General features: G+C 59.6%; 46 protein-coding genes (1 of these 46 running past the window's edge). 19 read left to right on the forward strand and 27 right to left on the reverse strand.

Features of this window, described 5'->3' with window-relative positions; translation table 11 throughout:
- Nucleotides 1-149: 149 nt before the first annotated feature.
- From ACYVIS_RS18670 to ACYVIS_RS18680, 3 genes are all read right to left on the reverse strand, one after another.
- Nucleotides 150-1,460, reverse strand: a complete 1,311-nt coding sequence (locus tag ACYVIS_RS18670) for a putative Na+/H+ antiporter (protein ID WP_460874720.1) — start codon at nt 1,458-1,460, stop codon at nt 150-152.
- 193 nt (nt 1,461-1,653) lie between these two features.
- Nucleotides 1,654-3,273, reverse strand: a complete 1,620-nt coding sequence (locus ACYVIS_RS18675; RefSeq protein ID WP_232742103.1) for a GMC family oxidoreductase — start codon at nt 3,271-3,273, stop codon at nt 1,654-1,656.
- A gap of 186 nt (nt 3,274-3,459) precedes the next feature.
- Nucleotides 3,460-4,452, reverse strand: coding sequence for a LysR family transcriptional regulator (locus ACYVIS_RS18680; protein WP_232742102.1), 993 nt, complete (start codon nt 4,450-4,452; stop codon nt 3,460-3,462).
- 94 nt (nt 4,453-4,546) lie between these two features.
- Here ACYVIS_RS18680 and ACYVIS_RS18685 point away from each other — a divergent pair, with 94 nt between their 5' ends.
- From ACYVIS_RS18685 to ACYVIS_RS18705, 5 genes are all read left to right on the forward strand, one after another.
- A complete protein-coding gene (locus tag ACYVIS_RS18685; RefSeq protein WP_460874721.1) occupies nt 4,547-5,536 on the forward strand; it encodes a hydroxyacid dehydrogenase in 990 nt (329 codons plus the stop codon).
- Nucleotides 5,537-6,244: an RraA family protein gene (locus ACYVIS_RS18690; RefSeq protein WP_232742100.1), complete on the forward strand. Its 708-nt coding sequence runs from the start codon at nt 5,537-5,539 to the stop codon at nt 6,242-6,244.
- A 66-nt stretch (nt 6,245-6,310) separates the two neighbouring features.
- A complete protein-coding gene (locus tag ACYVIS_RS18695; RefSeq protein ID WP_232742099.1) occupies nt 6,311-7,291 on the forward strand; it encodes a Bug family tripartite tricarboxylate transporter substrate binding protein in 981 nt (326 codons plus the stop codon).
- A gap of 66 nt (nt 7,292-7,357) precedes the next feature.
- A complete protein-coding gene (locus ACYVIS_RS18700) occupies nt 7,358-8,557 on the forward strand; it encodes a CaiB/BaiF CoA transferase family protein (protein WP_460874722.1) in 1,200 nt (399 codons plus the stop codon).
- Complete coding sequence (locus ACYVIS_RS18705) at nt 8,554-9,387, forward strand: citryl-CoA lyase (protein WP_232742097.1); 834 nt, start codon at nt 8,554-8,556, stop codon at nt 9,385-9,387. The genes ACYVIS_RS18700 and ACYVIS_RS18705 overlap by 4 nt, the downstream gene beginning before the upstream one ends.
- Before the next feature lie 69 nt (nt 9,388-9,456).
- Here the strand turns inward: ACYVIS_RS18705 and ubiA are convergent, their stop codons facing one another.
- From ubiA to ACYVIS_RS18730, 5 genes are all read right to left on the reverse strand, one after another.
- Complete coding sequence (gene ubiA / locus ACYVIS_RS18710) at nt 9,457-10,347, reverse strand: 4-hydroxybenzoate octaprenyltransferase (RefSeq protein WP_460874745.1); 891 nt, start codon at nt 10,345-10,347, stop codon at nt 9,457-9,459.
- A 203-nt stretch (nt 10,348-10,550) separates the two neighbouring features.
- Nucleotides 10,551-11,750 (reverse strand): aminotransferase-like domain-containing protein, encoded by a 1,200-nt coding sequence (locus tag ACYVIS_RS18715; RefSeq protein WP_460874723.1) that lies wholly within the window; start codon nt 11,748-11,750, stop codon nt 10,551-10,553.
- 168 nt (nt 11,751-11,918) lie between these two features.
- Nucleotides 11,919-12,899, reverse strand: a complete 981-nt coding sequence (locus tag ACYVIS_RS18720) for a Bug family tripartite tricarboxylate transporter substrate binding protein (protein WP_232742095.1) — start codon at nt 12,897-12,899, stop codon at nt 11,919-11,921.
- Between the two features lie 32 nt (nt 12,900-12,931).
- Nucleotides 12,932-14,080 carry a mandelate racemase/muconate lactonizing enzyme family protein gene (locus tag ACYVIS_RS18725; RefSeq protein ID WP_232742094.1) on the reverse strand — a complete coding sequence of 383 codons (1,149 nt, stop codon included), beginning with the start codon at nt 14,078-14,080 and terminating at the stop codon, nt 12,932-12,934.
- 139 nt (nt 14,081-14,219) lie between these two features.
- Nucleotides 14,220-15,062: a FadR/GntR family transcriptional regulator gene (locus ACYVIS_RS18730; protein WP_232742093.1), complete on the reverse strand. Its 843-nt coding sequence runs from the start codon at nt 15,060-15,062 to the stop codon at nt 14,220-14,222.
- Between the two features lie 131 nt (nt 15,063-15,193).
- On the opposite strand from ACYVIS_RS18730, the gene ACYVIS_RS18735 reads away from it, so the two are divergent.
- From ACYVIS_RS18735 to ACYVIS_RS18755, 5 genes are all read left to right on the forward strand, one after another.
- Complete coding sequence (locus ACYVIS_RS18735; protein WP_232742092.1) at nt 15,194-16,165, forward strand: 2-hydroxyacid dehydrogenase; 972 nt, start codon at nt 15,194-15,196, stop codon at nt 16,163-16,165.
- A 25-nt stretch (nt 16,166-16,190) separates the two neighbouring features.
- Entirely contained in the window at nt 16,191-17,660 is a 1,470-nt protein-coding gene (locus tag ACYVIS_RS18740) for an NAD-dependent succinate-semialdehyde dehydrogenase (protein ID WP_460874724.1), read from the forward strand.
- A gap of 74 nt (nt 17,661-17,734) precedes the next feature.
- Nucleotides 17,735-18,628, forward strand: coding sequence for an NAD(P)-dependent oxidoreductase (locus tag ACYVIS_RS18745; RefSeq protein ID WP_460874725.1), 894 nt, complete (start codon nt 17,735-17,737; stop codon nt 18,626-18,628).
- A 24-nt stretch (nt 18,629-18,652) separates the two neighbouring features.
- Complete coding sequence (locus ACYVIS_RS18750) at nt 18,653-19,732, forward strand: tartrate dehydrogenase (RefSeq protein ID WP_460874726.1); 1,080 nt, start codon at nt 18,653-18,655, stop codon at nt 19,730-19,732.
- Between the two features lie 22 nt (nt 19,733-19,754).
- Nucleotides 19,755-20,744: a hydroxyacid dehydrogenase gene (locus ACYVIS_RS18755; RefSeq protein ID WP_460874727.1), complete on the forward strand. Its 990-nt coding sequence runs from the start codon at nt 19,755-19,757 to the stop codon at nt 20,742-20,744.
- Between the two features lie 43 nt (nt 20,745-20,787).
- Here ACYVIS_RS18755 and ACYVIS_RS18760 read toward each other — a convergent pair whose 3' ends face one another.
- The 6 genes from ACYVIS_RS18760 to ddpX form a co-directional block, all read right to left on the reverse strand.
- Nucleotides 20,788-21,840, reverse strand: a complete 1,053-nt coding sequence (locus ACYVIS_RS18760; RefSeq protein WP_232742088.1) for an ABC transporter ATP-binding protein — start codon at nt 21,838-21,840, stop codon at nt 20,788-20,790.
- The gene (locus tag ACYVIS_RS18765) at nt 21,837-22,829 is read right to left on the reverse strand and encodes an ABC transporter ATP-binding protein (RefSeq protein ID WP_232742087.1); all 993 of its coding nucleotides are present in this window, start codon (nt 22,827-22,829) and stop codon (nt 21,837-21,839) included. The genes ACYVIS_RS18760 and ACYVIS_RS18765 overlap by 4 nt, the downstream gene beginning before the upstream one ends.
- Nucleotides 22,829-23,710, reverse strand: coding sequence for a D,D-dipeptide ABC transporter permease (gene ddpC / locus ACYVIS_RS18770; protein WP_232742086.1), 882 nt, complete (start codon nt 23,708-23,710; stop codon nt 22,829-22,831). The genes ACYVIS_RS18765 and ddpC overlap by 1 nt, the downstream gene beginning before the upstream one ends.
- Complete coding sequence (locus ACYVIS_RS18775; protein ID WP_460874728.1) at nt 23,711-24,727, reverse strand: ABC transporter permease; 1,017 nt, start codon at nt 24,725-24,727, stop codon at nt 23,711-23,713. It lies immediately after the preceding gene.
- 31 nt (nt 24,728-24,758) lie between these two features.
- The gene (locus ACYVIS_RS18780) at nt 24,759-26,342 is read right to left on the reverse strand and encodes an ABC transporter substrate-binding protein (protein ID WP_460874729.1); all 1,584 of its coding nucleotides are present in this window, start codon (nt 26,340-26,342) and stop codon (nt 24,759-24,761) included.
- A gap of 156 nt (nt 26,343-26,498) precedes the next feature.
- Nucleotides 26,499-27,059, reverse strand: a complete 561-nt coding sequence (gene ddpX, locus ACYVIS_RS18785) for a D-alanyl-D-alanine dipeptidase (protein ID WP_370636016.1) — start codon at nt 27,057-27,059, stop codon at nt 26,499-26,501.
- A gap of 583 nt (nt 27,060-27,642) precedes the next feature.
- Between ddpX and ACYVIS_RS18790 the strand changes: the two genes are divergently transcribed.
- The 4 genes from ACYVIS_RS18790 to hutG are packed head-to-tail and all read left to right on the forward strand — an operon-like array spanning nt 27,643 to nt 31,767.
- Nucleotides 27,643-28,305 (forward strand): HutD/Ves family protein, encoded by a 663-nt coding sequence (locus ACYVIS_RS18790; RefSeq protein WP_232742082.1) that lies wholly within the window; start codon nt 27,643-27,645, stop codon nt 28,303-28,305.
- Nucleotides 28,293-29,519, forward strand: coding sequence for an imidazolonepropionase (gene hutI / locus ACYVIS_RS18795; protein WP_232742081.1), 1,227 nt, complete (start codon nt 28,293-28,295; stop codon nt 29,517-29,519). The genes ACYVIS_RS18790 and hutI overlap by 13 nt, the downstream gene beginning before the upstream one ends.
- Nucleotides 29,516-30,955, forward strand: coding sequence for a formimidoylglutamate deiminase (locus ACYVIS_RS18800; RefSeq protein ID WP_232742080.1), 1,440 nt, complete (start codon nt 29,516-29,518; stop codon nt 30,953-30,955). Before hutI ends, ACYVIS_RS18800 begins: the two co-directional genes overlap by 4 nt.
- Entirely contained in the window at nt 30,952-31,767 is an 816-nt protein-coding gene (gene hutG / locus ACYVIS_RS18805) for an N-formylglutamate deformylase (RefSeq protein WP_460874730.1), read from the forward strand. The genes ACYVIS_RS18800 and hutG overlap by 4 nt, the downstream gene beginning before the upstream one ends.
- Nucleotides 31,768-32,612: 845 nt before the next feature.
- Here hutG and hutH read toward each other — a convergent pair.
- On the reverse strand, nt 32,613-34,160 hold the full coding sequence (gene hutH, locus ACYVIS_RS18810) for a histidine ammonia-lyase (RefSeq protein ID WP_232742078.1): 1,548 nt from the start codon (nt 34,158-34,160) through the stop codon (nt 32,613-32,615).
- Between the two features lie 79 nt (nt 34,161-34,239).
- Entirely contained in the window at nt 34,240-35,961 is a 1,722-nt protein-coding gene (gene hutU / locus ACYVIS_RS18815) for a urocanate hydratase (RefSeq protein ID WP_460874731.1), read from the reverse strand.
- A 194-nt stretch (nt 35,962-36,155) separates the two neighbouring features.
- On the opposite strand from hutU, the gene hutC reads away from it, so the two are divergent.
- A complete protein-coding gene (gene hutC, locus ACYVIS_RS18820) occupies nt 36,156-36,890 on the forward strand; it encodes a histidine utilization repressor (RefSeq protein WP_232742076.1) in 735 nt (244 codons plus the stop codon).
- A gap of 92 nt (nt 36,891-36,982) precedes the next feature.
- Here the strand turns inward: hutC and ACYVIS_RS18825 are convergent, their stop codons facing one another.
- Together ACYVIS_RS18825 and ACYVIS_RS18830 are read right to left on the reverse strand one after the other, a co-directional pair.
- On the reverse strand, nt 36,983-38,206 hold the full coding sequence (locus tag ACYVIS_RS18825) for a 2Fe-2S iron-sulfur cluster-binding protein (RefSeq protein ID WP_460874732.1): 1,224 nt from the start codon (nt 38,204-38,206) through the stop codon (nt 36,983-36,985).
- A 1-nt stretch (nt 38,207) separates the two neighbouring features.
- A complete protein-coding gene (locus ACYVIS_RS18830; protein WP_460874733.1) occupies nt 38,208-39,281 on the reverse strand; it encodes an aromatic ring-hydroxylating dioxygenase subunit alpha in 1,074 nt (357 codons plus the stop codon).
- 322 nt (nt 39,282-39,603) lie between these two features.
- On the opposite strand from ACYVIS_RS18830, the gene ACYVIS_RS18835 reads away from it, so the two are divergent.
- A complete protein-coding gene (locus ACYVIS_RS18835; RefSeq protein ID WP_460874734.1) occupies nt 39,604-40,614 on the forward strand; it encodes a LysR substrate-binding domain-containing protein in 1,011 nt (336 codons plus the stop codon).
- A gap of 159 nt (nt 40,615-40,773) precedes the next feature.
- Here the strand turns inward: ACYVIS_RS18835 and ACYVIS_RS18840 are convergent, their stop codons facing one another.
- The 6 genes from ACYVIS_RS18840 to ACYVIS_RS18865 all read right to left on the reverse strand — a co-directional run bounded on the left by ACYVIS_RS18840 (nt 40,774) and on the right by ACYVIS_RS18865 (nt 46,692).
- Nucleotides 40,774-42,159 carry an FAD-binding oxidoreductase gene (locus ACYVIS_RS18840; RefSeq protein ID WP_460874735.1) on the reverse strand — a complete coding sequence of 462 codons (1,386 nt, stop codon included), beginning with the start codon at nt 42,157-42,159 and terminating at the stop codon, nt 40,774-40,776.
- 108 nt (nt 42,160-42,267) lie between these two features.
- A complete protein-coding gene (locus ACYVIS_RS18845) occupies nt 42,268-43,470 on the reverse strand; it encodes an amino acid aminotransferase (protein ID WP_460874736.1) in 1,203 nt (400 codons plus the stop codon).
- 37 nt (nt 43,471-43,507) lie between these two features.
- On the reverse strand, nt 43,508-44,368 hold the full coding sequence (locus ACYVIS_RS18850; RefSeq protein ID WP_460874737.1) for an amino acid ABC transporter ATP-binding protein: 861 nt from the start codon (nt 44,366-44,368) through the stop codon (nt 43,508-43,510).
- A 100-nt stretch (nt 44,369-44,468) separates the two neighbouring features.
- Nucleotides 44,469-45,131, reverse strand: coding sequence for an amino acid ABC transporter permease (locus ACYVIS_RS18855; protein WP_460874738.1), 663 nt, complete (start codon nt 45,129-45,131; stop codon nt 44,469-44,471).
- 4 nt (nt 45,132-45,135) lie between these two features.
- Nucleotides 45,136-45,786: an amino acid ABC transporter permease gene (locus ACYVIS_RS18860; RefSeq protein ID WP_232742069.1), complete on the reverse strand. Its 651-nt coding sequence runs from the start codon at nt 45,784-45,786 to the stop codon at nt 45,136-45,138.
- Nucleotides 45,787-45,864: 78 nt separating this feature from the next.
- Nucleotides 45,865-46,692, reverse strand: coding sequence for a transporter substrate-binding domain-containing protein (locus tag ACYVIS_RS18865; protein WP_370635901.1), 828 nt, complete (start codon nt 46,690-46,692; stop codon nt 45,865-45,867).
- A gap of 415 nt (nt 46,693-47,107) precedes the next feature.
- Here ACYVIS_RS18865 and ACYVIS_RS18870 point away from each other — a divergent pair, with 415 nt between their 5' ends.
- Entirely contained in the window at nt 47,108-48,829 is a 1,722-nt protein-coding gene (locus ACYVIS_RS18870; RefSeq protein WP_460874739.1) for a methyl-accepting chemotaxis protein, read from the forward strand.
- Nucleotides 48,830-48,838: 9 nt separating this feature from the next.
- Here ACYVIS_RS18870 and ACYVIS_RS18875 read toward each other — a convergent pair whose 3' ends face one another.
- The 3 genes from ACYVIS_RS18875 to ACYVIS_RS18885 all read right to left on the reverse strand — a co-directional run bounded on the left by ACYVIS_RS18875 (nt 48,839) and on the right by ACYVIS_RS18885 (nt 54,800).
- Nucleotides 48,839-49,399, reverse strand: a complete 561-nt coding sequence (locus ACYVIS_RS18875) for a phosphonate degradation HD-domain oxygenase (protein WP_460874740.1) — start codon at nt 49,397-49,399, stop codon at nt 48,839-48,841.
- A gap of 547 nt (nt 49,400-49,946) precedes the next feature.
- Nucleotides 49,947-52,517 carry a cyanophycin synthetase gene (cphA, locus tag ACYVIS_RS18880; protein WP_232742056.1) on the reverse strand — a complete coding sequence of 857 codons (2,571 nt, stop codon included), beginning with the start codon at nt 52,515-52,517 and terminating at the stop codon, nt 49,947-49,949.
- Nucleotides 52,518-52,592: 75 nt separating this feature from the next.
- The gene (locus ACYVIS_RS18885; protein WP_232742055.1) at nt 52,593-54,800 is read right to left on the reverse strand and encodes a cyanophycin synthetase; all 2,208 of its coding nucleotides are present in this window, start codon (nt 54,798-54,800) and stop codon (nt 52,593-52,595) included.
- Nucleotides 54,801-55,037: 237 nt separating this feature from the next.
- On the opposite strand from ACYVIS_RS18885, the gene ACYVIS_RS18890 reads away from it, so the two are divergent.
- Together ACYVIS_RS18890 and ACYVIS_RS18895 are read left to right on the forward strand one after the other, a co-directional pair.
- The gene (locus tag ACYVIS_RS18890; RefSeq protein WP_232742054.1) at nt 55,038-57,287 is read left to right on the forward strand and encodes a cyanophycin metabolism-associated ABC transporter; all 2,250 of its coding nucleotides are present in this window, start codon (nt 55,038-55,040) and stop codon (nt 57,285-57,287) included.
- Nucleotides 57,288-57,303: 16 nt separating this feature from the next.
- Nucleotides 57,304-57,671 carry the 5' portion of a cyanophycin metabolism-associated DUF1854 family protein gene (locus ACYVIS_RS18895; protein ID WP_460874746.1) on the forward strand. 100 nt of this gene lie beyond the right edge of the window, so only the first 368 of its 468 coding nucleotides appear in the window; the start codon lies at nt 57,304-57,306; its stop codon lies off the right edge, out of view.

The raw sequence follows: 57,671 nt of genomic DNA on the forward strand, positions 1-57,671 counted from the left end.
CTACACAGCACCGCCCACCCTGCGGCGTCTTTATAGAACTACCGCCCAAAGTACAAAGTGCAAAGCAATAAGCTAAAACCTGAACGAACGGCTCAAAAAAAATCGACTGAAACGCGTCCAGCACCGTAAACACCTAAACCAAAAATACTCTAACTAAAGGCGTTCGGCAGCAGAAACATAAACGCGGCGACCAGCGTGGGAACCAGCGCCGAGCACAATAGCTTCAAAGGTGAAATAGCGCCATCCGGAAAGTAATTCTTGAGAATCGAAAAACCCGCGGGATTGGGTGCGTTGGCGATTACGGTCAAACCGCCGCCGGTCACGGCGCCGGCCACCAGCATATAGCGCCATAGATCGCTCGTGCCGTCGACCAGGGAACCCAGATAGGTCAGCGCCGCGTTATCGGTAATCGCCGTCAAGGCTGTCGCCCCCCAGTACAGGACCACAGGCTCGAGACCTGCCAGCAAGTCCTGCAGCCACCACTTCTGCAAGCCGCCCAACACCACCAGGCCAGCCAGGAAAAAGCCCACCATCAGGCCTTCTTTAATCATCAAAGGATTCTGGTGGCGCTTGTAGGCTTCGGTATAGCCGATAAAGAACAACAGGAGCCCCATGAAAATAGTGGGGTGATGGGCGCCCAGCACAATGCCCAGCAGAAACAATAAATGAACCGCCATGACGGCCAGGGGCACATCGGGCCGCGCCTTCCCGGCCGCAGCGTCGACCACATCCGCACTACCGCTCGCAGCCTCGTTCGCCGCATGATCCCCCTCGATCAGGTATTTGCGGAATATCAGCGTAAGGACACCGGCATTGATAATGACCGCGCTGGCCGCGCGCCAGCCAAAATGCGTCGCCATGTGCGCGGCATCCCAGCCAAAGGTATGCGCCACCATCAGCACCGGAGGAGCCGCGTACGAGGTCAGGACCCCGCCTATCGACACATTCACAAACAATACACCCAGCGTCAGGTACTTGAACCCGGTATGCCTGGACCGCTTGAAATAGCCATCGCGCAACAGCAAGGCCGCCAGAGTCATGGCGGCCGGTTCAGTAATGAATGAACCGGACAGGGGCACCAGCGACAGGGTTACGAAAAAAGTGGCCAGCTCGGCACGCACCGGCAGGATTCTGGCCACGCCACGCACCACAACACCCACCAAATCAAGAATGGGACGACTGGCAGCCACCACCATGATTGCGAATACAAACGCAGGCTCGGTGAAGTTGCGTGTATCCATGTAGTGGACGGTATGATCGACGCCCGCCATCAATGCCATGATCACGAGCACAATAAACGCCCATACTCCGAATACCGCCTCGACTTCGGACAGCAAATGCCACAGACCGGCGTGGCGGCTGCCACGATGCGCCATTCGCGCAAAGATCGGCACGGAGAACGTATGGATGATGGCGATCGCAAACAAGATGGTTGCAACAAGCTCGATCGGATTTGGCATTACTGATAAACCTTATGGAGGGGACAGCGCAAAGCCGTACTGGCGCGGGCTGGCACACATATTGTGTATGTTTTTGGCCAGAGAAGGTTTGCGATCCGGCAAGGTACGCGGACCACATGTACAAGCATCGCGGGGCCAGAGCGAATTGTCGCACGAACATTCAGAAAATTGTCAGCCTGTCCCGCCGAACCCTTCAATTCGCGGCCAGAATAAACTGCGCGCCCTTCTCGGCAATCATGATGGTCGGCGAGTTGGTGTTGCCCGAGGTAATGGTAGGCATGATCGATGCATCGATCACACGCAGATTCTGCACGCCCAGCACGCGCAGTTCAGGGTCGACCACCGCCAGGGGATCAACGCCCATCTTGCACGTGCCCACCGGGTGAAAAATCGTGGTGCCGATCTCGCCGGCGGCCGCTTCCAGCTCGGCCTGCGTAGACATCGCCGCGCCAGGCTTGTATTCCTGCGGCTGATATTTGGCCAGCGCGGGCTGCGCCACGATCTTGCGCGTCAGGCGTATGCTGTCGGCGGCAATGCGGCGATCTTCTTCGGTTTGCAGATAATTGCACAGGATGGCGGGAGCATCGGCGGCATCCGGCGAGGTAATTTGCACATGCCCGCGGCTGGTAGGACGCAGATTGGCAACCGACGCCGTAATGGCCGGAAAGTCATGCAAGTCGTCGCCGAACTTTTCCAGCGACAAAGGCTGCACGTGATATTCGAGATTGGCACGGCTTTGATCGGGGCCGGATCGGGCAAACGCCCCCAACTGCGATGGCGCCATGGACAGGGGTCCGCTTTTTTGCAATGCATACTGCAGGCCTATCTTGGCCTTGCCCCACCATGACGACACCATGGTATTCAGCGTCTTGGCGTTTTGCACCTTGTAGATCAGGCGCAACTGCAAGTGATCCTGCAGGTTCTGGCCCACTCCCGGCGAGTCATGCACCACCGGGATTCCCAGCGATTGCAGCAAAGGCCCCGGCCCGACCCCCGATACCTGCAGCAGTTGAACCGACCCGATCGAGCCCGCCGACAGGATTACCTCGGCGCGGGCACGGGCGAAACGCTTTTCGCCGTCATGCAGGAAGCTGATGCCGTCGGCCCGGCGTTCGGCAAAGACAATGCGCTGGGCCTCGGCGCCGGTCAGCACGGTCAAATTCGGGCGGTTGGCGATGGGATGCAGAAATGCCTTGGCTGCGGTCCAACGAACACCGCGCCGCTGGTTGACCTCGAAATAAGCGCAGCCTTCGTTGTCGCCGCGATTGAAATCATCGATGGCCGGAATGTCGGCTTGCGCCGCCGCCTGGCGGAACGCGTCGAGCACCTCCCAGGACAGGCGCTGGCGCTCGACGCGCCACGTGCCGGAAGCGCCATGAAACTCGCTGGTGCCGGCGTGGTGGTCTTCAACCCGCTTGAAAACCGGCAAAACATCTTCCCAGCCCCAGCCCGCGTTGCCCAGCGCCGCCCAGCCGTCGTAATCGGCCGCCTGCCCGCGCATGTAGACCATGCCATTGATGGACGAGCTGCCACCCAGTACTCGTCCGCGCGGGTAACCCAGAGTGCGGTTATTGATGCCCGGGTCGGGCTGCGTGCGGTAGCACCAGTCGGTGCGCGGATTGCCGATGCAATACAGGTAGCCGACCGGGATATGGATCCAGCGCCAGTTGTCGCGGCCGCCGGCCTCGAGCAGCAAGACCTTGTGCGCCGGATTCGCCGACAAGCGATTGGCCACCAGGCAGCCTGCGGATCCGGCGCCCACAATAATGTAATCAAACTCCAGATTTGTAGTTTGTGGTGCCTGAGCCACCATGACCGCGTCTCCTTGCAGTTTTCTTGTGCAGGCCATGTGCCGGCCCGGCTTATGAAATGCGATGTGCCTGTAAGGTATAACTGTAGCGCAAGCCTGCGGGCGCTACCTGACATCCAGCCGAAAGCGAACCATGCCGGGAGCGGCATGAATGCATGACCGATCCGCGTCAGGCTCGCAGGGAAGCCCTTACGGATTCGTGGAGGAGCCCCTTGCGGGCTCTCGCATATCGGCGCCGACAATGTCCACGGGATAGGCGCCGTCGACGACGGTGGCGGTATGGGCGCCGTGATGCTGGTTGAGCAGTTCGATCAGTTTGGCGGTGGCCGGCGTCAGGGATCCGTGCGGGTAGGTAAGACCCAATTTGCGCACCATGGTGGTTTCTTTCAACTTGACCTCTTTGAGCATGCCGCGAGTCTTGGGGTGCTCCAGCGTGAGCCTCGACAGGAAACACAACAGGTCCGTACTGCCTATGACGTCGTGAATCGAGGGCAGCGAATTGGTCTCGATATGAGCGCTGGGCCGTTCAAGCTTGTGCGCCAGGAAAACATTGTCCAGCCACCTCCTGCTGCCGACAAAGGTGGTGGGCAGTATCCATTGATAGTCCAGCAGATTGGGCAATTTCACACGTCCCGATCTGAAAATCGGGTGGTCCCTGCGCGCCGCCACCACCACCGTATCGTCAATGAAGGCCTGATGCCTGAATTCGTCATCGTCGGTGACCACCCCCACAATCAGGTCGAGCCGGTCGAGCTTGATCTGCTCTTTCAGGAAATAATTGGTGTTGATCATGATTTCCAGCGAAACCTGCGGAGCATGTCGCAGCACCAGGTTGCAGATGATGGGCAGCAGATAATCGGCCGTAATCGGCCCGCAGCCCACCCGCACCTTGCCTACCGAGCCGGCAATGAATTCCTTCATATCGCTTAGATAGCGGTCGCTGGCCTCGCAGATTTTCGAGGCCCGGATATAAAACTCCCTGCCCACCGCGGTCAGCTCCAGGCCCCTGCCCTTGCGCTCGAAAAGCGCCGCCCCTATTTCACTTTCCAGCCGGTGTATGCATTTGGTCAGGGCGGGCTGGCTGCGGCACAGCACATCGGCGGCCTTGCCCAAGTGCCCCAATTCGGCAATCGTCTCGAAGTAGCGAAGATCGCGAATTTCGATGTTCAATTCATAACCCATGGCAATTGATTCATCACAATTATCGAATAGACGTTTATATCAGTAATTGGATTTAATGGCCACCACGGTCCTCTTGCCTACATGAATCCAAATAATGTCCCACACCATTTTTATTACCGCGCGCACTCTTAGCCCAGAGGGCTTGGCCATCCTGGACCGGGAAGGCTGCAGGACCCTGTTTCTGGAAGGAGACGGCTCGCCCGCGGAAGTCGAACGCATTCTGCGCAGCGAAAAGGTCGACGGCGTCATTTCCCGGACCGTTGCGCTGACGCGCGAAGCGATTGCGTCATGCGACACCCTGAAGGTGGTCTCGAAACACGGAGTCGGCGTCAATAATATCGATGTGGCCAGCTGCACGGAACGGCAAATACCGGTTTTTTCGACGCCGGGGGCCAATGCCCAATCGGTCGCCGAAATGGCCGTGGGCCTGATGCTCAGCGCGGCGCGATCCATCCCTCATATGGACAGCGAAATCAAGGCGGGCCAGTGGCCGCGCCGGCAAAACGGGCTGGAACTGAAAGGCCGGACGGTGGGGCTGATAGGCTACGGGCAAATCGGCCGGATTGTGGCGCGTATTTGCCAGGCGATCGGCATGCGCGTATGCGCGTACGACCCTTATGCCAAGGCCGCCGACATGCAAGATGGCGTGGAACTGACGGCAAGCCTGGACGATCTGCTGGCCCGCGCCCAGATACTGAGCCTGCACGTTCCCCTGACCCAGGCTACGCAAGGCCTGATCGGCAAGGATCAACTGGCCCTGTTGCCCGAACAGGCTATTGTCGTGAACACGGCGCGCGGCGAAGTCGTCGATGAAATCGCCCTGATCGAGGCATTACGCAGTAAAAAGCTATTTGCCGCGGGACTGGATACCACGGCGGTGGAGCCCACGCCCGCCGACAGCCCCTTGCGGCAGATGAGCAATGTCGTGCTGACCCCGCACGTGGGTGGATCGACGCCGGCCGCCCTGGCCGCCATGGCGGTGGGCGCGGTGAACAACGCGCTGGGCTACCTGAAGCGCAATGAAATCACGGCAGCCAGCGTCGTGAACTACAGCAGCCTGAACCTCCAACACAAAGGAACGTAAATGCCCGAAGCAAGCCCTCCCGAAGCCGGCCAATGGCCGACCGGTTATCGTATTAATGAAATGCCTGCGCTCTTGAGCGACAGCCTGATTGCGTCGTTTGCCGATATTCCGGTGGCCGTTGCCGGCGATTGCATGGGGCGCATCATTGGTGCGCAAGGCTTGCGCGCCTATCACAACGATGTGCATCGAATCATGTGCGGCCGGGCGCTGACCGTGCGTGTGCGGCCAGGCGACAACCTGATGATACACAAGGCCTTCATGATGTCCCGGCCCGGCGACATTATTGTGATCGATGGCGGCGGCGATGTGTCGCAGGCTCTGGTCGGCGGGCTGATGCGAACCACGGCCCTGACCAAAAAGATAGGCGGCTTTGTCCTGGACGCCGCGATTCGCGATCTGGCCGAATGGGCCGACGGCAAGATGCCGGTATTCGCCAAAGGCCACACGCATCGCGGCCCCAGCAAGGACGGCCCGGGACAAATCAATATTCCCGTGGCCTGCGCGGGCATGGTCGTGCACGCAGGCGACCTGATATTGGGCGATGCCGATGGAGTGATCTGCATTCCGGCCGATGAAGTACAAGCCTTGCTGCCGCGCGTGCGTGCGCACCTGGAAAAAGAAGCGGCCATCCGCCTTTCCAACGAAAAAGGAAGCTCGGACCCAGAGCGGTTCGATGCCGTCTTGCGGGCCAAGGGCCTGCCTATTTAAGCCCGGTCGGGCGATTCATCCAGAACCCGCTGGATATTTTTATTCATAAAAAATCGAGGAGATTTCATGATTCAAACACGCACATTCCTGGCTGCCGCGTCGATGCTGGCCAGCATCCTGGTCGCGGCGCCCGGAGCCCACGCCGAAGCCTACCCCAGCCAGCCCATCAAGCTGGTGGTACCGTTCCCTCCCGGCGGCGGCACGGACACCATGGCCCGATTCCTGGGCACCGCCTTGTCGAAAAAATACGGCTGGGACGTGATTGTCGAGAATCGTCCGGGTGCGGGCGGCACGGTGGGCATGGGCGCTCTGGCCCGGTCGGCGCCCAATGGCTACACCATGGCGCTGGGCCAAACGTCGAACCTGTCGATCAACCCCTACCTGTACAAGAAAATCTCCTACAACGTCGCCAAGGATTTCGCGCCGGTCGCCTCCGTGGCTTCGCAGCCCATGGTATTGGTGGTGCGGGCCGACAAGCCCTATAAATCGGTTGCCGAACTCATCAAGTACGCCAAAGCCAATCCGGGCAAGTTGACCATAGGCAACGCCGGCACTGGTACCGTGGGCGACATCACCGGCCGCTTCTTCGCCAAGGAAGCCGGCCTGGAAGTCCTGAACGTGCCCTACAAGGGCGCATCGCCGGCCATGACCGATTTGCTGGGAGGCCAGGTCGACGCTTTCTTCGCCTCGGCGCCCGCTGCGCTGCCTCAGTTGAAAAACGCCAACGTCAGGATGCTGGCGATCACCACGTTGCAGTCCATCCCCCAGTTCCCCAATGTCCCTCCCCTGGCGAACACGCTGCCCGGATTTGAATCGGCATCGCTCACAGGTATCCTGGTGCCCGCGGGAACGCCCAAAGAAGTCATCGAATTGCTCAATTCGCATATCAATGAAGTGCTGAAAGGGCAGACTCTGCGCGACAAGATCATGGACGAAGGCAATGTGGTGCTGGGCGGATCCGTCAATGAATTTGGCAAGACGATCGAAAAGGACTCGGCCAAATGGTCCAAGATCATCAAAGAAGCTCATCTGACCATTAACAACTAAGAAACCCGGGGCGGCCTGAACCCCGCCTCACTCTGCCGATTCGGCACGGACCCGCATGTCTTCATCATGACAAAACCATTAAAAAACATCCGGGTCCTGGACCTGACCAATGTCCTGGCGGGGCCTTTCTGCGGCCATCAACTGGCGTTGATGGGGGCTGATGTCATCAAGGTGGAAACGCCAGGCGCCGGCGACCTGGCGCGGCAACTGGGCGCCGACCCGGACCTGAACAACCGGCTCATGGGCCTTTCGTTCCTGGCGCAGAACGCCGGCAAGCGCTCCATTACCCTCAATCTGAAAAAAGCCGAAGGCAAGGAAATATTCCTGCGCCTGGTCAAGGACGCCGATGTGCTCATCGAGAATTTCAGGCCCGGGGTCATGGACCGCCTGGGGCTGGGCTTCAAGGTACTGCGCCAGCACCAGCCGCGACTGGTTTATTGCGCAATTTCAGGCTTCGGGCAGGATGGCCCTCTGAAAAACCTGCCGGCCTACGACCAGATCATTCAGGGCATGTCGGGAACGATGAGCATCACCGGAGGCCCCGACAACGCGCCGTACCGGGTCGGTTATCCGATGGCGGATACGATCGGCGGCCTGACTGCCGCATTCGCGGTGGCGGCGGCATTGGCCGATACGTCCCGCAGCGAGGCGCAATTCATCGATGTGTCGATGCTGGAATCGGTCATTGCCACGATGGGCTGGGCTGTGTCCAACTACCTGAATGCGGGGCAGGAGCCGCGGCCCATGGGCAACGAGAACATTACGGCCAGTCCGTCCGGAACCTTCAGGACGGGCGACGGCCTGCTGAATATTGCCGCGAACAAGCAGGAGCAATTCGAGGCATTGTGCGGGATTCTGGGCTGCGACGATCTGGCGGCGGACAGCCGTTTTGCGCTGAGAGAATCGCGCCTGCAGAATCGCCGGCTTTTGAAGGAACTGATTGAACAGGCCCTGGCCAGTCGACCGGCGACTGAATGGTGGCCTTTGCTGACGGCCGCCGGCATTCCGGCGGGGCCGGTCTACGAGGTCAAGGACGTGCTGGCGCACCCGCAAATAAGCGAGCGCGGCATGATTGCCAATTTCGAGAATGTGCCTGGCGTGGATCGCGATATCCGGATTGTGCGCAGCGGCATCAAGCTCGACAATAGAGCCCCGGCAGTCGATCTGCCCCCGCCTGTGCTGGGCCAGGACACTGAGCAGTTGCTTGAGCAGTTGGGCTATTCTCGCGAGGATATCGCCCGCTTCAACCAGGAAGGCATAGTATGACTACACAGACACCCGACGATGGGCAGGCCAGCAAGGATTGGTGGCGCACCGAAATCATCGATATGAAGCCCGGCAGCATCCGCTATCGCGGCTATGCGATCCAGGACTTGATCGGCAAAATCGGTTTTGCCGAAATGATCTGGCTGATGCTGCGCGGCGATTTGCCCAGCCGGGCGCAAGGCGCGCTGCTGGAGGCGGCCCTGGTGTCATCGGTGGATCATGGGCCGCAAGCCCCGAGCATTGCCATAGCGCGCATGGCGGTTACCTGCGGTGTAGGCCTGAACAATGCGATGGGCTCGGCCGTGAATGTGCTGGGCGATGTGCACGGCGGCGCGGGCGAGCAGGCGGTGGGCGTGTATCACGATATCGCGGCGCTTGTTGCCGAGGGCCAGGACGAGACCGCGGCGGTCCGGAAGGTGTTGGCGGACTTTACGGAGAACCACGGTAAATATATACCGGGCTTCGGACACCGCTTCCATCCTGTCGATCCGCGCGCGCCGCGATTGCTGGAGCTGGTGGACGAGGCCGCGGCGCAGGGCGAGGTGTCGGGGCGGTTCGCGGCGATTGCCAGGGCCGTGGAACGCGAGCTGTCGGCGCAAAAGGGCAAGCGGATTCCGATGAATATCGATGGCGCAAGCGCGGTTATCTATGCCGAGCTGGGTTTTCCGGCACCGCTGGCGCGGGGAATTTTCTGTCTGTCGCGCTCGGTTGGGATTCTGGCTCATGCGTGGGAGCAAAGCGGGCAAGGCGGCCGCAACAAGGGGCCGATTCCGCGACAGTATCTGCCCACGTACGAGGGTGTGGCGGCACGAGAGGTGCCCAAGCGGTGACTGCCGTGGTTTGGACTTCGCAGGGGCGGTCCTTGTAGCCGCCCCATGGCCACCCTTGGTGCTTGTTATTTAATTACCCATCAGGGTGCCACCCAGTGCAGCGATGATCATGAGCACACCCACCCAGATGTTGGCGCGAAAGAGCATGAAGTTGCGATCGGGACGGGCCAGGTCGAAGATACGTATTTGCCACGCGAAGTGCCCGGCGATGACGGCCAGGACCAGGTAGTAGCCCCAGGCCATGTGCAGGGCAATTCCGGCATACAGCCACAGCAGGACGGTAGCGATGTAAAAGCCGCTGATCCATTGCTTGCCCTTGTCCGCAAAACGCATGGCGGTGGAGTGCAGGCCCAGTTCCTTGTCGTCGCGCACGTCTACGTAGGCATAGATCGAGTCGTAGCCCACCTGCCACAACACCGCTCCCACCCACATGGCTATGGCAGCGATGGGCACGATGTTTTGCGTGTCGGACCAGGCCATCAGCATGCCCCAGTTGAATGCAATGCCCAGCACGACCTGCGGCCAATAGGTGAAGCGCTTGCACAAGGGGTACACCACAACGAAGGGCAAGAGCAAGACGGCCAGCCAGCGGCTGTAGGCATTGACGGCAAACAGCAGCAGCGCGCACACCAGCAATTGCCCGAGCAGAAAATAGAGGGCGTTTCGCAGGGTGAGCTGGCCGCTGGTCAGGGGCCGGAAGCGGGTGCGTTCGACTTTTTGGTCGATGTCGCGGTCGAAGATGTCGTTGATGGTGCAGCCTATGCCGCGCATCAGCAAGGCACCCAGGGAAAAAATGAACAGGCGCCAGAGCGTGGGCCAGCCATCGGCGGCTTGCACCAGCGCCGCCAGGCAGGGCAACAGGGTGAGCCAAGTGCCTACGGGGCGATCCAGGCGGCACAAGCGCGCATAGGGCCCCCACGACCGCGGCAACCAACGCTCGACCCAGTCGTCGGGCCGCATGTCGGACAGATCGGGAATGGCAGGCTCAGGCGTATTCACGGCTTGTCTTGTTTCAGATTGAGATCGTCATTCGGGCCCCGGCTTGCGGCCGGGGAAAGCGGAAATGAATTTTAACCCGGCTGACGAGAGTAAGAATACGCAAGCTGTTCGCCGTCTGACTCTCCGCCGTGTACCCGCCCGCCGCGACGGCACTGTGCTGTTATTCAGCTTTCTTTGATAAGCCGGCCCAGGATCGCAATGCCTTCGCGGATCTTTTCCTCGGATACGGTCACGAAGCTGAGCCGCAGCGTGTTGTTTTGCGCGTCGTCTCCGGTGTAGAACGGCGCGCCGGGCACGAACGCGACTTTTTCCTTGATCGCCCGCGCGAGCAATTCGCTGCTGTCGATATGCCCGGGCAGGGTGACCCAGATAAACATGCCGCCTTCAGGCCTGGTCCAGGCCGCAGTCGATGGGAAATCCGCCGCCATCGCATCCAGCATATAGCCGCATTGCTGCTTGTACAACTCGCGCACGGTGGGCAAATGGGTGGTCAGGAAACCGTCTTTCACGGCCTCATACACCGCCATTTGCGTAATCGACGCGGTATGCAGATCGGTGGCCTGCTTGATCTGCACCAGCTTGGAAATGATCTCTTTGGGCGCGGCAATATAGCCCAGGCGCAGGCCGGGCGCCAGCACCTTGGAAAACGTACCCAGGCGAATGACGGTGGCGCCCGCAGCGCGCCCCAGGCCCAGCAGGCCCGGCAGGGCTTCGCCGGCGTAACGCAAGTCGCCGTAGGGGTCGTCTTCGATAATCGGCAAGCCGACGGCTGCACAGCGTTCGACCAGCGCCTTGCGCCGCGCCAGGTTCAGGGTCAGGCCAGTCGGGTTCTGGAAATTGGGCAAGGCATAGATAAAGCGCCCGTCTTTCACGCGTTCGTCTGTCAGGCCTTCGGGAATCAGGCCACCGCCGTCGGTGGGTACGGACACATACTCGGGTTCGAACAGGGAAAACGACTGCAGCGCACCCAGGTAGCTGGGCGCCTCGACCAGTACTTTGCTGCCCGGGTCGATGAACAGCTTGCCCAGCATGTCCAGGGCCTGCTGCGAACCCGACACGATAAGGATTTCGTCGGGGGTAATATCCATGGCGCCTACGCGCTTCAGGTCTTCGGCCACCCAGGCGCGCAAAGGCGCATAACCTTCGGTAGGGCCGTATTGCAGGGCCGAACGGCCCAATTGGCTGAGGACGCGATCATACGCGGCGTTGATGACTTCTACCGGAAATCCTTTCGGAGCGGGCAAACCGCCGGCAAACGAGATGATTTCAGGCCGCTCGGTGATTTTGAGAATCTCGCGTATGGCTGAGCTTGTAAGGTTTTTCGCGCGCGATGAAAAAGTATAGGGTTGGGCAGACGACGTCATGATCCTGCGGATTTCCGGAAATAAACAAATAACTTTGTAGATTACTGCAAGTTTCAGGAAATTGCTGGTGGAATCAGGCTATGCGTAAATTCAGGCATACAGACTACTGTCGCACAGCCCCAGGGACCTGAGCCGTGCAACAGACAAGACATAAAGCTGATTCCCGACTCATTCCAACTGGATATGAGCCGCCTTGACCACATCGCCCCATTTTTTGATTTCCGAACTTAACAACTGGTCGAATTGCTCGGGTGTGCTGGCCACGACTTCGACTCCAAGATCACCAAATTGCTTTACAACTGCGGGAGTTCGCAGCACCTGAACCACGTCTTTATTCAGCTTGGCTATCACGTTCGCCGGGGTACCTGCCGGCGCCTGGAGACCAAACCATACATTTACCTCATAGCCGGGCACGCCGGACTCTGCTACGGTAGGCACATCGGGCAATAAAGGGGAACGCTTCAAGCCAGTGGTCGCTATTGCGCGAAACTTTCCAGCGCGGATTTGCGGCAAGACATTTGGCATGTTGTCGAAGAACACATCGATATCGCCGCTCAACAACGCCACTACCGCCGGAGAGCTGCCTTTGTAGGGTATATGAGTCATTTGAGTACCCGTCATGCTCATGAAGAGTTCCATGGACAGATGGTTCGATGAGCCCGTACCAGTAGATCCATAATTGACTTTTTTCGGATTCTTCTTGGCGTAGTCAACCAGGTCTTTTACTGTCTTTATCTTGGAGTCGCTGCGCACCACCAAAACATTTTGGGTGCTGGCAGCCCACACCACAGGGTCGAAATTTTTCAATGCATCATAGGGTAGTTTCTTGCCATATAAGCCCGGCAGGGACGAAAAAGGCAAAGGCGTCACCAACAATGTATAACCATCGGGCGCTGCCCTAGCCACGAACGAATTGCCAATAATGGTGTTGCCTCCTGGCCGGTTCTCTACCACGACAGACTCTTTCCAATCTGTCGTCAAATAATGACTTATTGTGCGGGCAAACGTGTCATTGAAGCCGCCTGGGGTATAGGGCACAACAATACGGACCTCTCTATCAGGGTATTTCTGTGCTGCTTCGCTAGGGACTCCTATAGCGCCGATCAGAAGCGCGCAAATCGTTATCAGTATTTTTTTAAAATTATTCATTTTTTATCTCCTCGACTCATTTAAGCTGAAAATCAGAATTTGACAACATAGCCCGGGCCATCGACCACCGGAAATTCCTTAAAGATTGCTTCGTCGACATTGACTCCAAGGCCCGGTCCTTCGGGCGGTTCCACGCACCCGTCCGCACCGATTTCAAATGTGGCCCCGAACATATCGCGGAAGGGATTGAACTTCGAGACGCAAGCCTCGAAGTAGCCCGCGTTCTCGGTGGCGGCAAGAAAATGTAGTGTGGCCGCATGGTTGAGCCCAGTGGCGGAGCTATGGGCGTTGACAGGTATCTGGAATGCGGAAGCCAGCGCCGCGATCCGGACGCCCTCGGTGATGCCACCCGTCTTGGAAAGATCTGGCTGCCAGATTTGAACCGCCCGCGCTTCAAGCATTTGCGCAAACTCGAAACGCATGAAATGGTTTTCGCCGGCGGCTATTGGAACTAGCGGAGTAATGCGCGCCGCCTCGCGATACGATGCAAAATCATTGCAGGCAAACGGCTCTTCCAGCCAGCCGGCCTTGATATCGGCCAGCACCGGCAACACTCGCCGGGCCTGGGCGATGGTGTATGCGGTATTGGCATCGGTAAGGATGTCGATATCATCGCCCAATGCCTTGCGCAGGTGGGTTATGCGATCAATGTCGTTTTTTACTGTGTCGCCGATGCGCAGCTTTACCGCCTTATAGCCCTTATCCAGGTAGCCGCGAGCCTCGTCGGCCAAGTCTTCGGGCGGCTGGTAACCCATCGAAATACCGCCAGCATAAGCAGGAATGCGGCGCTGCCCGCCACCCAATAATTTATATAGAGGCATATTGGCCGCCTTGCCGCGTATATCCCAGAGGGCCATGTCGATGCCGGAATAGGCCAAAGCGGCGCCGGCTCCCAGGCCGTGACTGGAGAACTGCATACGGTGCACCCGTTTCCAGGCCCCGATTACGTCGGTCGCGTCGTAGCCTACCAATAGCGGCGCAAGAGTGTTGTGTATAAGGCTGACTATGGCCCCCGGGCTACGCCCGGGATGCGATTCCCCGTATCCGGTGATTCCTTCCGAGGTTTCCACTCGGATAATGATCGCATCGCGCTTGAGCGTGCTTCCCACACCCATGGTTACTGTCTTGCCTTCAGGCAAACGGTACGACAATGGGATTGCCGTGATTTGCGTGATTTTCATTACACCCTCTCTTGGTTCATGTGGTGATGATCAGCATCCCGGCCTTGCTGGGCCGGGCGGGATGACACTCCGCTCATTTGTAAGCACGCCGGAGCCCATAATTTGTATGATAAATATATCACACAACATTTCAATGAAGTTAATTTTTTTTATTTTTCCCAGGATTCAGCTCGGAACTCGTACCGCCAAGTACGGCTCCAAGATCTGCTTTCGCCAACCGCTGCGCGGCCTTGCGGCTATCGCCGGCCCAATAGTCTTTTTCGGCGAGCTCGATACGAACCGCTGTGTTTTGCATATGGCGAAACGCAGCCGCACGCGCGGCCGCTACGTCGCGTGCCTGAATGGCTTGGCAAATTGCATTGTGCTCGTCGCGAACCTGCCCCGCCAGATCATCGCGGCGCGCCTCATTGCCTCGCGTCACCCGGATTGCGTCTTTCAGCGCCCGTGTCAACAATCCGAGCAAGGCGGTGTAGTGCGGATTGCCCGTCGCACGCGAGATGGCCATGTGAAATTCCAAGTCTTCATCAACGCCATTGCCGCCCTCTTTGACCGTTTTATCGATTTCCTTCAAGGCACGCTTGATTTGGTTCATCTCAGCCGCAGTACGCCTTTCTGCCGCCAATGCCGCCATTTCCGCCTCGATACCGCGACGCAATTCGATGATGCGCACCACAGCCTTGGCGGGATTATCGTCTGCCCTTCCCAACCTGAATGCCTCGGAATTCTTGGGGTCCAGAACCACTGTTCCGCTACCCTGCCGAGTCTCCACCAATCCTTCGGATTTGAGCCGCGAGATGGCCTCCCGCACCACAGTGCGGCTTACACCATATTCCTCTGTCATGAATTTTTCGGTCGGCAGACGCGCATTGACCGGATAGCTGCCGCTGCGAATCTGAGAAGCAAGCAATTCGGTAATCCGGTCGGCCAAGGTCGGCTCGGTGGCCGAAGGGCCGATGTCGCGCCCACTGTTTTGTAGAGACATATAAGCACCTGAAAGCATTGGGAAATCGGATGTCATCATAACATTCAAATAAAATTTATTGACACATTCATATTATAAATTGGTATGATAAATTAATTAAACTTTATCTCTTCAGCAAACTCAAGCATCTTATGAGCCAAATCAAGCAATCAAAGGCCTTCCTATGCCGGCGCTTCACGCCTGTAATAGAAAAACAACTGGCACAGCGCTTCAATCTGGTTTTCAACACTGACGATTGCATCATCGCTCCGGAGGAAATCATGCAGCGAGCCAAGGGTGTTGAAGTACTGTTTGTCACGGCCACCGAATTCATAGATGCAAATGTCGTGCGGCATTTGGCACCCGAACTGAAAACAATTGCGACGTTGTCGGTGGGGCACGACCATATCGACCTGGCTGCCGCAAAATCCTGCGGAGTGCGGGTCCTGCATACGCCCGATGTCCTGAGCGATGCCTGCGCCGAAATCGCCCTGCTCCTGCTACTGAATGCCTGTCGGCGCGGATTCGAAGCCGATCGCATGGTCCGCACAGGGACGTGGCCGGGATGGGCACCTACACAACTGCTCGGGAAAGGACTAGTCGGACGGCGGTTGGGGATTTTCGGCATGGGCCGCATCGGGCGAGCCATCGCAGCCCGCGCTCTAGGCTTCGGTCTTGAAATCCATTATCACAATCGCCGTCGGCTTGATGTCGGCCTGGAAAGCGGTGCAATCTACCATGACTCGCTCGGCAGCCTGCTTGGCTCGAGCGATATTCTTGTGCTGGCTGCACCAGGATCGTCGGAACTTAAAAATATCATGGACGCCCAACGCTTGGCGCTACTTCCCGCCGGGGCGGTTATCGTCAACATTTCGCGCGGTGATCTGATAGACGACAACGCTTTAATCACAGCGCTGCAAGCCGGGCACTTATTTGCCGCCGGACTGGACGTCTTTGCCAACGAACCCCATATAGATCCGCGTTATCGTAATTTAGATAATGTATTCCTGACACCGCATATCGGCAGCGCCACCGAAGAAACCCGCAACGCAATGGGGCAACTTCTGATCGATGGCCTGGTCGAGCTGGAGCAGGGCGGGACTCCTCTGAATTTACTCATTTGAACCGAATTACAAGGAACCCAAGGCTATGAATTTGCAACGTAAGGACCTCTTCCGCCAACAATGCCATATCAATGGCAATTGGACCGATGCCACAAACCGGGAAACCATTGTCGTGGTGAATCCGGCAGATGGTAAAGAAATCGGCACAGTCCCAAAACTCAATGGATCGGATGTGAGAGATGCCATCGACGTGGCTCATGACGCGCTACCTGGTTGGCGCGGCATCAGCGCAAAAGAGCGGTCCAGAATCATTCGGCGCTGGTATGACCTATGCATGAAAAATCAGGAAGACCTCGCGCTTATTCTAACTCTGGAACAAGGCAAGCCACTGCAAGAATCTCGTGGCGAAATCGCCTACGGCTCATCATTCCTTGAATGGTTTGCCGAGGAAGCCAAACGTGTCTACGGAGACATGATTCCCGCCGCCAACGCCGATCGGCGCATCGTAGTAATCAAACAGCCGGTGGGCGTTGTGGCCGCCATAACTCCATGGAATTTTCCCAATGCCATGATCACCCGCAAGGCCGGCGCGGCACTGGCTGCCGGCTGCACTATCGTTGTCAAGCCCGCCTCGGCCACTCCGTTTTCGGCCCTCGCACTGGCGGCACTAGCGGTGGAAGCGGGCGTGCCGCCAGGCGTGTTCAACGTCGTTACCGGAGCCTCCGGCGTCGTGGGCCACGAACTCGTTTCAAGCCCCTTGGTGCGCAAACTGTCTTTTACCGGATCAACAGAAGTCGGCAAGTTATTGATGGCGCAATGCGCCAGCACAGTAAAAAAAGTTTCTATGGAACTTGGCGGAAACGCACCGTTCATTATTTTCGACGATGCCGATCTGGACAAAGCAGTAGAAGGCGTCATAGCCTCGAAGTTCCGTAACGCAGGGCAGACTTGCGTATGCGCCAATCGGATTTTTGTCCAAGAAGCCGTTTATGATACCTTTGCCGCCAAACTCAAGGTGGCGGTCGATGCAATGAAAGTCGGTAATGGCCTGGACGATGGGGTGACTCTAGGGCCTCTCATCGATTCAGCGGCCATAAATAAAGTCAAAGAACATATAGGCGATGCGCTTTCGAAGGGCGCCACGGTACTGACGGGCGGGCAAGCCCACCCGATGGGAGGCTTGTTTTTTCAGCCCACTATCCTGATCAACGTCTCGCCCGATACCAAGCTGATGAATGAGGAAACGTTCGGTCCCGTGGCTCCGCTGATCCGTTTTCAATCCGACCACGACGCTATACGCATGGCGAACGACACCCCATTCGGCCTTGCCGCCTATTTCTACACCACCAACTACGAGCGTTCATGGTGGGTAGCCGAAGCGTTGGAATGCGGCATCGTCGGCTTGAACGAAGGCATTATCTCGACTGAGCTCGCTCCCTTCGGAGGCATAAAGGAATCTGGGGTGGGCCGGGAAGGCTCGAAATACGGAATCGATGATTACGTCGAAATTAAATACATATGTGCTGGCGGCCTGGGTCAAATGCGCAAGGCATAAAGTCTCAGAGGTTTGTGTTTGATCCACCGGCTTAATTTATTAATGGAAATAAATAGAATATGACAGATTCGAACATGAAGGTCGGCCTGATCGGCGTGGGATTGATGGGCCACGGCATCGCTCTCAACATTCTCAAGCATGGCTATTCAATGCTGCTTCTGGATCATCCAGGCAATCAATCTGTGGAAGATCTGCTCGGCGCCGGTGCTGTAAAAACGGATAGGGCATCTGCCGTAGCGCAACAATCCAATGTGGTGATCCTGTGCCTGACAGGCACGCCTCAGGTCGAAGATGTCGTATATAGAGCAGGCGGATTGCTCGAAGGCATGACGCAGGGCACCATCGTAATAGATTGCTCGACCGCCATTCCCTCATCGACCTTAAAGATCGCGCGGGCTATTGAAGCAGCGGGCGGCCTTTTTCTCGATGCCCCCATGACTCGCACGCCGAAAGAAGCGGCCGAAGGCCGATTGAATCTGATCGTAGGCGGAGATCATGCACTCTTTGAACGATGCAAGCCACTTTTGCAGTGCTATGCCGAAAATATCGTATTTTCAGGGCCAGTGGGCTCAGGGCATCAGATGAAGCTTATACATAATTTTGTTTCATTGGGATTTTCAGCTGTGTTGGCCGAGGCCGCCGCCTGCGCGCAACGTGCCAAGATAAAGCCCGAGGTCCTGATCCAGATTCTAGCGAACGGAGGCGGTGACGGAGTGGTGCTCAATCGCCTACAGCCTTATATCGAATCCCGTGATAGCTCGGGCTTCCGCTTCTCACTTGCCAATGCGCTGAAAGACATGACTTACTACACAACAATGGCCGCAGAGATAGGCGCCCCACACGCCACGGCTGAAGCTGTCCGGCAAGCCTACGCGTATGGAAACCAACTGGGTTCGTCTCAGGCCTCCGTGCCAGAGCTCATCAGTATCTTGGCCGATTCGGACGCGATGATACGCCCATCTCTTTAATATTCCTACATTCGAGAAAATATTGTGATTGCCAACAGAACCTACTCGATCGCTGTCATTCCGGGCGATGGGATCGGCAATGAAGTCATGCCTGAAGGCCTGCGAGTGCTGGATGCCATAAGCGCACGTTTCGACTTCAAGCTCAAATATACTCATTACGATTGGAACTGCGAGCGCTACAAAACAATGGGCAAGATGATGCCGGACGACGGCATCGCCCGGCTAAGCGACAACGACGCGATTCTGCTTGGCGCAGTAGGCTTTCCGGGGGTTCCGGATCATATCTCGCTTTGGAATCTGCTGATCCCGATACGGCGGGAGTTCGACCAGTATGTCAATTTGCGACCGGTAAGGCTATTACCAGGCATCCCGTGCCCTTTAGCAAACAAAAACCCTGGCGATATCGATTTTTGGATAGTGCGCGAGAATACGGAAGGCGAATATTCGCAATTGGGAGGACGCATGTTTGCAGGTACCGAACATGAGTTTGTGACGCAAGAAGCGGTGTTTACCCGGCGCGGAACCGATCGGATTCTTCGCTATGCCTTCAATCTGGCCCAGACACTGGGGCGGCCGCATGTAAGCTCGGCCACAAAATCCAATGGCATCTACCATTCCATGCCATTCTGGGATGAGCGCTTCGCTGCAATGGCTGCGAATCATCCAAATGTTCGTGCCGATCAATACCACATCGATATTTTAGCCGCTCGCTTCGTCATGTCCCCCGAACGCTTCGATGTAGTGGTAGGCTCCAATTTATTTGGCGATATCCTATCTGACCTGGGTCCGGGCATCACAGGTACCATAGCTGTGGCTCCCAGCGCAAATATCAATCCCGAACGGATACACCCCTCCATGTTCGAGCCCGTACACGGCTCCGCACCCGATATCGCGGGCCAGGAAATCGCTAATCCCGTCGGCCAGATCTGGTCGGCCGCCATGATGCTGGAGCATCTTGGCGAAACCGAAGCGGCGAAGGCCATCATGCGTGCTATCGAACTCGTACTGAGCGAAGCTGACAATCCTCGCACACCCGATTTGGGTGGCCGCGCAAAGACATCGGATCTCGGCAAGGCAATCGCTAAGATTGCGGCCGTAGCCTGACCACTTCCAAACATCTCACCTTATGCGTCCTATCGTTCTCCTGACCAATCCCATTCATCCCGCCAGCATGGCATTGCTGAGTTCACAGGCGGATGTCAGACTCGCCTCCGACACTACATTTCCCACTCTGCGAGAATCATCGCGGGACGCCGATGTAATTATCGTACGGGCAACATTGCCGACAGATATTTTCGAAGGCACAAAGCGGCTGCGTGGCGCGATAAGGCATGGGGCCGGGCTGGACATGATCCCTGTAGAAGAGGCATCCAAGCTCGGCATAGCTGTGGCCAATACACCAGGCGTAAATGCCTTGTCGGTAGCCGAATATGTTGTGGGGCAGATGATCGCACTTGCGCGCCAATTGCATATCGTCGAAAGAAAGCTGCGATCTGATGGCTGGAATTCGGCACGTCAACTATCTGATAGCGCTACTGAGCTGACAGGTCGAACAGTGGGCATTGTCGGCGCCGGAGCGGTCGGTTGCGAGGTGGCGCGCATATGCCATTATGGACTGAAAATGAGAGGTATTGGCTATCGCAGAAACCCTCAGCATATGCCCGATTTCATTGAAAAGGCATCCCTGGATATATTGTTTAAAGAATCAGATTTCCTTGTATTGACCTGCCCTCTGAACGAACATACGCGCGGATTGGTCAATGCAGAACGGCTGGCATCAATGAAGCCCGGTGCTTATCTTGTCAATGTCGCCCGAGGAGCAGTGATAGACGAACAGGCGCTGGCAGATACCTTAATCAATAAACGGCTGGCGGGAGCAGCTCTGGATGTATTCACAGAACAGCCACTGCCAGCCGATTCGCCGCTGCTTGCGATACCGAATCTTATCCTATCCACCCATCTTGCCGGTATCACGCAACAAAGCATGCAACGCATGAGCGAACTCGCCGCTCAACAAGCTTTTTCTTTACTCAATGGAGCCCTGCCCCGTCACCTTGTAAACTCCGACGCGGAATCGCATATTCGCGCTCGCCTGCTCCGTCTACAGAAAATTTGATATCGCGAAAAACCGGGCAGAACCGGCCCCCAGAAGCATAGAATCAACACACCCTATGGCAACGGCATGATCGCAGGGCAGGCCATAAGGCCGCGTCGGCCGCTGTCTTTATCGAGGCCGATGTTCTCATTGCCGCAATACGCCCATCCAGGCTCTGCCCCGAGTCCTGGACTACAGGCCGCAGCAACTGCGGCAACTCACAGCCCGCGATTACCCTGGAACAGCGATCGGCAAAGAAACAGCCCGTGGGCAAGCGCCGGTTGCCGGGCAGCTCGGTATTGACCGCCGGACTGCCATCGACAAAGGGCTCGCCCAGCCTGGGCACCGAGTCGAGCAATAGTTGCGTATAGGGATGCCGGGGCTGGTTCAATACTTCCAACGTATCCCCCAGCTCGACGATCTGCCCCAGATACATGACCGCGACCCGATCGCACAAGTGGCGTACGACCGATACATTGTGAGAAATCAGCACATAGGTCAGCTGGTACCGCCGCTGCAGGTCTTGCAGCAGATTGAGTATCTGAGCCTGTACCGATATATCGAGCGCCGAGGTGGGCTCATCGAGCACGATGACATCGGGACTGGATGACAAGGCACGCGCAATCGCGATGCGTTGCCGCTGGCCGCCCGAAAACTCGTGCGGAAAACGATCCAGCTGCTCGTCGCGCAAGCCCACCTGCTGCGCCACCTGGGCGGCGCGGCGGCGCAACTCGTGCAGCTTGACCCCGCCGCGCACATATACGGGTTCCATAATGATCTTCCAGACGGGCAGGCGCGGATCCAGCGACGATTGCGGATCTTGAAACACGATTTGCACATTCGCCGCGGGCTTGCCGGCCTCCGGGGCTTCCCAGCGCACCGTGCCTTGCGTGGGTGTCAACAGGCCCATAAGCAGTTGCGCCAGGGTGCTTTTGCCGCAACCGGACTCCCCGACGATGCCCAGGGTTTCGCCGGCATGCACCGCCAGCGATATACCATTGATGGCGTGCGCATACGACTTGGGATGCCCCAGCCAATTCGTGGCTACGGGAAACCGCAATTCGACCTTGTCCAGCGTCAGCACGGGAATATGGCGCGGCGCGGCGTTAATCGTCATTGCCTGCCTCCGTGCAAAACGTGCCAGCACGCCGCCTGGCCGCGGCCGTCGGGCAAGCTCCGCAACGCCGGTTTGATCAGGCAGGCCTCGTCGGCACGCTCGCAGCGCGGCCGAAACGCGCAGCCGTCGGGCAGGTCGGCCAGGTTAGGCACCTGGCCCGGTATCGCCGGCAGGGCTGAACCGGGTTTTGCATTTTCCGGCAAACCTCCGAGCAGGCCCCGGGTATAGGGATGGGCGGGCCGCTCCATGACCTGGGCGGTAAGGCCCTGCTCGACCACCGATCCGGCATACATGACATACACTCGGTCGCAGAACTGCGACACGACCGCCATATCGTGTGTGATGAACAAAATGGCTGTGCCGCGCTCGCGCGCCTGTTCGCGCAGCAGCAGCAAGACCTGGCGCTGTACCGTGACGTCGAGCGCCGTAGTGGGCTCATCGGCAATCAGCAGTTGGGGATCGCAGGAAAACGCCAGGGCGATCATGACGCGCTGACGCATGCCTCCCGAGAGTTCGAAGGGGTAGCTGTGCAGAATCTGCTCGGGGTCGGCAATGTACATGGCGCGCAGCAATTTGACGGCTTTCTGCGCGGCCTGTGTTTTGGACAAGGCCCGATGACGCCGAATTACCCCGGTAATCTGATCACCCACTTTTTTGGTGGGATTGAGTGCTGTCATCGGTTCCTGAAAAATCATGGCCGCTTCACAGCCGCGCACCCGCAGCATCTCGGCCTCGGAGGCGTTCAGGATATCGTGGCCCAGCAGGTTCAGCGAGCCCCCGGTTATCACAAAGCCATCGCGCGGAAGCAATTTCAAGGCCGCCATGGCCGTCACCGATTTGCCCGAGCCGGACTCACCGACCACGCCCACCACCTCGCCGGGCCCTACTTTCAGCGAAACGCCATTGAGCGCCTTGACCGCCCCTTTGTACACAGGAAACTCCAGCGCAAGATCGCGAATATCGAGGACGGGATCGCCTGGTTGCGCCACTATTTCACCTTCTGTCTTGGGTCGAGCATGTCGCGCACGCCATCGCCCAGCAAATTGAAGCCCGTCGCGGTAATCAGAATGGCAAAGCCCGGAAAGACGGCATACCACCACTGGTCCAGGAAATAATTGCGCCCGGTCGCCACCATGGCGCCCCATTCGGCAGTGGGCTGCTGCGCGCCCAGGCCGATAAAACCCAATGCCGCCGCCATGAGTATGGCGCTGCCTATGTCCAGCGTGGCCTGCACGATAATGGGCGACAGGGTATTGCGGATAATGTGCCAGAACACGAGATGCCGGCGCGTGGCGCCGAAAGTGCGCGCCGCCTTGACATACGCCATTTCGCGAACGCTGAGGGTTTGCCCGCGCGCAAGGCGCACATAAAAGGGAATCCGGACAATGGTAATGGCCAGCATGGCGTTGAACAGGCTGGGGCCGAGCGCCGCCGCCAGGGCCATGGTCAGCACCAGCGAAGGCACCGACAGCACGACATCCATGATGCGCATGATCAGGCTGTCTATGCGGCCGCCCAGCACACCCGAAAAGCAGCCGAGAATGGATCCCGCAAAGCTGGACGCAAAGGCCACGAACAGGCCCACGCCTATCGATTGCCGGCCACCATACAGCACGCGGCTGAACAGGTCGCGCCCCACTTCGTCGGTACCGAACCAATGCGCGGCCGATGGCGCGGCCAGGCGATGGATCAGGTTGATGCTGTCGGGGTTGTACGGCGCAATCCAGGGCGCGCAAAGCGCGGCCAGGCACATCAGCACAATCAGGCCCAGCCCGAACATCGTCAGGGGGCTCTTGCCAAGCTGATAGGCCATGTAGGACGAGGACTCACGCCATGGTTTTCGCGGATGCGCCGCGGGCACGCCGGCCATTCAATTCACCCCTGTAATACGCGGGTCGATCCAGCGATACAGCAGATCGACCAGCAGATTAAGTAACACATAGGCAAACGACACCACCACCGCGAAACCCATGACCGCCGGGAAATCCAGGGCCTGAATCGATTCGACTACGTAGGCCCCCATGCCGGGCCAGCCAAACACGGTTTCCGTCAGCACCGCTCCGTACAGCAAGTCGCCCATCGCCAGGCCCAGCACGGTAATAGAGGGCATCAGCGCATTGGGCAAGGCATGGCGCACGATGACCGTCCAGCGCGATAGCCCGAAGGCGCGCGCCGTACGCACGTAGTCTTCGCCCATCTGCTCGAGCATGGCCGAGCGGATTTGCCGCGAGACTATGCCCAGGTGCACAAACCCCAAGGTAAACGCCGGCAGGATCAGATGCTTGAGCGTATTCAGGAACACCGGGATATTCCAGGTCAGCAGGGAATCGACCAGGTAAAAGCCTGTAATGTCGCTGGGAGGGCCCAGGCCCTGGTCCAGCCTTCCTCCGCCCGGCAGCCAGCCCAGGCGACCATAAAACAAGACGATCAGGCCCAGCCCCAACCAGAATGCCGGAGTGGAAATACCCGTGACCGATAGCGTGCGCACGAACTGATCGACAGGCTTGTTGCGATACACCGCGGAAATCACGCCAAGCGGAATGCCCAGCAAAGTTGCAAGGAACAGGGCGACGATCGCCAGCTCAAGCGTAGCCGGAAAAAAGGCGCGTATGTCTTCGAGCACCGGCCGTCCGGTGCGGATCGATGTACCGAGGTCGCCGTGCACCAGGCCCACCGCATAGTGCCAGTATTGCAGGTACAGGGGCAGATCCAGTCCGAGCTTCCGGCGTATGTGCGCAACGATTTCGTCGGTCGCCCGGTCGCCGGCGATAAGACGTGCCGGATCGCCGGGAATCAGGTGGGAAATAATGAATGTGATCAGCGAAACGCCTATCACCACCAGCACCAGGCTGAACAGCCGCTTTCTGACGATCGGCAACCAGGACATCCGGAACCTCAATTAAATTGCGGGGCCGTCCCTACTTGGTGATGTCGGCTACGTTGAATACCTGCTCGAGCATGGGGTTGAAGACGAAACCCTTGACATCGGTGCGCATGGCGGCCTGGTAATTCTTCTGGTACAGATACACATAGGCGGCATCTTTGACGACTTGCTGCTGCACCTTGTCGTACAAGGCGATGCGCTGGTTCTGGTCGCTAAGCGTGGCGGCTTCGCGCAACCACTTGTCCACTTCGGGGTTCGAGTAGAACGAACGATTGCCGGCCAGCCCCTGCTTGTCGGAATCGAACCAGTAGCTGGTGAACATGTAGGGATCGGCGAAGTCGGGGCTCCAGTTGCCGACTGAAATATCGAAGTCGCCCTTGCCCAGTTGTTCGCGCAAGGTCGCGTTGGCCAGTTTTTCCAGCCTGACCTTGATGCCGATGGCCGCCAGGTTGGCCTGGGTGGTGAGCGCGATGGCCTCCCAGTTGGGATCCTTGGTGGAGTACTTGAGCACCAGCGTCGCCTTGGCTTCGCCGGATTTTTTGAGTTCGGCCTTGGCCGCATCGAGATTCTGCCTGGGCAAGGGCAGCTTGGCATCGTAGCCCCACATGCCCTCGGGTATGGGGCCGCGAGTTTGTTTGGCCTGCTTGAGCAGAATGCCGTCGATGACGCCGGTGTAGTCGATGGCATCGACCACGGCATGGCGCAGATCGGGATTCTTGAGCGGACCTGTCTTGTTGTTGAGATACAGGTAAGTCACGCGCAAGGAGGGATATTCCACCACCTTGACGGTGGGCGTGGACTTCAGGGCCACTATTTGGTCGACCGGCATTTCCTCGGCAATATCCAGATCGCCATGCTGCAGCTGCAAGCGGCGCGATGTTGCCTCAGGCACGATCTTGATGACCACCTTGGCCATGTGCAGCTTCTTGGTGCCGCCGTAATGGGGATTGGGTTCGAGTGTCAAGGCCTGGCCTTTCTGCCATGACACCAGGCGGTAGGGACCGGACCCCGCGGTATTGCGCGACAGGTACGCGTCGATACCGCCGTCGCGCTTGGCCGCGTCGGGGTTGATGATAGCTGCGCCGTTATTGGCCAGCGTGTATAGAAATGGGGCGAACGGTGCTTTAAGCCGGAATTGCACCGTCATGGGATCGATGACCGTCACTTCGAGCCCTTTCGGGAAAGCCTCGGACGGCCCTTGCTTGAGCCTTAGCAGGCGATCAAAGGAAAACTTCACCGCCTGGGCATCGACGGCCGCGCCATCGGCAAATTTCTGATTGGGCTGAAGCTTGAACGTCCAGGTAAGGTTGTCGGGCGATACGGTCCAGCTTGCGGCCAGGTCGCCTTCGACCTCGGTCGAGCCCTTGCCGTCGGCGGTTTGCTTGTAGCGCATCAACTTCTGATATGCCGGGTAGGTAACAGTCCAGTCGTTATTGTCGATCGTGATCGCCGGATCCAGCGTTTGCGGATCGGCCGACTTGCCGATCATCAGCGTATCTTTGGGCGCCATGGCCTGCGCCGCCGACATCAAGGCAACCATGCCCAGGCCGGCAAGCAATACCAAAGGGCGTCGATGCAGCAGAGGCAAACAGGCGAAACGGAAAGCCGACTTGAACATCACACATCTCCAGTGAGAACCATGAACACCCCCGCAACTTACACGAGTCACCCACACCTGGCAATACACCTGAACCAGGCATATATGGGCGTTCCCGCCGGCTCAAGCCGAGCGGCAGGTCGCCAGGCCTGCCGAATGCAGGCGACAACGGCCCGCCTACTTGTCTACCGCCGTGACGATAGGATCATCCAGCAGAGCATAAGACTTGGAGTCCGGCAGCTCGTAATGCCACCATTCCGTGTTGATCGAACGAAACCCCGCACGCAGCATGATTCCAAGCAAAAGGCTGCGGTTGCGTTGCACGGCGACAGGCAAATCGTCGCGATCATGGTGCGAACGATCTTCCATGGCATCGAAGCCCGTGCCCATGTCCAGGGCCACGCCTTTGTCGTCGAGCAAGGTCGCATCGACAGCGGTGCCGCGAGTATGGTTCGAGCCCAGATTCGCATCGGCGATATAGCGCGGATCGGGACACAGCGCCCAGAAAATCCGCTGGGCGCGCGGCGGACGATAGGCATCGAATACCTTTATCCGATAGCCGGCACGCTGCGCGGCTACGGCGGCCTTCAGCAAACAGGCGGCGGCCTCTGGGCGCAACGCGCAGCGCGCCGCGGCGTAAACAGGCCGGCCCGCCAGATTGTCGGCGCTCGCGTAAACCAGGTCGATATCGACGGGATAGTTTGCGGAAGTGATTTCCACCAACTCACCCGAGGCGATTGAGGGTGATCCATTTAGGTGGACAGTCAGGGGGTTGTCGAGGGAATTGATCTGGACGGCGAGGGTAGCCATGGGGTCGAGATTATTGCTATCTTTCATCGGTTCTTCTGAATGGTCGGTGAAGGCCTGTTGCGTTCGAGCATCTGTGATTCGTGTGCGACTCAAAGCCGGGTCAGGCGCCCGCCAGGCTGCGCGCGTGGCCCGGCGAGCCGTTCAATGGCTGTTGCCGCGCCGATCGCGCTTGATCAGACGCACCAGCCAAAATAATAATGTCAGGGAGCACGCTACGCCTACCCCTAGAAGCAATACCACAATAATATCGGTGCTTGTCATGGCAGACTCCTTGTCTACACGTCCTGTTTCAGGGCATAAACCCAATTTAACGCCTTATCGGGCGATCTTGCCAGAGTTTACTTATTTCAGCGTATTGCCGGGCTCGCGCCGCAACAGTGAATTGGCACATCGGCGTATCGTGCGGAAACGCCTGCCGGGCTGCCATCGCGGCAAGGCCAGATTGCTATTCCGGATCAATTGATGAATAATTGTATATACAAGCACGATCAATGAAGAAAGAAGCACCGAGATGCCGCCGAACACCGACCATGCCCCTCCTTCCATTCATGTCGACCTGATTGCGGCCGCCGACCTGCGGGCGGTGCCCTGGAAGAATGGCGGCGGCGTCACGCGCGAAATCGCCAGCCACCCCGGCAATGCTTCGTTCGAATCTTTCCTATGGCGCATCAGCGTAGCCGATGTCGCCCAGGCGGGGCCTTTTTCAACCTTTCACAATATCGACCGCACCCTGGTGGTAACGCGCGGCGGGCCGATGATTCTCATTGATGAGGCCGGCGGTGAACCGCACCGTCTGTCGCGCTGGGAGCCTCACAGGTTCTTGGGCGAAACCCCTATCCGCGCCGAATTGCCTAATGGGCCGACGCAAGACTTCAATCTTATGGTGCGGCGCGGGGCCGGCACAGGCCGGCTGGATGTGCGTGAGACGGCGCAAACCTTGACGCTGGAACCAGGCTGCACTGCTTTGCATTGCGCGGCTGGTTCATTCGGGATCCGGTCTGGAGATATGGGCTGGCGGGATGCGCCGGATATGCTGCAAACAGGCGATACTTTGATCGTGACGCTGTCGGGCGAAGCTGCCCTGCGGCTTGCCATCGAACCCGCAGGCGCCGGCGATGACCGCCTGATAGACGTGCGCATACGCCTGCAAGGAGACTTCCCATGTCGGATATAAGCCTATGGACCAATGCCAGGCTGGCTCCCACGGCGAACCCGGAAAAACTTATTGAAAATGCCACTCTGGTTGTACGCGGCCAGCGCATCGAATGGTTCGGCCCTTCGGCGCAACTGCCCTCCCCCTACCTGGATTGCCCGAAGCACGATCTGCGGGGCGCGCTGGTTACCCCGGGGCTGATCGACTGCCACACTCACTTGGTGTACGGCGGCAACCGGGCGGAAGAATTCGCGCAGAGGCTGGCCGGGGTCAGCTATGAAGAAATCGCCCGGCGGGGCGGCGGCATTATATCGACCGTACGCGCGACACGCGATGCCAGCGAAGACACACTGTTTCGCACCGCCTTGCACCGTCTCGATGCTCTGCTGGCCGAGGGCGTGACCGCGATCGAAATCAAGTCCGGCTATGGGCTGGACCTGGAAAATGAACGCAAGATGCTGCGCGTGGCGCGACGCCTGGGGCGAGCCCGCCCCGTTACGGTGCTTACCACTTTTCTGGGCGCGCATGCGCTGCCCCCCGAATACGCCGGCCGCGCCGACGACTATATCGACCTGGTGTGCGATGTCATGCTGCCCGCCCTGGTCGAGGAAAAGCTGGTCGATGCGGTCGATGTGTTCTGCGAAGGCATAGGCTTTAGCCTGGCTCAATCCGAACGGGTATTCCAGGCCGCCAGGCGTTTCGGCCTGCCGGTCAAAATGCACGCCGAGCAACTTTCACTGCTGGGCGGGACCGCCCTCGCAGCGCGTTACAAGGCCTTGTCGGCCGACCATCTGGAATTCCTCGACGAGGCCGGCGTGATCGCCATGCGCGACGCCGGCACCGTGGCCGTGCTGCTGCCCGGCGCGTATTACTTCATCCGCGAAACCCAGTTGCCGCCCATTGCCCTGCTGCGCCGGCATCGGGTGCCCATCGCGATTTCAACCGACAGCAATCCCGGCACCTCGCCCACCACCTCGCTGCTGCTCATGCTGAACATGGCCTGCACCTTGTTCAGGCTATCGGTACCTGAAGCGCTGGCGGGCGTAACGATCCATGCGGCGCAGGCATTGAACCATCCCGACATACGCGGCGAAATTACCCTGGGCGCCCCCGCCGACTTCGTGGCCTGGGACATCGAATCGCTGGCCGAGCTGGCCTACTGGAGCGGCCTGAATCGCTGCCAGCTGGTCGTGCGCCACGGCCAGATCTCCATCGACAAACGAGGAAACGCATGAGCGACAAGACACCGAGCCCGGCAGGCGGCGCTCTGTTTGCCCCCTATGCCCGTCTGCGCAGCGGCTGGCAGCCCGATGTGCTGCTGGAATGGAATGAAAACGGTACGCTTACCACCGTGCGTAGCCACATCACGGAGGAAGTTCTGGGTGAAACCCTGAATCTTCAGCGTGTTTGCGGACCGGTCCTCGCCGGCATGCCCAACCTGCATTCGCATGCTTTCCAAAGCGCCATGGCGGGCTTGACCGAATACCGCGCCAATGCGGCCGATAGCTTCTGGAGCTGGCGCGACCTGATGTACCGCTTTGCGGCCCGCCTTTCGCCCGACAGCATATCGGCCATCGCGCACTGGCTGTATATCGAAATGCTGAAGGCGGGCTATACCTCGGTGTGCGAATTCCATTACGTGCACCACCAGGCCGATGGCATGCGCCACACCCGGCCGGCCGAGTTGTCGGAACGGGTTGTCGATGCAGCGGAACAGGCCGGCATAGGCATGACCATGCTGCCTGTGCTGTACCAATACAGCGGCTTTGGAGCGCAGGCGCCGCGCCAGGACCAGCGGCGCTTCATCAATACACCCGAACAATTGCTGGACATGCTCGAGGGCCTGCGCCACGCCCGGCCGGAAAGCGCGCAACGGCGCTACGGTGTTGCGCCGCATTCCTTGCGCGCGGTTTCTCCCTCCTCGCTCAAGGCCCTGTTCAATGGCCTCGACCGGCATTTCCCAAATGCGCCTATCCATATTCATATTGCCGAGCAACTGGCTGAAGTTCAGGCCTGTGTGGAAACCGAAGGAGTCCGGCCAGTACGCTGGCTGCTCGATCATTTCAAGGTCGATCAGCGCTGGTGCCTGGTGCACGCCACCCATGTAGACGGCGACGAAACTCAAGCGCTTGCCCAAAGCGGCGCCGTGGCGGGCCTGTGCCCGATAACCGAAGCCAATCTGGGCGACGGTATCTTTCCCGCCGCGGATTACCTGTCCGCCCAAGGGCGTTTCGGACTGGGCTCCGATAGCCACATCGGCGTGGACTGGCGCTCGGAACTGCGCCTACTGGAATATGGGCAGCGCCTGTTGCGCCATGAACGCAATGTGCTGGCCTCGCCCCGGCAGCCGCAGGTGGCCGACCGGCTCTTTGACGATGCGGCGTCCGGCGGCGCCCTGGCCAGCGGCCGCTCCATCGGATCCCTGGTCGTGGGCCGCCAGGCCGACTTCATGGTGCTCGATCCCGATCATCCACACTTGGCCGAGCAACGGCCCGACATGTGGCTATCGGGGCTCGTCTTCAGCGAGCGCAGCGCCACCACCGCCATTCGCGATGTATATGTCGCGGGCCGGCATGTCGTGCGCGAGCGGCGCCATCACGGCGAAGAACAGGCGTATGCGCGCTACCGGCTCGCCCTTACGGAATTACTACAGCAAGGATCTCGATCATGAGCACTGCCACCGATCAACCCGTCTTTACCCTTGCCCAGGGATCGATTCCACTCCTGGTGTCGATCCCGCATATGGGCACCCGCATCCCAGCCGATATCGCACGCACCATGACGCCCATAGCCCAGCGCTACGACGATACCGATTGGCATCTGGATCGCCTGTACGCCTTTGCCCAGACAATGGGGGCGTCGATATTGCAGCCCGGCTATTCGCGCTACGTCATCGACCTGAACCGCCCTCCCGATGGCGCCAATCTGTACCCCGGCCAGGACACCACGGGCTTGCTGCCTGTGGATACATTCGACAAGGAAGCGCTGTACGCCCCCGGGCACGAGCCCGGCGAAGCCGAGCAGAAGCGGCGCCTGGATCTGTACTGGCGGCCTTATCATGCGGCGCTTCAGCAAGAGATCGAACGGCTCAGGAACAAGCACGGCAAGGCGCTGCTGTGGGAAGCGCATTCAATACGCTCGCATGTACCGCGTTTTTTTGAAGGGCGGCTGCCGGATTTCAATTTCGGCACGTCCCGGGATGCGAGCGCGCCGGCCGGCCTGGCCCAGGAACTGGCCGACACGGTTACGCGCCGGGGTCGCTACACCGCGGTGGCCAATGGCCGGTTTACGGGCGGATATATTACCCGCGAGTACGGTCGCCCTTCGGAAGGCGTGATTGCGGTGCAATTGGAGCAGTCGCAAATTACCTATATGGATGAAAGCCATCCTTATGCCTATGTGGAGGACAGGGCCAAGGAGGCGGCCCCGGCCGTGCAGGCCGCGGTTGAAGTGGCCCTGGAGTGGCTGCGAAAGATTTCGTAGGGATGACCCTTGTAGCTGCCCGCGGGAGGCTGTTTCCGTGGGGCCGTTTTATAGCGGCCACCTGCGTTCTTACGACACGGCGGTGGCCCTTGTATCAATCTATACAGGTCAACTAGCGCATTTTTTGGTTCGAGTTGTTTTATGGTATTCAACGGTTTGGTATTTGAAGACGCCGTCTATCGGGGCTAGGGTCAGGACCGGCACGGCGTGCTTGATCCGGATCTACCTCGTCCAGGCGGGCGTCGGGCCAAACTCGCTACGCCGCTGGCGCGGCTCCGCTCAAACATGGCCCGCCGAAAGCCCCCGCCTTCCCTACGGTAGCATCCGGCGCACGCCTTACGCCGGTCCTGACCCCTAGCCCCGATAGACGGCTCACATTGCGGCATGCCTGGAATGAACTTGCCGACTCAGCGTATACCTCGATGCATGACCTCAACGCTTCCCTCTATGCATTTCCTCAACGCAAGCCGCAGGGTGGGTGGTGCTGTGCAGTCCGGCGGTAGTCCAGCGCCGGGTGCTGACGAAGGGAAGGCGGGGGCCTTCGGCGGGCGCTGTCTGAGCCCGGCCTCGCGAGGCCGGGCGAGTTCGCCCGACGCCCGCCTGGACGAGGCAGACCCGGGTAGTCGGCTAGCGCAGCTAGCCGACCGCTGGACGTGCCGGACTGTACAGCACCACCCACCCTGCGGCGTCTTAATAGAACTACGATCGCGCCTACACAGACTACACAGCAACGCACAGCCCAAATTCATCGCTCAAGCCAGTACAGCCTACCCAATCCTAAAAACGGCTAAAAACAAAGTGACTCAACAGCGTCCAGTGCCGTAAACATCTAAACCAAAAATGCTCTAAACCATGTCAGTCGCGGACCACTCCTGCCCGGCAAGCAAGGCTTCGCTGAGCACGCGCTCGGTCAGCGCATCGATGTCCGGGGCCAGCAGGCGGTCTTCCTGATAGAACGGCACGGCCGCGCGTATCAGGCTGTGCACTTGTTGCAATGGCCCCGAGGTTTTCATGGGAGCATGGAAATCGATACCCTGTGCCGCACACATCAATTCGATGGCGATAATGCTTGCCGTGTTCTGCGTCATCTCGATCAGCCTGCGGCCGGCGAAGGTCGCCATGCTGACATGGTCTTCCTGGTTGGCTGAAGTGGGCAGGCTGTCGACGCTGGCGGGATGCGCCAGGGATTTGTTTTCGGATGCCAGAGCGGCGGCCGTGACATGCGCAATCATGAAGCCCGAGTTCAAGCCGGCGGAAGGCACCAGGAACGGCGGCAGGCCGGAAATACTGGCGTCGATCAGCAAGGCCACGCGGCGTTCGGCCAGGCCGCCGATTTCAGAAATCGCCAGGGCCAGGATGTCGGACGCAAACGCCACCGGTTCCGCATGAAAGTTGCCTCCCGAAATAACCTGATCGGGCTGGCCATCCTTTCCGGGAAAAATCAGAGGATTGTCCGTCACGGCATTGGCCTCGATCAGCAAGGTATTCGAGGCCTGCTGCAATAGATCGTGCACCGCACCCATGACTTGGGGCTGGCAGCGCAGGCTGTACGGGTCCTGCACCTTGTTGTCGTTCAGCCTGTGCGATTGGCGGATTTCGCTGCCGGCCAATAAGCGGCGATACAGGTCCGCGGCATAAATCTGGCCGGCCTGGCCGCGAATTTCATGGACGCGCGGATCGAAGGGCGCGTCGCTGCCCTTGGCGGCGTCGACGCTGAGCGCCCCCGCCAGCACGGCATTGCGAAACAGAATAGTGCCCACGAACAAGCCATTCAGGGACAAGGCCGTCGACACCTGCGTGCCGTTGATCAAGGCCAGGCCTTCTTTGGCGGCCAGCACAATGGGAGCGATGCCGGCCTGGCGCAGGGCCTCGCTCGATTCCATCGACTGCCCCTTATAAAACGCCCGCCCCTCGCCGATCAGGGTCAGCGTCATGTGCGACAAGGGAGCCAGGTCGCCCGAAGCGCCCACCGAGCCTTTGGCGGGAATATGCGGCACCACGCCCGCGTTGTACATATCGAGCAGTGCCGTTACCACGGCCGGACGTATGCCCGAAAAACCGCGCGCCAGGCTGCCGATTTTCAGGGCCATGACCAAGCGTACCACTTCGGGCGAGAGGGCTTCGCCCACGCCCACCGAATGCGAAAGAATCAGGTTTTTCTGCAGACGCTCAAGGTCTTCGTCGGGGATCCGGGTATGCGCCAGTTTGCCGAAGCCAGTATTGATGCCATACGCGGCATCGCCTTTGTCGATGATTTTCTTGACGATGGCCGAGGAAGCATTCATGGCTTCGATCGCGCTGTCGGGCAGGGCAAGATTGACTTCGTCGCGCCAGATGCTGCGAATTTCTTTCAGGCTGAGTTTTCCGGGTTGAATCAACAGGGTATGTTTCATGACTCGCTCTTGGTACGTAACAGTGTTGCAGGGGTCGGGGGGGATGAAAAAAACGGGGCCGACCTTCTTTTTCGGCTTTTCAATCGATCATCGGCAGTTTCAAACCGTATTCCCGCGCGGTCTTGATCGCCAGCTCGTAGCCGGCATCGGCGTGGCGCATGACGCCGCTGGCGCAATCGTTGACCAGCACGCGTGCCAGCCGCTCGCGCGCGGCATCGCTGCCGTCGGCCACAATCACCATGCCCGCATGCTGGCTGTAGCCCATCCCTACTCCGCCGCCGTGATGGAACGAAACCCAGCTGGCGCCCCCGGCCGTGTTGAGCAGCGCATTGAGCAAGGGCCAGTCGGAAACCGCGTCGGTACCGTCGCGCATGGCTTCGGTTTCACGATTGGGGCTGGCTACCGAGCCCGTGTCCAGATGATCGCGGCCGATCACGATGGGACCTTTCAGTTCGCCGCTCTTGACCATCTCGTTAAACGCCAGGCCGGCCACATCGCGCTCACCCAGGCCGAGCCAGCAAATACGCGCCGGCAGCCCCTGAAAGGCAATGCGCTCCCTGGCCATGTCCAGCCAGCGGTGCACGTGTTTATTGGCGGGAAACAGCTCTTTGAGCTTGCGGTCTGTTTTATAGATGTCTTCGGGGTCGCCCGACAACGCCACCCAGCGGAAGGGCCCCTTGCCTTCGCAGAACAGCGGGCGTATATAGGCCGGCACGAAACCGGGAAAATCGAACGCGTTTTGCACTCCTTGATCGAAAGCCACCTGACGGATGTTGTTGCCGTAGTCGACCACCGGCACGCCCATGCTCTGGAAATCGAGCATGGCCTGCACATGCACGGCACACGAGCGGGCCGCCTCGGCCTGTAATCCGGCATGCTGGCCTGGGTCTTTTTGCGCCGCTTTCCATTGCGCCACGGCCCAGCCTGAAGGCAGGTAGCCATTGACGAGGTCATGCGCCGAGGTCTGATCGGTGACCAGATCGGGGCGTATGCCGCCCTGCTTAACGCGCTTCACCAGTTCAGGCAAGACATCGGCCGCATTGCCCAGCAGGCCTATGGATATGGCTTCCTTGCGCGCCGTATGGTGCCCGATCAATTCCAGCGCTTCGTCCAGATCGCGTGCCTGTTTGTCCAGATAACGCGTCTTGAGACGAAAGTCGATGCTCGATTGCTGGCACTCGATGGTCAGCGAGCAGGCGCCGGCAAAGCTGGCCGCCAATGGCTGCGCGCCACCCATGCCGCCCAGGCCCGCCGTCAGGATCCAGCGCCCTTCCATGCTGCCGCTGAAATGCTGGCGCGCGGCTTCGACAAAGGTTTCGTAGGTGCCCTGGATAATGCCCTGGCTGCCAATGTAAATCCAGCTGCCGGCCGTCATTTGGCCGTACATGAACAGTCCGGCGCGGTCCAGTTCGTGAAATTTTTCCCAGGTCGCCCATTTGGGGACCAGATTGGAATTGGCGATCAGGACGCGCGGAGCGTCCTTGTGGGTCTTGAACACGCCCACGGGCTTGCCCGACTGAATGAGCAAAGACTCATCGTCTTCGAGCGTTTTCAAGGTCTCGAGTATTTTGTCGTAGCACTTCCAGTTGCGGGCCGCTCGGCCAATGCCGCCGTATACCACCAAATGCTTGGGGTTTTCGGCCACGGCTGGGTCGAGATTGTTCTGGATCATGCGATACGCCGCCTCGGTCACCCAGCTCTTGCAATGCAGTGTCGGGCCGGTGGGGGCATGGATTTCGCGGCTGGCGTCGTAACGCGGATCGTGATTGATTGTGCTTGCTGAATCTTTGGACACGTTCATCTCCAGATGTGATGGGTGCGTCGGAATTCGATCGGGCCTGGGCCGGATGTCCCGGCTTTGCACCGATTTCCGCCGACAAACTGCTTAATTTCTTGTAAGCTCAAGGTGTAATGTATAGGCAAACTTTTTATTTGTCTATACATATAAATGATATTTTTTTAAAACCCAAAAATATCAATATGTTAGGAGATGACATGCGTCACAAACGCCCCGTTCCGGAACTAAAGCCAGGTGATGTCCAGCCGGCCTATCAGCAGATCAAGAACTATGTTCTCGAACAAATTCAAAATGGGGTCTGGAAAGAGGGTGACCTGATTCCCACCGAGCTGGCCTTGTGCGAAACGTTCAACGTCTCCCGCATGACGGTCAATCGCGCTCTGCGCGAACTCACGACCGACCAACTGCTGGTGCGCTACAAGGGCTCGGGCACCTTTGTGGCGCAACCCAAATTCCAGTCGACGTTGATCGAAATCCGCAGCATCGCGCAAGACATCCGCGACCGCGGCCATCGCCATAGCAGCAAGGTCTTGCAACTGGAGTCCTTGCCAGCCAATGACATCCAGGCGCGGCGATTCCAGATTGCGCCTGAAACCAAGCTGTTCCGCTCGGTCATCGTGCATTATGAAAACGACATCGCGATCCAGATCGAAGACCGGCTGGTCGACTCCTCGGTCGCCCCGGATTACCTGGAGCAAAATTGGGAAACCCAGACACCCAACGAATACTTGATGCGCGTGGCTCCTCTGCCCAGCGGGCAATACACGATCGAGGTCAGGCTGCCTACCAAGGAAATCGCCGCGCCGCTGGATATTCCAGTGTCGCAGCCTTGCCTGGTAATGGACCGGATCACCTTCTCGAACCGCGCGTTCACGTCGAACGCCACGATGTGGCACCCAGGGAACCGATACAAGTTTGCGGGCAAGTATTGACGAGCGTCGAGGGCGGGCAAACGACAACCGGCCGCCTCTGAGAATGATGCCGCGGCAAAAGGCGCCCCTTGCACCCATCCTGGCCGCTGCGTTTACGTGGCGAGTTCTATGACGAGAGGGCTGGCGGGCCGTGAACAGCACAGCAGCACCTTGCCTTCCGGCGGAGGGTCAAGCGGCGGTTCGAAATAATCGACCTGCCCGGACACCAGGGTCGACATACATGTGTTGCATAATCCGGCACGACAATTGAAGTCGGGACTCAATCCCGCCTGCTCGGCCAGGTCCAGTAGGGACGAACAAGAGTCGTCCCAGGGCACCGTAATGCCCGTCGACCCGAAGCTGACCTGCATGCCGGCGGCGGGCGTCGCGGCGACAGCCCGCACAACACTGGGCAGGGACTCTGCGGGCGCCAAGGGCAAACCTGTTCTCTGGGTCCGGCCAGCCGTGGAGGCGGGGGAAGCCATGAGCTGACCAGGTTCCTGCGTCGCCGCGCCGGCTACTGGGTTGTCAGGCTCGCCCTCGCCCGTCTCCAGGACCGTGGCGGGCCCGAAGAACTCATAATGAATGCGCCCGGCGGCAACTCCCAGGCCGCGCAGCAGGCGCCAATTGGCCTGCATGAAGGCCGGAGGGCCGCATAGATAGACGTCGTAATCGTCCAGCGGCAACAAGGCCTGCAATACGTCGCGACCGACCAGGCCTGCGCTATGGAAATTCCGCCCGATCCGGTCATGCCCAGTGGGTTCGCGATACGCGAAATGCACCGTCACACCCTGGCGTTGCCGTGCCAATGCGGCGACTTCGTCCGAAAATGCATGCGCATCGCCGTTCTCGCAAGCGTGCACAAAATACACGCGGCGATCCGATGACAGCACGAGGCGATGCAGCATGCTCATCATGGGGGTCAGGCCCACGCCGCCGCTGAACAGCAATACCGGGCGACGCGAGGTTTCATCGAGAATGAACTGCCCTATGGGCCCGGCCGCCACCAGCGTATCGCCTGCCTGCACGTGATCATGCATATGGCCGGAACCCAGCCCGGCGGGCAGATCGGGCCGAGTGCGCGGAGCGGGCTCGCGCTTGACCGAAATCCGCAAGGTGCCGGGTTCGGAGGGATTGCCCGAAACGCTGTAATGCCGCAGGACCCGGGCACCGTCGATATCCAGGCGAAACACCAGGTGCTGGCCTGGGCGATAGTCGGGCACCACCCCGGAAACCGGAGCCAGGATCAAAGACGTAATGACGTCGCTTTCCCGGGTCTTGGCGACAACGATGTAGTCGAGAAACGCGCGATTGACCGCCGCGCTGCCATCGGCCATATCAGGCCTCTTGGAGAACAGGCGTCGCGGCCCTGCCACTGCCTGCCGCTTCCGAGGCAGCCTCTTGTTCAGCGTCGATCAGCTGCTTGAGCTTGCGACGAAACCGCAGCGGCCCCGAATCCAGCGGCAGATCAAGCTTCGAAGGGCTCTTGGCGATGCCCGCATGCACCGCCGCCAGCACGGCGCGGTCTTCCTGAAAGGCATGACGCACGTCTTCGGAAAACTGACGCGATATGTCCTGGTCGCCGGGGCTGAAGTTGCGCATCTGGAACCAGAAATAGCGGGTGGTGGAATCGTCGACCGGAGTCATGAAGTTATACGAGTCCATCAGGAAAACGTCCGGATGAAAGGGCTCGCTGTCGGTACCCGCGCCGGCCGGGGTGAAGATGGCCCGGATCAGCGCATGCGCGGGGAACCGCACTTCGTACTGCTGCTTGCGATCGCAATTGCCTTTGAACTTGACGAACTTGGCGTAGAACGGCGCGACTTCAACATTGCGCATCCAGCGCGATACGGTGACGCCGTTGTCCTGGACGACGGTTTGCAAGGGCTCGCCGACAATATCGGCGCTGCCGAAGGTGCTCTGGTGAACCCATGACACGTGGGAGGGATCAAGCAGGTTGTCGGTCATGTACTGATAGTTGCATTGCAATGTCATGGCGTCGCCGCGATTCATGCCCCAGGCAGGATCGCCCCAATGCTCGACCTGCATGATTTTGGCGGGATCGGCCAGGGCGGCATCGCCCATCCAGATCCACACCAGGCCATAACGCTCGACAATGGGGAAACTGCGCACAAAGGCGGCTTTCGGAATATGCGCGACACCCGGTGCGCGCACGCAACTGCCCGAGCAGTCGAACGTTAAACCGTGATAGCCGCATTCGACCTGGTCGCCCTGCAGGCGTCCCATGGACAGCGGCAGCTTGCGATGCGGACAGGCATCTTCGAGGGCGGCGACCTGGCCGTCCTGCTTGCGATACAAAACGATATCTTCACCCAGGATCTTGGTGGCGTGCAGAGTGCGGGTGATCTCGCTTTCCAGTGCAGCGACGTACCAGGCATTATTTAAAAACATGAGAGTCTCCGTTGAATATATATACGGGCGATCATATGATCCGCACAATCGATCCGTAGAAGCAAGCACCGTGGTCACCTGCGGTTAATGCATCGCGGCCAAACGGGCGGGTACAAAGCCTGCCCCTACTGGAGCCAGGTATGGCCCTTGCCCAAGCCCCCCTATGGGCGGCCCTTGTGGTCGCCCGTGATTCGCACTGCTTCCATGCGTAAATAATAAGATAAATTTTCCTGCCGAAATAATAATTATTGTTTAGAATATCTAAATCATCAGCCGCTGTCCGGCAAACCCGGGCGGGCCCATCCTCTTGAGGCCCTTATCCATGAATCCGCTACCTCCTTTGCGGGCGCTGCAGATCTTCGAAGCGATCGGCCACAGCAGCAATCTGGCCGAGGCGGCCAGGCGCCTGCAGATCACACCCGGGGCCATCAGCCAGCAGATCAAACTGCTGGAAGAAGCGCTCAATGCCAGCCTGACTTTCAAGGACGGCAAACGTTTGAAGCTGACTGCGGCGGGCCTGCGCTTTCACGAATCGTGTTCGCACGCCTTCGAAATTCTGCGCGAGGCCCAAGCCGAGCTTGATCGATCCAAGAACCAGCGCAACCTGTCGATCAGCGCCCTGCCGTCGCTGCTTAAAGCCTGGTTGGCGCCGCTGGTGTTCGAATGGCAGGATGCCCATTACCCTGATCTGACCATTCAATTCAAGGGCAGTCACTCGGAACCCTCGAACGATCTGGAAGATATCGATTTCCGCATTACTTACGGCGACACAGGCGCCACGTCCCAGAACTCCCTGGATCTCTATACCGATAGCGTGGTGCCGGTATGCAGCCCGGCACTGATTGCGCCCAGGAATACGCTGCAAAGCCCGATGGAGATCCTGGACTACCCGCTGCTGTCGACCGATTGGCGGCCCAAGTTCACCTCGCCTCCGTCGTGGCAGGAGTGGTTCGCCGCTTATCTGGATGACGATGCCGGCGACGGCCATCGGACCGAGCCCAGCGGCACGCGACGCAGCCAGGCCGGCAGCCGCCATCGTCCACCCGACGGTGTCGTCATCCACAGCCATCAAATTTTTTCGCTGTCGCAAATGACGATTGAAGCGGCCGTGGCCGGGCAGGGTTTTGCGCTGGCGCAATGCTCCATGATGGCGCGCGAAGTGGCCACGGGGCAATTGATCATTCCCTTCAAGCTCGCTTTACCGCTGCCCTGGCCCTATGTGTTGAAATGGAAACACAGCGCCTTCGACAGGCCGCATTGCCGCGCCTTCCACCGCTGGCTGACCACGCGCGGAAAATCGCAGGGCGAATTGAACCGGCAGATGCTGGCCTGAAAGAGAATTCCCCGTTTCCGTAGGGGCAGGCCTTATGCCTGCCCGTTTGGCGGCGACGTATCAACCACGGGCGGCCAAGGGCCGCTATGCATAATCTGACAAGCCATCCGTACGAGTGCGACAGGCCGCCCTTACGCCTGGCCGCACCGCGCGTCGTCGTCAGACATCGATGATGCGGCTGTTGTTGAGCCCCTTGTCCGCATCCAGGGCCAGCTTGATTTGCTGCATGAGCAAGCGCTCGGTGGCGCTGCGGCTGTACTTGAGGAATGGCTTCTTGATGCGGCCTATGCCGTGCTCGGCGGAGATGCTGCCGCCTACGCGTTCGACTTCGGCATACACCAGTTCTTCGACGATCAATAGATCGGCCTCGACATGGGGCCCCGTCGACAAATGCAGATTACCATCGCCCAAGTGCCCGAAAAACAGGTTCTTGGCATTAGGATAAGCCTGCGACAAGCGGGTGCCGATGATCTCGATAAAGCTCGCCATGGACCGCAGGGGAATCCCCACATCAAAAGCCAGGTAGGGTTGGATCTCGCGCAGAATCTCGCCGATTGCGTCCCGGAACTTCCACAACAGCGCTGCCTGTTCGTGGGTCTGGGGAACAATCACATCCAGCGCCTGGCCGTTCTCGAGCAGGTCGCCCAGGAATTCCTCGAGAGCGGCAGCCGCCTGCGGTGAATCACGGCTCTCGGTTTCGAGCAGGATGTAAATCGGATACTGCGCCTGGAAGGGCGGCGTTTTTTTAAGCACCTCGCCGGCCGCAAGCAGATAGCTCTGCCACATTACCTCGAACGAGGACAGCTCGGGCAGGCGTGCGCGCGCCAGCTTCAATACCTGGGCAACCTGCTCGACATTTTGCACGGCGGCCAGCGCGCTATAGCGGCGCTCGGGTTTTGGGAACAGCCGCAGCACTACGCGCGTGATCACGCCCAGGGTGCCTTCGGTGCCTATGAACAAATGCTTGAGATCGAGCCCGGTATTGTTCTTGAGCCCCTTGTTCAACATGGACAATACTGTGCCATCGGCCAACACCACTTCCAGCCCCAGAACCAGCTCGCGCGTGGTGCCATAGCGCAGCACGCGATTACCACCCGCATTGGTGGCCACGTTGCCACCGATCTGGCACGAGCCGCGCGCACCTAAATCCAGAGGAAAATACCAGCCCTGCTCTTCGACCAGTGCGCACAGATTTTCCAGCACCATGCCGGCCTGCACGGTAATGGTACCGCCCACCGTATCGAACTCTTCCACTTTGGTGAGCTGCTCCAGCGAGATCACGACGTCGCCCGCATCGGGAACCGCTCCGCCGGCCAGGCCGGTGCGGCCGCCCTGGATGGTCAGCGTACGCCCTTCCTTGTGACAGGCCCGCACGATGTCGGCAAGCTGTTCGGGCGTGGCGGGACGAAACACGATGGCCGGCTCGCCCTTGGACGGCAGGCCGCTGGCGTCCTGCAAATAACGTTGTATATCGTCATTCGGCCGCAGACTGGAAATCGAGTCCGCCAAGGTGCTCAGAGTCGGGGTGGCAGAGGTGTTTGGCATGATTTGAGTTAGTCGTTTGCGTAAAGGTATTGTGCCAGCATCGGGCGGCCACAAGGGCCGCCCCTACGTTTCGATCAGCTCCCGGAATACGCATGGCATGGGGCGCCCCTACGTCGACTCCTGCAATACGCTGGCCATGGCATCGGTGAAGTAATCGATATTGTGGGTATTCAGGCCCGGCACGCTGATACGCCCGGAGTCGATGATATACACCCCATGCGTGTCGCGCAGCGCACGCAACTGCGCAATGGACAAGCCGGTATAGCTGAACATGCCCTGTTGCGTAACAAAATAGCTTGAGTCGTAGCCGGGCAATTTGACCTTCAGTTGTTCGTGGGCTTGCTGCCGCACAAAGGCAATGCGGGCGCGCATTTCGGCCACTTCCCGCTCCCACAGGCCATATAGCTCAGGATCATTCAGAACGGTAGACGTCACCTGCCCGCCATGCATGGGCGGGTTCGAGTAGATGCGGCGCACAATGGCCTTGAGTTGCCCCAGCACGCGTTCGGCTTCATCGCGCGAGGCGCACACCACCGACAAGCCGCCGCAACGCTCGGCATAAAACGAAAAATTCTTGGAAAACGAATTCGCCACCAGAAACGACAAGCCCGCGTCGGCCATGGCGCGAATCGCAAACGCATCTTCCTGCAGGCCTGTGCCAAAGCCCTGGTAGGCGATGTCCAGGAAAGGGATCAGCTCGTGGGCTTCCAGCACCGGGATCAGCCGCAGCCATTGCTCCTGCGACAGATCCACGCCGGTCGGGTTGTGGCAGCACGGATGCAACAGGACAATGCTGTGCCTGGGCAAGGCGCTTAAGTCGCCAAGCATCCGCTCGAACAGCAGGGCCTTGGTTTGGGGATCGTAATAGGTGTAGGTGTGCGTCTTGATGCCCGCGCCCTGGAAAATGGCGTGGTGATTATCCCAGGCCGGATCGCTGATCCAGATCTGGCTGTCGGGATACGCGGCATGCAGGAAGTCGGCGCCCACTTTCAATGCTCCGGTTCCGCCCACGCTTTGTATGGTGGCCACGCGCCCGGAATGCAGGGCCTCGTTGCCGGCGCCAAACACCAGCTTTTGAACGGCGCTTCGATACGAAGCCAGGCCCTCGATCGGCAGATAAGGGCGCGGCTGCGGGTTGGCGATGCGCCGCGCTTCGGCCGTCTGCACTGTTTTCAAGAGCGGGATGGCGCCCTCGTTGTCGTAATACAGGCCCACCGTCAGGTTGACCTTTTGTGACCGCGGGTCTTGATGGAACTCTTCACCAAGACGAAAAATGGGATCACCGGCGTACCGCTCCAAATGCTCAAACATAACTCTCTGCTTTGTCGAAAAACGGGATATTGGGAAATCAGGCCACGATTTTGCTCGTGACCGCCTGAGGGCCTGAAGAGCGGGTCCAGAAGGCATTGCGATCGAGGTAATTCTGCAGGAACTGCTGCAGGCGCGGCTGGCTGGCATCGCGGAAAATCTGTTCCGGCGGGCCGCTGGCCGCAATCTCGCCCTTGTCGATGAACACGACCCGGTCGGCCACCTGCGCGGCAAAGCCCATTTCGTGCGTGACGACCACCATCGTCATGCCCTCGCGCGCCAGATCTTTCATGACCTGCAAGACCTCGCCCACCAGTTCGGGATCGAGCGCCGAGGTGGGCTCGTCAAACAGCATGATGTGCGGCTCCATCGCCAAGGCGCGTGCAATCGCCACCCGCTGCTGCTGGCCGCCCGACAGGCGGATGGGATAGGCGTCGGCCTTCTCGGCCAGCCCCACCTTGGCCAGCATGCGCTGGGCGCGCTCGTGCGCCTGGGCACGCGACAGTTTCTTGACTCGGACCAGCGCTTCGGCCACATTGCCGACAGCGGTCATGTGCGGCCACAGATTGAATTGCTGGAACACCATGCCCACATGGCGGCGCACCCGGTTCAGTTCCGCCAGCGACGCCTTGACGCGCTGGCCGTCTTTTTCGGCATAGCCCAGCAGCTCGCCTTCGATCAGGACTTCGCCGCCGTCGTATTCCTCCAGGAAGGCCAGGGAACGCAGCAGAGTGCTTTTCCCCGAACCGGAAGGGCCGATAATGCAGGTCACTTCGGATTTGCGCACCCCAAGCGATATATTGTTCAGCACGCGAGTCTGTCCGTAATACTTGCTGATGCCACGCGCTTCAACCAGATAATCCTGGGACTGCTGCGCACTCGCCGAAGCGTTTCGATTCATCTTGTCTCCTGACAGGCGAGCCTGCGCCCGCCCAATAAAACCTGTCATTTTGCGCGGCACAGGCACAACCGGGCAGGAGCCTCGGTTCGCCGCCATGCGCCTAGCGCACCAAAAAACGGCTCATGCGCAGCTCGGCCCAGCGGCCCAGGCGCTCGGTGACTCCGATAAGCAACAAATAACACACACATAGAATCAATGTCGTCTCGACATAGGAAAATTGCTCGGTACCGATTTGCGTCAGAACCGCGGTGAGCTCCGGTACCGTCACCACCGAGAGCACCGCGGTTTCCTTGCTGAGGATAATGATCAGATTGACCAGGGCCGGCGTGATGATGACCAGCATCTGCGGCAACTGCACGCGCCAGACTATGGCCAGCCTGGACATGCCCAGGCACTGCGCGGCCTCGATATGGCCGCGCGGCACAGACATGAAACCCGAGCGGAACGACTCGGCGAAATAGGCGCTGCCGTATATCGCCAGCCCGACAACGCCGGCCGCTATGGCCGACAGTTCGATCCCTATCGAAGGGCCGCCATAATAAAGAATGAACAGCTGGATCAGGAACGGCGTAGTGCGCAGCACTTCAATGTACACGCGCAGAATCGCCCGTACCCAGCGCCCGCCGAACAGCTGCAGCACGGCAATGACAAAGCCCAGTGCAATGCCCAGCAATACCGCCCCAATCCAGGTACCGAGCGTGACCAGAAATCCATTGATGATGTTCGGCCAATAATGGCTGATCAGAGTCATGTTGAATGTCATTGCGTCAGGACCTTCCGAAACGGCGCTCGGCCGCGTGACCGGCCAGCGACAAGGCGCCGTTGATCACCATGTAGACACAGCCGGCAGCCACATACGTCTCGAGGGGCAGGAAGGTGCTTGCCGCGATGTTTTGCGCGGTGCGCGTGATTTCCGCTACGCCCACGATGGAAATCAGCGACGATGCCTTCACCAGCATGATCATCTCGTTGATGAGCGAAGGCATGGTGAGCTTGAGCGCCTGCGGGATTTCAATTCTGAGAAGTGTGTCGAAACGCGAAAAACCCAGCAGTTGCGTCGCTTCGAGCTGCCCTCTGGGAATACCCAGAAAACCGCCGCGCAGTATCTCGCCCAGATACGCGCCTTCGCACAGGGAAATGGCCAGGGCCGAGGCCACAATGGGTGAGACGTTGATCCCCACGAACGGCAAAAAGTAGTATGCCATCATGAGTTGCACGATCAGCGGCACCCCCCGAAACACAAACACATAAACCGCCCCCGCGCGTTGCAGGGCGCGGCGGGGCGACAGGCGCGCGCTGGAGACGCCGATGGCCAGCACATAGCCGGCGCACAAGCCGAGCACGGAGATGAATATCGTCATTTCCGCCGCCTTGATCAACAAGGGAAAGGAATCGATAATCGCGTGAAAATCAAACATGGGCGTATTGAATCGGTGCCGTATTGCGTATTGAAAAGGCCCCGGAACCTTTGTGTGCCGGGGCCCGGGAAGAAAATACTACACGTTGGGCACGAAAGGCCCGGTAGGCACATCCATTTCCACGCCAAACCATTTCTTCTGCAAGGCGGCCAGGCGGCCGTCTTTATGCATGGCCAGGATGACTTTGTCGATGGCGTCGAGCAGGGGCTTGCTGTCGGCGCCTTTCAGGCCCATGTAGGCGAAATACACTTTCTTGCCAAACGCCGGCTTGACCACCGTGAACATTTTGGGCCGCTGCTGCGCCACATAGGCGATATTGGTCAGCGAGTTGCCTACCGCCACGATACGCCCGGCGGCTAGGTCGGCATAGGCCTGATTGTTATCGATGTATTCCTTGATCTGCGGCTTGGGATTCAAGGTATCGGCAAACTCCTTCAACTGTTCGAGCTGCGCCGAGCCTTTGCCTCCGCCCACCGCTTTGCCAGCGATGTCCGCGGGCTTTTGCAATGCCTTGTCGCTGGTGCGCTTGAGCAGGGCTACGGTGCCGTCGGCAATCGGCAAGGTGAAAGTGTAGCGTTCCATGCGCGCCTTGGTCACGTTCAAAGGCCCCGCCACCATGTCGAATTTCTTGGCGTCAAGGCCGGGCAGCACGCTGGGCCAGGGCAAGTCGATAAAACGGATTTTCACACCCAGGCCTTTTCCCACTTCGGCAAAGAGCTCTTTGTTGAAACCCTCTTGCTTGCCGTCCTTCAGGAAGTCGAAGGGCGCAAACTGCATTTCCGTGCCCAGAACCAGTTCGCCGGCCTTCTTGACCCTGGCCAACTGGTCGTCGGCGTGAGCCGGCATGGCGGCAACCGCCAGACACGCCGTGGCCAGACATAATTTCAAAGTTGAGAACACACGCATTTCCTTGCACTCCTCGCTATAGATGGAAAGCCTTTGTATCACACACAGGGATACTTTTTGCCGGCTTGCCGATCACTGGTTATTTTGCTTGCGCAGGGCTTTTTATCACGCCCAATGAAAAGTATATACATAAGCTTTTGGGTGTCAACCGATTTCCGGCGGCATCCTGCCGAAGAGCCCGAAATTAGGGGTAAACACGCAGATAAGGGCGGGCGGGAAATACCCGGCATCAGGTCCTTCTGGAGCGTTCCGGCGGCGCGGATACCGCCTGGCGCAAGGCTGGGCCTCGCAGCCGCGCCACGGGCATTACGGCATTCGCGCGGGGGCAATGCGCGCGGCATGCCTGTCCCTAATCTGTAATGATGCGATGCAATAATTCTCGCCGCACACACCACGCATCCATACAGGTCTTTGCATGAAAAAATGGTTCACTCTAAAAAACAGTTTCATCGGTATTCTGGCCGTCCTGCTACTGTTTTCCCTATTGGCCTTCGGAGCCCTTGAAAACCTGACGCGGGCTATACAGCATTTAAAACGCATCGAAGATCAACGCTACCACGCCACCCATCTCGCGACTGAATTCAAGCTATATGCGCAGAACCAGACCCGCGACGCGATGGCTTTCGTGGCCAGCGGACAGCCTGAATTCGAAGAAAGCTACCGGCATCGTCTCGCCGTCATGGAAGGCTCAGCGCCCGATGCGCAAGGAAAGAAAACATCGCTCAGGGAAGAACTGGATCGTGCCGGCTTCTCTCCGGAAGAAACCGCCAAAATCGATTCCGCCTTCGCCCAATCGGCCAAGCTCGCCCAAACCCAGATCGAAGCCATCAGCACCGCCAGCGGACAATTCGACGACGGCCAAGGCGGCATCAAAGTCAAATTGCCCGATCCCATGCTGGCCAAGGTCATGGTATTCGGACAGCAGTACGCCAATGCCGCAAACGATATTTCAAAAACCATCGATGATTTCGATCGGCAGCAAGCCAACCGCTTTGCCACCGATGTCCTGGCCGCCGACCTGGCCAGCCGGACAGCCTATCGCATTGCGTCGTTCGCGCTGACTGCCCTGCTCCTGAGCAGCGCGCTGGCCCTGTTCTGTTTATATAGAGCCATCAAGCGGCCTCTGGACCAGGGGGTACGGGTCGCCCAGCGGATTGCCGCCGGCGATCTTACCGCCCAGGCCGAAGTTGAGCGCCGCGACGAGCTCGGCAGCCTGCTGCGCGCGCTCAATGGCATAGGCCAAAGCCTGCAGCATGTGGTCCGGGACGTACGCGACCGCAGCGTACAAATTGCCACGGCCTCGCGCCGCCTCTCCAGCGGCAATGTCGACCTGTCGCACCGCACCGCCGCTCAGGCCGCCAGCCTGCAGGAAACCGCGGCCTCCATGGAAGAATTGAGCGTCACGGTCAAGCAAAACGCCGACCACGCCCTGCAGGCCAACATGCTCGTCCAAACCGCCAGAACAAATGCCCTGCGCGGCAGTCAGGCCGTTCAAAAAGCGGTGACCACCATGCACGCCGTACGGGAAAGCTCGCGTCAAATCGTCACGATTATCGATGTCATCAACCGCATCGCCTTCCAGACCAATATCCTGTCGCTCAATGCCGCGGTCGAGGCCGCGCGTGCCGGCGAACAGGGCAAGGGATTTGCCGTCGTCGCATCCGAAGTTCGGAGCCTGGCCCAGCGCTCGGCCAGCGCAGCCAAGGAAATCGCATCCCTGATCGATCACTCGGTGACTCAAATCGACGCGGGCGGCAGCCTGGTCGACAGCGCCGGCGCCACGATGGAAGAGATCCTGCGGTCGGTACAGCAGGTCAGCGACATCATGAGCGAAATCACCGCCGCATCGGACGAGCAAGCCAGCGGTATCCATCAAGTTGCGTTGGCCGTAAGCCAGATGGACGGCATCACCCAGCACAATGCCAGCCTGGTGCAGGACTCGGCCCAAGCCACCCTGGCCCAACAGGAACAGGCAGATGGACTGGAGGCTGCGGTGTATCAGTTCAGGCTGGAGCAGCCTATTCAACATGCCGACATTGATGGCCCCGCCAACGCCGCCCCGGCCCTGTCCGAGCGAAGCAAGCACCCCATCGCACTCGGCGCCGCGAACGCGGCCCTTGTGGGCGCACGCTGTTGACGCATAAAGTCAGGCATGGGCCATTTGTACATCGGCGACTATGGCCAGGAAATGTTCAAGATCGGGCGTCGCGGCGCCCGGTATCTTGGCCTTGTCATCCCAGCGCCTCAGGCGCAAGGCGTCCTGGGCAAAAGGACGCTGTAGAAAACTCTCGGCGTCCGCCGCATTGAAGACGCCGCCCTGCAACCGCAGACTCTGAACGGAAGCGGGCGACAGAGTCGAGTAATAGCCACTGTCAATGGCGCACAGGCAGCGCTTGGCGTCGACATGAAGCTTGATGGGATCGAGCACGGCGTCGGGCAATGTCGACTGCAGAAACGGCAGGGCATAAAACTGATGCAGATCGTCCGTTCCCAGCTTGGGCTGGGCGCTCGCAGCCTGCAGCAGGCACAAGATATGGCCCAGGTCATGCAACAACGATGCCGCTATCAAGGCCTTCGACGCGCCTTCTCGTTCAGCCAGGGACGCCGTCTGAAGCGCATGCTCCAATTGCGTCACCGCTTCGCCGCTATACAGCGAAGAACCATACTCCTGAAACAAGGAACGAATGTCGGCGAGGCTGAGGGCCATGGGGAGTCCTTATTTTTGTGGAACCCAAGAATATCGCCCCGATGTGACAGCACAGTGAAAAGGACCGCGGGATATCGAGGCGCTGAGCCGCGATGCGCAAACAGGCTCGATTTGCCCGAGGACGCAACGAAAACCGAGGTATGACTCCAAGGTATCTCTCGATGCATTCCCTCAATGCAGCCGCAGGGTGGGCGGTGCTGTGCAGTCCGGCGGTAGTCCAGCGCCGGGGGCTGACGAAGGGAAGGCGGGGGGTGTCGGCGGGCGCTGTCTGAGCCCGGCCTCGCGAGGCCGGGCGAGTTCGCCCGACGCCCGCCTGGACGAGGCAGACCCGGGTAGTCGGATAGCGCAGCTAGCCGACCGCTGGACGTGCCGGACTGCACTGCACCGCCCACCCTGCGGCGTCTTTATAGAAATACGTCCGCTCACACAACAGACATCCGCTCACACAGACAACACAGCCCAAAGCCACAAATCAAGCCTAAAAACAGCTCAAAACGAAAGCCACCAAAACACGTCCAGCTCAGTAAACGCTAGAACCAAAAATCTTCTAGCCCTCCGCAATCCGCTGCGCAATGTGCGCCAACGCTTCCTCCACCTGATCGACCAGAACCAGGCACAATTCGCCAGCCTGCAATTCGCCCAGCGCGGTATCGATGGCCAGGAACTCTCCGCGGATCTCCTGCACATCAGTGGTTCGCCGCGCGCTGACCAAGCCTTCCTGAAGCAAAGCAAGCACCTCGCCATCGGCACGGCCGCGCTGACACATGTCCTGATACAGGATTACCTCGTCGAAAGCATCGCCCAATATCTCCGTCTGGCGGCGGATGTCGACATCGCGCCGGTCGCCAGCCCCGCTGATCACCACTTTGCGTCGGGTAGCAGGCATCGTGGCCAGCGCCTGCACCAGAGCCTGGATGGCATCAGGATTGTGGCCGTAATCGGCAACCAGCGTCGCACCCCGATAGGAAAAAACATTGAAGCGGCCCGGCGCCGTCTGGGCATCGCTGACAAAAGAACCCACCCCTGTCCGCAGGCTTTCCCAATCCAGATCCAGCGCCCAGGCGGCGGCCAGGGCCGCCATGGCATTTTCGACCTGAAAGCCGATGGTGCCCTGGCGGGTAAGGGGAATGTCGGCCAGCGCAATGCGATGCTCGAAGCGGCCCTCGGCCAGGACAATATCGCCGCCATCGACATAGACCGCGCGCCGCCCTTGCGCGCGATGCGTCGCCAGCAGCGGATGACTCCGGTCGTGAGCAAAATAGATGACCGACCCCGGACAATTCTCGGCCATGGCCGCGACGATAGGGTCGGCCGCATTCAACACCGCCCATCCATCCGGGGCCACGTTTTCGACAATGACCCGCTTGACGATGGCCAGATCTTCCACCGTGCTGATAAAGCTCAGGCCCAGATGATCCCCCGTGCCCACATTGGTGACCACCGCGACATTGCAGCGATCGAAGCCCAGCCCCTCGCGCAGGATGCCGCCGCGCGCGGTTTCGAATACCGCCGCATCGACATCGGGATGCAGCAGCACATTGCGGGCGCTGCGAGGCCCGCTGCAATCGCCCGTGTCGATGCGCTGGGCACCGATATACACGCCGTCGGAATTGGTCATGCCCACACGCCGTCCGGTGCCGGCAAGCAAATGGGCAATCAGGCGCACGGTGGTCGTCTTGCCATTGGTGCCGGCAACCGCGACCACGGGGATGCGGCCGTTTTCATTTTCGGCGAACATATTGTCGATAATCGCGTCGCCCACGGCGCGCCCCTTGCCATACGACGGGCTCAGATGCATGCGCAGGCCTGGCGCGGCATTGACCTCGACAATACAACCGCCCTGTTTGTCCAGCGGTTCGTAGACGTTCTGGCTGACCAGATCGATGCCGCAAATGTCCAGCCCGACCATCTGTGCCGCGGCAACGGCGCTGGCCGCCAGCTCCGGGTGTACATGGTCGGTCACATCCGTGGCGGTTCCTCCCGTGCTGAGGTTGGCATTATTGCGCAACACAACCAGGACGCCTTTTTTCAGAATCGAATCGGCGCTATGGCCTTGCAAGGCCATGGTGGCCATGGCGGTATCGTCGAGCCGCACTTTAGTCAGGGAAGTGCCATGACCTTCGCCGCGCAAAGGGTCGGCATTGATCAGTTCCACCAGTTGCGCAATGCTGTGCCTGCCGTCTCCGATGACCTGCGGCGGATCGCGACGCGCCGCGGCAACCAGGGTGTCGCCCACCACCAGCAGGCGGAAATCGTGACCGGGAAAGTAACGCTCGACAATGACGTCGGAACTATTGGTGCTGGCCAGTTCATAGGCCGCCAGCACCCGGTCCCGCCCTTGCACATTGACAGACACCCCTTTGCCCTGGTTGCCGTCGCGCGGCTTGACGACCACCGGGCTGCCAATCTGCACGGCTGCCTGCCAAGCCTCTTCGGCACTGGCAACACAACGTCCATCCGGCACCGGCACGCCCGCCGCGGCAAGCAGCGACTTGGTCAGCTCTTTGTCTTGCGCAATCGACTCGGCAATCGCACTGCTGCGGTCGGTTTCGGCGGCCTGGATGCGCCGCTGCCTGCTGCCCCAGCCGAACTGCACCACGCTGCCCTGGGTCAGGCGGCGATAAGGAATACCGCGCTTCAATGCGGCCTGGACTATGGCTCCGGTGCTGGGCCCCAAACGCACATCCTCATTCAATTCGCGCAAACGCGCCAGCGCATCGGCCAGATCGAAAGGCGCGTCTTGCATGGCCGCGATACACAATTGCTCGGCCAACTCAAAGGCCAGGTGGCCGACGGACTCTTCGCTGTATTCGACAATGACTTGATACACGCCCGGTTCGACGGTGGGCGAAATCCTGCTGAACGTTACCGGGCAACCGGCCTGGGCCTGAAGCCCCAGGGCCGCATAGGCCAGGATGCGGGCCATTGAATTGGCCTGATCCTGGCCGGCGGGATTCAGAATATCGATATCGGGAAAACGCGCCCGCAACCGGGTTTCAAACACATCCATGTCGCCGATGACGCTTTCGGCCTCGGTGCAGGACACAATGGCTTGGATCGCCGTTTGCCGGCACCAGAGATTAGGGCCGCGCAGGGTCCGTACACGTGACACTTCCATTAATCGATTTCCCTTATCGCCACAATTGCCGCCGCGGGCTTTTTATTGATGTCATTCAAGAAGAACAGCCGGGCTTCAGCCCGATATTTCCAGCACAGGCGACGCATTTTCCAAGGCCGAATCGGTCGGCTCCGCACCAAAGGTTTCCACGCCCGCACGAATCAGATCCGGGGCAATGTCCAGGGCCCAGGCCGCCGCCACCGCAGCCAGAACATTGCGGATCTGGAAGACGATCTGGCCGCCCTCGGTCAGGGGAATCGAAGAGATTTCAGTCAGGCGCGTTTCAGTGCGGCCATCGGCCAGCACGACCCAGGCATCGCGCACGAATACGGCACGCCCACCGCCCGCCAGATGTTCGGCCATGGTTGATCCGGTATCGTCCATGCCGAAGAAGACAACGGCGCCATCGCACAGCGACGCCATATTGGCGAGCAGCGGGTCGTCGGCATTGAGTACAGCCGTGCCGCCGGGGAGCACCACATCGACTTGAGTGCGCAAGACAGTGGCGATCTGCTCCGGCTCATGCACATAGAATTCGGGCAGGATATCGGCCGGATCGAGATTGGTCACGATCCCGACCTGGCATCGATCGTAAGCAAGGCCCTCGCTCAGAATCGTGCGATTGCTGTTTTCGATAACCGCGGCCTGCACGGCCCGATTGATCAACACCCGGTGCCCCGCGGCCCAGTTGGCGCAATCCGTTTTCTCGACATGCCGTTTGGCGAAAAACAGCCCGCTGCTGCAGGCCAGCCCGGTGTATTGGCCGCTCAATTGCAGCAACCGTGCAACCAGACGCGCAACCGTTGTTTTCCCTTTGCTTCCGCTGACCCCCACAATCGGGATACGGCCGCTGTCGCCTTCAGGGAACAAGTGGTCGACAATGGCTCGTCCGACCGGCCGGGGCTGGCCGGCAGCCGGCTTTAAATGCATGAGCAGGCCGGGGCCCGCGTTGACTTCGACGATGGCGCCGCGCTGAGCCTCGAGCGGCCGCGAAATATCCTCGGCGACCAGATCGACGCCGGCAATATCCAGGCCGACCACGCGTGCCGCGAGCGCCACCGCGGCGGCGACACTGGGGTGCACGGCATCGGTGACATCGATGGACACATTGCCATTGCGCTGGATCAGCACCTGAACGCCCACCGCGGGGATGGAGTCATGAGCCAGGTTCTGGCGGGCGAGCTCAAGCCGGGCCGCCGAATCCAGCCGGATGAAATTGAGCGGGTGATCTTCATCGCGCCCGCGCCGCGGATCGGAGTTCAACTGGCTTTCAATCAATTGCTCGATGGTGGAGCTGCCATCGCCCACCACAACGGCCGCGTCACCGCGCGCCGCGGCCACCATGCGATCGCCCACCACCAGCAGGCGATGCTCATCGCCCCGGATAAAACGTTCAACCACGACGCCGCTGCCTTCATCGACCGCAATGCCATACGCCGTTTCTATTTCAGACTGCGTAGCCAGATTGGTAAAAACGCCGCGCCCGTGATTGCCGTCGCAAGGCTTGACAACCACCGGCAAGCCAATCGACTCGGCCGCCTCCCAGGCTTCTTGCGGGCTTTCAACCAGCTGCCCTTCGGGAACGGGCACGCCGCAGGCCTGCAACAGGCTTTTGGTCAGGTCTTTGTCGCGCGAAATGCCTTCGGCAATGGCACTGGTGCGATCGGTTTCCGCCGTCCAGATGCGGCGCTGACGCGCCCCATAACCCAGTTGAACCAGGTTCGCTTCGCTCAGGCGGGTCATGGGAATATCCCTGTCGTCGGCCGCATCGACGATGCAAGCGGTACTGGGGCCCAGCCGCAAGGAATCGGCCAGCGCGCGCAACTCGGCGATGGCCGCCGGCGCATCGAACGGCCGGTCTTCTATCGCCGCCATCACCAGGTCGCGCGCCGAATACAACGCGGCGCGCGTCAGCGGCTCGTGCCAGGCGCGCACTATGACTTTATAGACCCCGCGCACCGGGGTTTCGCGAGCCCGGCCCAGGCCGCCCGGCATGCCGGCCAGGCTCTGCAGTTCAAGGGTAACGTGCTCGAGAATATGCCCGGCCCAGGTGCCCTGGCGCACACGCTGCAGAAAGCCGCCGCGTTCGCCGACACTGCAGCGATGCTCGATCAGGGTAGGCAGCCACTCAACCAGGCGCTCGTAGAAACCGGGGATCGTGTTAGAGGGGTAATCCTCCAGTTCGCCGATATCGACCCAGGCTTCAATGACGGGCCGATAGGCCCAAATGCCCGGTCCACGCAAAAACAGCATATTGATGAACTCAATGTTTTTCTTTTTCATCTTTGAATGGTGGAGACGTGGCGAGCAGGATCGAAATAGGGAAATGGAAGGTATTTAACGCCAATTATTCAGCTAGGTGTTTGCTAAGCGTAGCTAAAGAGGAGAAAATTGTAACTTCAGACGTAAAAAAACCACATTAAAATCCTTGCCCCCATGCCACACAAGGCCCTCCAGTGTGGCAATAACGCACTATCATTCGAAGATTCCCTTTATATGGGGACAGATCTCGCGGGACCAATGAAAACTGAATTGAACGATGCCGGCGCCGCCGTCGGCGATTTGCCGGATGCCTGGCGCAAATCCCTGGAGTCCCGCCTGACCGGGCAGGAAACCGTCCTCGCCTGGCTAGAGACGGATCTGGACACTCGCCTGCATTTCGCCGCCGGCCTGATCGCAGTCACCGAGCGCCAACTGCTGGCCAGGGCTCCGGGCGAATCGGACTGGCAGTCATGGCCATTCCAGGAAGGGCTGGTGCTGCGTCACCAGGATCACGGCGGCGTCGGTAGCCTGGAATTGCATGATGCGCACGCGCGCCTGGCAAACTGGCGTTACACACTAGGCCATAATCCGGCGGCCATGCGGCTGATTGCGCAGTTCGATCATCAGCGCGATGTCGCTCTGCACGGCAAGGCGGCCGCATCCAGGGCCGAAGCACACTTGAGCAGAACCCAGGAACTGCAGTCGCCGCCGTCGACCTGGGCCTTGCTGCGCCTATGGAGCTTTGCAAGGCCCTATCACATGCCCTTGCTGGTCGGCTTTCTGCTGACGCTTGCCTCGACGGCAGCGGCGCTGGTGCCGCCCTACCTGACCATGCCGCTCATGGACAATGTGCTGATCCCATTCCAGAACGGCGCTCCGATCGATTACGGCCTGGTCAGGCTGTACCTGGGCGGGCTGCTGGCGTCGTCCCTGCTTGCCTGGCTGCTGGGCTGGGGACGTACCTATATCCTGGCGTGGGTCAGTGAACGCATCGGGGCCGATCTGCGCACCGCAACCTACCAGCATTTGCAAAAACTTTCCCTGCAATATTTTGGCGGCAAGCGCACCGGCGACCTGATCGCCCGGATCGGCTCCGAGTCCGACCGCATTTGCATATTTCTCTCGCTGCATCTGCTGGATTTCGCCACCGATGTGCTGATGATCGTCATGACCGCCGCGATCCTGCTTGCCATCAATCCCTGGCTGGCCCTGGCCACCCTGATTCCCTTGCCGTTCATTGCCTGGCTTATCCATCTGGTGCGCGACCGTCTGCGTCATGGCTTCGAAAAGGTCGACCGCATCTGGTCCGAGATTACCAATGTGCTGGCCGATACGATTCCCGGCATCCGGGTCGTCAAGGCGTTTGCGCAGGAACGACGGGAAGTGGCCCGTTTCCGGGAAGCCAATAACCGCAACCTGCTCGTCAACGATCGAGTCAACACGGTGTGGTCGCTGTTTACCCCAACGGTCACCCTGTTGACTGAAATCGGCCTGCTCGTCGTGTGGGCCTTCGGCATATGGCTGGTCTCGTACGAAGAGATCACCGTGGGGGTGCTCACCGCATTCCTGACCTACATCAGCCGCTTCTATATCCGGCTCGACTCCATGAGCCGCATCGTTTCGTTCACGCAAAAAGCGGCTGCCGGCGCCAAACGGATCTTCGACATACTGGACCATGTGTCCAGCGTTCCAGAACCGCTCAACCCGGTTCATATCGCCCACGTGGAAGGGCGCATCGAACTGCGCCGCATCGGCTTTCGCTACGGCAACCGCTCCGTCATCAAGGAAATCAACCTGGATATCGCGCCCGGCGAGATGATAGGCCTGGTGGGCCACAGCGGCTCGGGCAAGAGCACGCTCGTGAACCTGATCTGCCGCTTCTACGATGTCTCGCAAGGTGCAATATGCATCGACGGCGTCGATATCCGCTCGCTCCCCATTTCCGAATATCGACGCAATATCGGCCTGGTGCTGCAAGAGCCATTCCTGTTTTTCGGCACCATCGCCGAAAATATCGCCTATGGCAAACCCGAGGCCAGCCGACAGGAAATCATTGCGGCGGCGCGCGCCGCCAATGCCCATGAATTCATTCTGCGCCTGGCGCATGGCTACGATTCGCTGGTAGGGGAGCGCGGGCAAGCCTTGTCGGGCGGCGAGCGGCAGCGCATTTCCATTGCCCGCGCGCTGCTCATCAATCCGCGCATACTGATTCTCGACGAAGCCACTTCGTCGGTCGACACAGCAACCGAAAACGAAATCCAGAAAGCGCTCGACAACCTGGTGCGGGGCCGCACCACCATTTCGATTGCCCACCGCCTGAGCACGCTGCGCCAGGCCGATCGGCTGGTCGTACTCGATCACGGGAACATCGTTGAAGTGGGACGGCACGACGAGCTGCTCGCACAGAACGGCGCCTATTCCCGCCTATACCAGGCCCAGGCCCGCGGAGAAGAACCCATATCGAGCGACGGCGAATGGGCTGAAGACGACGAAAGCGAAATTGAATGAATACAACGGTGAAACGATGATCAGCCACGATTTCCGCCTCAATCGCGACCCGTTCGGGCGTCTGGTGCTCACTATCGACGGCCGCGTCTACAACGCCGTCGTGCCGGTGCGCAGTTTCCCCATTTCCGCGCCAGACCAAGGCATTGCCCTGATGGGACCGGACGGCGCCGAACTGGTCTGGATGGACTCCCTGGAAGAACTGCCCGGCGACGCGCGCGAATTGCTGACGCAAGAACTGGCCAGCCGCGAATTCATGCCCGAGGTGCGCCGTATCCGGCACGTCTCCAGCTTTGCCACGCCCAGCCGCTGGCAGGTGGAAACAGACCGCGGCGATGTCGAGCTGGTGCTCAAGGCCGAAGAGGATATCCGCCGGCTATCGGCGTC

It is taken from the genome of Paralcaligenes ginsengisoli (assembly GCF_054781135.1).

Bases quoted from the DNA above. Each gene is read 5' to 3' on its own strand.
- ACYVIS_RS18850 (WP_460874737.1), bottom strand. From the start codon at position 44,368: ATGAATCGAAACGCTTCGGCGAGTGCGCAGCAGTCCCAGGATTATCTG.
- ACYVIS_RS18835 (WP_460874734.1), top strand. From the start codon at position 39,604: ATGAATCCGCTACCTCCTTTGCGGGCGCTGCAGATCTTCGAAGCGATC.
- ACYVIS_RS18670 (WP_460874720.1), bottom strand. From the start codon at position 1,460: ATGCCAAATCCGATCGAGCTTGTTGCAACCATCTTGTTTGCGATCGCC.
- ACYVIS_RS18735 (WP_232742092.1), top strand. From the start codon at position 15,194: ATGAGCCAAATCAAGCAATCAAAGGCCTTCCTATGCCGGCGCTTCACG.
- ACYVIS_RS18870 (WP_460874739.1), top strand. From the start codon at position 47,108: ATGAAAAAATGGTTCACTCTAAAAAACAGTTTCATCGGTATTCTGGCC.
- ACYVIS_RS18730 (WP_232742093.1), bottom strand. From the start codon at position 15,062: ATGTCTCTACAAAACAGTGGGCGCGACATCGGCCCTTCGGCCACCGAG.
- ACYVIS_RS18800 (WP_232742080.1), top strand. From the start codon at position 29,516: ATGAGCGACAAGACACCGAGCCCGGCAGGCGGCGCTCTGTTTGCCCCC.
- ACYVIS_RS18845 (WP_460874736.1), bottom strand. From the start codon at position 43,470: ATGTTTGAGCATTTGGAGCGGTACGCCGGTGATCCCATTTTTCGTCTT.
- ACYVIS_RS18755 (WP_460874727.1), top strand. From the start codon at position 19,755: ATGCGTCCTATCGTTCTCCTGACCAATCCCATTCATCCCGCCAGCATG.
- ACYVIS_RS18865 (WP_370635901.1), bottom strand. From the start codon at position 46,692: ATGCGTGTGTTCTCAACTTTGAAATTATGTCTGGCCACGGCGTGTCTG.
- hutU (WP_460874731.1), bottom strand. From the start codon at position 35,961: ATGAACGTGTCCAAAGATTCAGCAAGCACAATCAATCACGATCCGCGT.
- hutC (WP_232742076.1), top strand. From the start codon at position 36,156: ATGCGTCACAAACGCCCCGTTCCGGAACTAAAGCCAGGTGATGTCCAG.
- ACYVIS_RS18760 (WP_232742088.1), bottom strand. From the start codon at position 21,840: ATGACGATTAACGCCGCGCCGCGCCATATTCCCGTGCTGACGCTGGAC.
- ACYVIS_RS18840 (WP_460874735.1), bottom strand. From the start codon at position 42,159: ATGCCAAACACCTCTGCCACCCCGACTCTGAGCACCTTGGCGGACTCG.
- ACYVIS_RS18715 (WP_460874723.1), bottom strand. From the start codon at position 11,750: ATGACGTCGTCTGCCCAACCCTATACTTTTTCATCGCGCGCGAAAAAC.
- ACYVIS_RS18695 (WP_232742099.1), top strand. From the start codon at position 6,311: ATGATTCAAACACGCACATTCCTGGCTGCCGCGTCGATGCTGGCCAGC.
- ACYVIS_RS18830 (WP_460874733.1), bottom strand. From the start codon at position 39,281: ATGTTTTTAAATAATGCCTGGTACGTCGCTGCACTGGAAAGCGAGATC.
- ACYVIS_RS18745 (WP_460874725.1), top strand. From the start codon at position 17,735: ATGAAGGTCGGCCTGATCGGCGTGGGATTGATGGGCCACGGCATCGCT.
- hutH (WP_232742078.1), bottom strand. From the start codon at position 34,160: ATGAAACATACCCTGTTGATTCAACCCGGAAAACTCAGCCTGAAAGAA.
- ACYVIS_RS18890 (WP_232742054.1), top strand. From the start codon at position 55,038: ATGAAAACTGAATTGAACGATGCCGGCGCCGCCGTCGGCGATTTGCCG.
- ACYVIS_RS18860 (WP_232742069.1), bottom strand. From the start codon at position 45,786: ATGTTTGATTTTCACGCGATTATCGATTCCTTTCCCTTGTTGATCAAG.
- ACYVIS_RS18700 (WP_460874722.1), top strand. From the start codon at position 7,358: ATGACAAAACCATTAAAAAACATCCGGGTCCTGGACCTGACCAATGTC.
- ACYVIS_RS18720 (WP_232742095.1), bottom strand. From the start codon at position 12,899: ATGAATAATTTTAAAAAAATACTGATAACGATTTGCGCGCTTCTGATC.
- ACYVIS_RS18690 (WP_232742100.1), top strand. From the start codon at position 5,537: ATGCCCGAAGCAAGCCCTCCCGAAGCCGGCCAATGGCCGACCGGTTAT.
- ACYVIS_RS18680 (WP_232742102.1), bottom strand. From the start codon at position 4,452: ATGGGTTATGAATTGAACATCGAAATTCGCGATCTTCGCTACTTCGAG.
- ubiA (WP_460874745.1), bottom strand. From the start codon at position 10,347: ATGCGGCCCGACGACTGGGTCGAGCGTTGGTTGCCGCGGTCGTGGGGG.
- ACYVIS_RS18885 (WP_232742055.1), bottom strand. From the start codon at position 54,800: ATGAAAAAGAAAAACATTGAGTTCATCAATATGCTGTTTTTGCGTGGA.
- ACYVIS_RS18675 (WP_232742103.1), bottom strand. From the start codon at position 3,273: ATGGTGGCTCAGGCACCACAAACTACAAATCTGGAGTTTGATTACATT.
- ACYVIS_RS18855 (WP_460874738.1), bottom strand. From the start codon at position 45,131: ATGACATTCAACATGACTCTGATCAGCCATTATTGGCCGAACATCATC.
- ACYVIS_RS18705 (WP_232742097.1), top strand. From the start codon at position 8,554: ATGACTACACAGACACCCGACGATGGGCAGGCCAGCAAGGATTGGTGG.
- ACYVIS_RS18790 (WP_232742082.1), top strand. From the start codon at position 27,643: ATGCCGCCGAACACCGACCATGCCCCTCCTTCCATTCATGTCGACCTG.
- cphA (WP_232742056.1), bottom strand. From the start codon at position 52,517: ATGGAAGTGTCACGTGTACGGACCCTGCGCGGCCCTAATCTCTGGTGC.
- ddpC (WP_232742086.1), bottom strand. From the start codon at position 23,710: ATGGCCGGCGTGCCCGCGGCGCATCCGCGAAAACCATGGCGTGAGTCC.
- ACYVIS_RS18775 (WP_460874728.1), bottom strand. From the start codon at position 24,727: ATGTCCTGGTTGCCGATCGTCAGAAAGCGGCTGTTCAGCCTGGTGCTG.
- ACYVIS_RS18780 (WP_460874729.1), bottom strand. From the start codon at position 26,342: ATGTTCAAGTCGGCTTTCCGTTTCGCCTGTTTGCCTCTGCTGCATCGA.
- ACYVIS_RS18725 (WP_232742094.1), bottom strand. From the start codon at position 14,080: ATGAAAATCACGCAAATCACGGCAATCCCATTGTCGTACCGTTTGCCT.
- hutI (WP_232742081.1), top strand. From the start codon at position 28,293: ATGTCGGATATAAGCCTATGGACCAATGCCAGGCTGGCTCCCACGGCG.
- ACYVIS_RS18875 (WP_460874740.1), bottom strand. From the start codon at position 49,399: ATGGCCCTCAGCCTCGCCGACATTCGTTCCTTGTTTCAGGAGTATGGT.
- hutG (WP_460874730.1), top strand. From the start codon at position 30,952: ATGAGCACTGCCACCGATCAACCCGTCTTTACCCTTGCCCAGGGATCG.
- ACYVIS_RS18825 (WP_460874732.1), bottom strand. From the start codon at position 38,206: ATGGCCGATGGCAGCGCGGCGGTCAATCGCGCGTTTCTCGACTACATC.
- ACYVIS_RS18685 (WP_460874721.1), top strand. From the start codon at position 4,547: ATGTCCCACACCATTTTTATTACCGCGCGCACTCTTAGCCCAGAGGGC.
- ACYVIS_RS18740 (WP_460874724.1), top strand. From the start codon at position 16,191: ATGAATTTGCAACGTAAGGACCTCTTCCGCCAACAATGCCATATCAAT.